This is a genomic window from Clostridium sp. UBA3061 (assembly GCF_002367465.1).
GTDB classification, from domain to species: Bacteria; Bacillota; Clostridia; order Clostridiales; family Clostridiaceae; genus Clostridium_J; species Clostridium_J sulfidigenes.
The window spans coordinates 115,343-173,013 of the sequence record NZ_DFCF01000005.1 but is presented as its reverse complement, the minus strand read 5'-3'; the positions used below and the strand labels follow the sequence as shown (position 1 = coordinate 173,013).

The following is a 57,671-nucleotide window of genomic DNA, read 5'->3' as shown; positions in this document are numbered from 1 at the left end:
GAATACATTGATTTTATAAAATATATATGATAGCATGTAAATGGAGTTGCTACATAAAATATATTATTAGTAGTCAGTAAAATCTCTCTTTCTCTACTGAAAGGGAGTTTATTTTGTTTCTTAGGAGGTAAAGATATGAAAAAAAATATGAAATCAATAATAATTTCTTTAATAGTTATAATTATTGCAATTGGTGGATTTTTTATCTACAAAAATTTTAATGCAAAGCAAAGAGTTGAAGGAGATAAAACTATAGAAGTTACAGTTATAAGTAAAAAGGATAATTATGAAAAAACTTATACACATTCAACTAATGCAGAAACTCTAGGAAAAGCACTAGATGAAATGAAGATAATTGTAGCTGATACATCTCAAGCTACTAGATTTATAACTGGAGTAGATGGACTAAATGCAGATGCTAACAAGCAAGAGTGGTGGAATTTAAAAATAAATGGAAAAGATTCCCAAACTGGTATAGATGATACTGCTATAAAAGATGGTGATAAGATAGAACTTATACTTACAATAGGTTGGTAATATGTATAAAACTAAAGATTTGATAATATTGGCATTACTTGGAGCGCTAATGCTTGTGTTACAAGTTATGATGAGTGGAATACCTAATATAGAACCAGTATCTTTTTTACTGGTAATATATACTTTAGTATTAGGCAGAAGAGCATTAGTAGTTGTAGTGGTATTTAACTTTTTACTAGGTCTTGTTAGTGGAATGGGAACTTGGTGGTTTGGATACTGGATTGTTTGGCCTATGCTAGTACTAGTAGTGCTGTTATTTAGAAAAATAATTAAAGAAAATTTTTTAGGTTGGAGTATAATATCCGGTGTGTTTGGAATGTTATTTGGAGCACTGTATTCAATACCATATATCTTTACAGTCTCTAAAACCTTTGCTTTAACTTATTGGATAAATGGAATACCCTATGATTTAATTCATATGGTAGGTAATTATTTTATTATGTTAATGCTTGGAAAAAGGGTATATAATTTATTGAAGAATTTAGTAGCAAAATATAATTTAGGCACTAAATTTTGAAGATAGATAGGTTTTAAAATATAAAAAGAACTTTGAAATTTCAAAGTTCTTTTTTATTTTTTAAGGAGTGGATTGGGGAATTAAGCCAATAAATAAAGTAATTAAAATGTATTTATGTTATATTTATCATATAGTGTCATTGCCATAACATATAATTTATATAAAATATAAACTAAAAGGCTAAGGAATAAATTGTAGAATCTAAGAGGTGGGAATATGAAGTTGCTAGAAACAGAAAGATTGATTTTGAGAAGTTGGAAAATAGCGGATTTAGATGATTTTTATGAGTATTCTAAAAATCCTAATGTTGGTCCTATGGCAGGATGGAAACCCCATAAGAATAAAGAAATATCTAAAGGTATACTTCAGTCATTTATAAAGAATAATGAGGTATGGGCAATTGTATATAAGAAAAATAATAGGGTAATTGGTTCAATTGGTAATCATAGAGATGTGAAAAGAAATTTATTAAAGGCAAGAATGATAGGATATGTACTTTCAGAAGAATATTGGGGAAAAGGAATTATGACTGAAGCAGTAAATAGGGTAATAAAATATTTGTTCGAAGAAATAAAATGTGAAGTAGTATCTTGTTATCATTATCACGGAAATCAAAAATCTAAAAGGGTTATAGAAAAGTGTGGATTTAAATATGATGGAACATTAAGAATGGCTAGCGAAACTTATGATGGAAGAATATATGATGATCTATGCTATTCCATAACTAAAATGGAGTATTGTGATGAATATAAAAATAAATATTTATAGGTAAAGTATAATAATTATAGATTGAATATATTTAAAATATAGACTCCATGAATAATTAGTTCGTAGAGTCTATTAATTTTAGTTAACTATTTTTAACCTTAGGTTTATTTACTATATATATTCCAACACATACAAATACAAGTGCCAACAGATTTTTCCAATGCCAAATAGATTCTTTTAAAAATATAGCAGAAAGAAAAACACCAAACACAGGTGTTAAAAAATTGTATATAGAAATTTTACCAACATTATTATGCTTTAATAAGATAGTCCATATTGTAAAAGCCACTGAAGAAAGAAGTGAGAGATATAAAAGTAATAGCATAGCTTCAGTAGAAGGTATAGAGGTTCGTGCACCTCCAAGTGCGCCTACAATTACAAGTAAAACCCCTCCAAAGAGTAGTTGCCATCCTGTGACTATCATGCTATCTTCTCTCTTAGCTGCTTCTTTACTTATAAGAGATCCAATTGCAAAGGAAGCAGCAGCAAGAATAATAAATCCTTCACCAGTAAAGGTAAAACCACTTCCAACTTTACCACCTAAGTTAATTATAACTACTCCCATAAATCCAACAATACATCCTAAAATCTTTTGGAAATTTAATCTATCATCTGAATATATAAAATGAGCAAGAATTACAGCCATAAAGGTTGCGGTACCGTTTAATATGGACCCCTTAACACCGGTAGTATGAGAAAGTCCTATGTAGAAAAATAAATATTCTAAAGTAGTTTGAATAAACCCAAGTAGTGCAATATGACTTAAGGCCTCTTTTTTAGGAAAAGGAAATTTTTTTTGAATTATCCAAGTTAATAAAATTACTAGAAGACCTGATAAAGCAAATCGATTGCCTGCAAAGAGAAGTTTACTAAAAATATCATTTTCGCCTATAGAAAATAAAGAGTAGCCAATCTTTATAGATGGATAGGCACTTCCCCAAAGTAAGGTACATAGTAAAGCTAACAATAAAATCACACCATTTTTTTGAAAAACATCTTTTTTACTCATAATTTAAATAATCCCCTCTGTACATTTAAAACTTAAATAATTACAAATTAACTTATGTTTATTGTGAATATAGTTTTAAAATTCTAATTATCTCAATTAGAATTTTACTATTATATGCAACCAATGTAAATGAACATTATTATTTGTTGTTTTTGACAATAAAATTTATCTTATCTAAAATGTAAAAACGAAATTTCAATATAAAAGTTCAATACAAATATATAAGGAAAATACAGAAAAATGGAGAATGGAGAATTTTGAGTAATTTAATCAAGTGTATTTAAGTCTTAAGAAGTTGAAAATGATTATCAATTAAGCTATTATGAAGTAGTGATAAGTACTATCAATTAAAATTATATTTCAATTAATAATGTAATTTTATTGTTACATCAAGTATATATAAGTGTTTAAGAATATCACATAATTTAATACATAAAGATATTTAGGATACGTAATAAAGTTTTGGAGGAAATATGAAAAAGAAATATTTAATTCCTTTATTCATAATACTGTGTATGTCTTCAATATTTATAGGGGTTCAAAATATAAGTATTACAGATATAATGCAATGGAACCAGGGTAAGATGAATATAATAATTTTAACTAGATTGCCGCGGCTTATTAGTATAGTGGTAGCTGGAGTAGGAATGAGCGTTGGTGGAGTTATAATGCAGCAAATTAGTAATAACAAATTTGTTTCTCCAAGTACAGCAGCTACCGTAGACTCAGCAAAGCTTGGGGTACTAGTTTCTATGCTACTATTTTCATCAGCAACTTTGATGCAAAAGATGATAACAGCATTTATATTTGCCCTTTTGGGAACCTTTGTATTTATGAAAATACTTAAAAGCATAAAAATGAAAAATGTTGTATTCATACCTCTAGTGGGAATAATGGTAGGAAATGTTATAGGGTCTATGACAGATTTCTTTGCTTATAAAAACAATTTAGTTCAAAGTATGGGAACTTTTCTCCAAGGAGATTTTTCCATGATTATAAAGGGAAATTATGAGCTCCTCTATTTGACTATACCATTATTAATATTAGCACTTTTGTATGCTAATAAATTTACTATTATAGCAATGGGGGAGGATATCTCATCAAATTTAGGGATTAACTATAATAAGGTTGCCAATATTGGAGTTATAATTGTTGCATTGATTTCAGCTTTAGTAGTAATAACTGTTGGGAATATACCTTTTATAGGATTAATAGTTCCGAATATAGTATCTATATTTAAAGGGGACAATCTTAGTAAGAATATTTGGGATACAGCTTTGTTTGGGGCAATATTTGTACTAGCATGTGACATTATAGGTAGACTTGTAATTCATCCCTATGAAGTACCTATAAGTCTTACTGTAGGAGTTACAGGAAGTATTATATTCCTTTACCTGATATTTAGGAGGAATAGAAATGAAGGATAATATAGATAAAAAAAAGTTATATATACTTGGAATAGTTGCATTATTTGTTATTGGCTTATTTTTGTTTGAAGGATTAAATGGTATAAACTGGGATTATAACCTATCAAAGAGAATACCTAAGGTTATAGCTATAGCAGTTACTGGAGGGTCAATAGCCTTTTCTTCTATGATATTTCAGACAGTAACAAATAATAGAATCCTAACGCCAAGCATACTTGGACTTGATTCCTTATATATGTTTGTACAAACCATATCCGTGTTTTTATTCGGAGCATCAAGTATATTTATGATAAACAGAAATGTGAATTTTATGGTTTCAGTTACAATAATGTTAGTTGGAACTTTAGTTCTTTATAAAATATTATTTAAGAAAGATGGAAATAGTAATATATTCTTTTTGCTATTGGTGGGAACAGTATTGGGAACCTTGTTTAAAAGTATGACATCTTTTATGCAAGTAATAATTGATCCAAATGAATTTGAAACATTACAAAGTAAAATGTTTGCTAGCTTTGCTAATGTTAATACGGATATATTGTTAATATCAGTAATAGCCTTACTAATCATTTTTGTATTATTTTATGATGATGTAAAAAAATTAGATGTTATGCTTTTGGGAAGAGATCAAGCTATAAACTTAGGAATAGATTTTGATAGATTTTCTAAAAAAATATTAATAGTTGTAGCAGTATTAGTATCAATATCTACAGCTTTAGTTGGACAAATAACCTTCCTTGGATTATTGGTGGTTAATCTATCTTATCAGTTTCTTAATACATATAAACATAGTTATCAAATAACGGGAAGTATATTGATAAGTATAATTGCTTTAATAGCTGGACAGTTCATAGTGGAAAGAATATTAAACTTTGGAAGTACAGTAAGTATAATAATTAATTTTATTGGTGGAATTTACTTTATATATCTTTTAATGAAGGAGGGAAAATAAATGATAGAAGTTAGAGGTATAGTTAAAAAGTATGGAGATAATCCAGTAGTAGACAATGTATCTTTAAACATAGAAAAAGGTAAGATTACTTCTTTCATAGGACCTAATGGAGCAGGAAAGAGTACTTTACTATCAATGATATCTCGTATTATGAAGAAAGATGAAGGCGAAGTTATTATAGATGGTAGGGAGTTAGAAAAATGGGACACTAAGGGACTAGCTAAAAAAATAGCTATACTTAAACAATCTAACAATATAAATGTAAGATTAACTATAAAGGAAATAGTTAGCTTTGGACGTTACCCTCACTGCGAAGGTAGACTGACAAAGGAAGACACAAAGTATGTAGATGAAGCCATAGAATATATGCAACTTAAGGATATTGAAGATAGATATTTAGATGAGCTTAGCGGTGGACAAAGACAAAGAGCATATATTGCTATGGTAATAGCTCAAAATACAGAGTATGTACTATTAGATGAACCATTAAATAACTTAGATATGAAACATTCAGTACAGATGATGAAAGTATTAAGAGGGCTAGTGGATGATCTTGGAAAAACTGTAGTGATAGTTATGCACGACATAAATTTTGCATCAGTTTACTCAGATAAAATAGTTATTCTTAAAGATGGAAAGATAGTTAAAGATGATATAACTGATGCCATAATATCAAAAGATGTTTTAGAAGACGTATATGAAATAGATTTTCACATAAAGAATATAAACGGAAACAACATCTGCGTATATTTCTAAGAGAGACCCCAAATCTATGATTTGGTTGGTCGAACTTAAGTGACCATTTTAATCTATGATTTAATTATGGAAACTTACTCATTTGAGTGTAACGAAAAGGAGTAAGTTTCAAATAGTAAGGTGACAAGGAGTATCCTTACGAGCAAAGCGAGAAAAAGAAATCTATGATTTCTATAACAATAAAATATAATTTATTCTTAAATTCAAAATTAAAGAAATTTATTATAAATAAATATTAAGATATAAGGAAAATATTAATTGGATATAGATGAAAGGAATAGGTGAAACAAATGAATAAGAAAAAAATTAATATAATAGTAGGAGTTGCAATAGTTGCTTTAATTGGTGTGTTTGCAGCTACAAAACTTGGTAACAAAGATAATGAAGGGGAAAAAGGTGAAACTATAAAAATAATCCATACTGCTGGAGAAACTGAGGTACCTAAGAATCCAGAAAAAGTAGTAGTATTAGACTATGCATCTTTAGATATTATGGATTCATTAGATATAAAAGGATTAGTAGGATTACCAAAGAAAAACCTGCCAACTTATCTTTCAGAATATAAGGAAGAAAAATATACAGATTTAGGTGGATTAAAAGAATTTAGTCTAGAAGTAATCAATGAGATCAAACCGAATTTAATAATAATTGAAGGTAGACAAGCTGATTATTATGAGGAACTTTCTGCTATAGCTCCAACAATACAATTAGGAACAGATACTACAAAGTATTTAGAGTCATTAGAGTCAAATGTAAACATAATAGGACAAATATTTGGGAAAGAAGATGCAGCAACATCTAAATTAAAAGAACTTAATAAAAGAGTTGAAGAAGTAGGCAAAAAAATAAAAGAGCAAGGGTTTAATGCTTTAGCTACTATAATTACAGATGGTTCTATGAGTGTATACGGAGCAGGATCAAGATTTTCAATTATATTTGAAAAGTTCGGCTTTGTTCCAACAGATGAGAATATAGAAGTATCAAAGCATGGTCAAAATATAACTTATGAGTACTTATTAGCTAAAAATCCAAACTATCTTTTTGTAGTTGATAAGTCAGCAGGAACAAGTGGATCAGAAGATTATTCAGCAGCTAAGGAAGTAATAGAGAATGAATTAGTAAAAACTACAGACACATATAAAAATGGAAATATAGTTTATCTAAATGCTCAAGCTTGGTATGTGGGTGGAGCTGGACTTCAAGCAGCTGATTTAATTATAGAGGATATGGAAGGTATCACAAAATAATAATTAGTAAAATAGAAAATAGCTATTTGACATTCTAAAAGTCAAATAGCTATTTTTATAATGTGTTTAGTTGTTATAATACTGTCATCATATTAAAGTTAGTTATATAATGTAAAAATTATAATAGAGAGTAGAATAAATTAATAAAGAGCATATTTATATAGAGAGGAGGTGTTTCTATGGAAAGTAGAAATAGTAGTAATTATAAGGGGATTGATATAAGTAGTTGGCAAGGAAATGTAAATTTTAAAAAAGTAAAAGACGGTGGGATAGAAATAGTTTATATTAAAGCAACGGAAGGTATAAGCTATGTTAATAATTATTTTTCTTCATCCTATAAAAATGCTAAAGAGCAGGGTTTGAAGGTTGGATTTTATCACTTCTTTCTAGGAGGAATAGATCCTAAAGCTCAAGCTAGGCATTTTGTAAATACCATTGGAAATAGAGAATTTGATTGTAGACTAGCTATAGATATAGAACAGACTAATGGTTTAAATAAGACATCTTTAACAAGTGCAGCAATAATATTTTTAGAAGAGGTTAAGAGACTAACTAGTAAAGGTATCGTAGTTTATACCTATACTAATTTTGCAAGAACTAGTTTAGATAGTAGGTTAGGAATATATCCTTTATGGATTGCTGAATATGGGGTAAGCAAACCTGCTAGTAATCCAATATGGAATCAATGGGTTGGTTTTCAATTTTCAAGTACTGGACAAGTCCCCGGTGTAAGTGGAAATTGTGACCTAAATGAGTTCAATGAGGGAATATTATTAAATGGACAAAGTATACCAGAAAGTCCAAGTACAGATGATAATAGTAAAAATGATAAATACTATACAGTACAATCAGGGGATACTTTAAGTGGAATAGCAGAAAAATATAATACAACCTATCAAGTATTGGCATCTATTAATGGTATATCGAATCCTAATTTAATATATCCAGGACAAAAAATAATATTGCCAACAGGTAGTTCTTCAACAGGAGGTAATACCGGTAATTCATCCTATTATATTGTAAAATCAGGAGATACTTTGAGCGGTATAGCACAAGAATATGGAACTACAACTAAAGTTCTAGCTAGTATTAATAATATATCAAATCCTAATTTAATATATCCAGGACAAAAAATAGTATTACCATCAGGTAGTTCTTCATCTAAAGGTAATGCTAGTAGTTCATCCTATTATACTGTAAAATCGGGGGATACTTTAAGTGAGATAGCACAGCGGTTTGATACTACTACTTCAACTCTTGTTAAGCTTAATAATATATCAAATCCAAATTTAATATACCCAGGACAAGTGATAAAAATAAAGTAAAACAACCTTAATGAGAAAAAGAGACTGTTGCAGAGTGATTTTTAATCTATTCTGCACAGTCTCTTGTATTTGAAATTTAATATATAACTTATTAGTTGTAATAAAAAGTTATTATATTTATATTAAACCTTGTTTTTCTAAAAATTCTCGGGATACATCATTAGGTTCCATCTGTAGTTCATCAACTTTATAATTAAGTTCCATCATGATGTCATCATTAAGGATAGTTGATAATTGTTCCAATAGAGGAATTATTTCTGGATACTCTTTAAGAGTTTCACCTCTAACTATAGGCATAGCATAATAGGGTGGGAAAAAGTTCTTATCATCTTTTAATGTCTTTAATTTAAATTTCTTTAGCAATCCATCTGTTGCGAAGGCATCTACCACATCTATCTCTTTGCTGATTAAAGCAGTGTATCGTGGAGAACCATCAAGGCCTATAGAATCTTTAAATGAAAAATTGTATTTTTTGCTTAGTCCAGGAAGACCATCATCCCTGTTTAAGAATTCTAAGGTAGTTCCAGACTTTAGGTTAGTAGCAATGAGTGAAAGATCACTAATACTTTCTAAATTATATTTTTCAGCTGTTTCTTGTTCAACAGCTAAGGTATAAGTATTATTAAACTCCATTTGTTTTAAAACTTCAATATTGTATTTTTCTTTGAAATCATTTTTTACAGTAGCATATACTTTTTCCATATCACTTATAGGAGGATTGCCTAAGGTATCTCCATAAGCTGTCCCACTATATTCAATATATAAATCTATGTCATCAGATTTTAAAGCAGAAAAACATACTTGAGTACCACCAAGATTTATTTTACGATTTACTGAAATATCAGTATTTTCTTCAATTAAATCTGAAACCATGTGGCCTAATATCATTTGTTCACTAAAATCTTTACTCCCTACAGTAATTACTTTTGAGTTAGTATTAACATTAGTAATTGCAGAAAATATAAATATTAGAATAATAAAAATACTTGAGATTGCTAATATTCCTTTTTGCATTTTACGAGTTTTCATGAAATCTTTTTTTGTATTAGACTTAACCTTTTGTAAACTGATTGGAGTTGTTAGTTTTTCAACAATACTAGCTAGAAAATCTACAGCTAAAGCTAGTATACATGCTGGGATTGCACCAGCTAGTATTTGATTATTATTCACAGTTCTTATTCCAGAGAATACAAGGTAACCTAATCCACCGGCACCTATAAAGGCAGCAATGGTCATTAAGCCAACAGCAGTAACAGAAGAAATTCGAACTCCAGCCATTATAACAGGGAGAGCTAATGGAATTTGAATTTTTGTTAGAATTTGAAATTTTGTCAATCCTATTCCTTTTGCGGCTTCAATTGTCTGTGGGTTAATATTAGAAATCCCAGTATAAGTATTTTTGATTATAGGCAACAAGGAATATAGAATTACTGTTGTAACTGCAGGGAGAGTTCCTATACCTAAAAATGGTATGGAAAATCCTAATAAAGCCATACTAGGTATAGCTTGAATAATATTTGCTGCTCCAAGAATTGGTTTATTTAACTTCTTGACATAGGAAATTAGAATTCCTAGGGGAACACCTATTAAAATTGCTAGGCCAACTGAAATTGAAGTAAGTCTGATATGCTCAATCAATAATGATATAATTTGTGTTTTATTTTGTAAAATGTATTCTAAAATATTCATATTACTACGCCTCCTCTTCTATATATTGTTGACTAAGCGTTGTAACAAGACTACTTTCAGTAATTAATCCAATAAGACTGCTACTATCATTTAAAACAGGAACTGTTGAAATATTATTCTCATTTACAATTTTTAAAATATCAATTATAGTATCATTTGGAGAAACATAAATATAATTATTGTTAAGAATAGAACTGATTTGAATTGATTTATCATCAATTGATCGCATTTGTTTTGCCTTTACTATTCCTTGCAGTTTTTTTGATTTGTTATCAACAACCATTAAGCTATCAACTTTGTACGAACGCATCTTTTCTATACATTTAAATATTGATAGGTCCTTAGAGCAAGTTATAGGATTTTCTATCATAATATCTTCAGCTTTAATAAAGTCAGGAGAGGTCCAGATTCTTTTTTTACCAACAAATTGTGAGACAAAATCATTAACGGGGTTTTTTAATATATTTTCAGGTGTATCGTATTGAATAATTTTGCCTTTATCCATGATACACATCTTATCTGATATTTTTATAGCTTCATCCATATCGTGGGTTACAAATATAATAGTTTTCTTTAGTTTTGATTGTAAATTCACAAGTTCATCTTGCAAACTTGAACGTGTAATTGGATCAAGAGCTGAAAATGGCTCGTCCATTAATATTATATCTGGATTAGTGGCAAAGGCTCTTGCGACACCTACTCTTTGTTGTTGCCCTCCACTTAGTTCTACAGGGTATCGATTAAGAAATTTATCACAATCAAGACCAACCATATCCATTAAATTATATGTTTGTTGTGTAATGTCTTCAGGATTTTTATTTTGAACTTTTGGTATTAGTTCAATATTTTCTCTTATGGTCATATGAGGAAATAAACCTGTTTGCTGGATAACATAACCCATATTTCTTCTAAGATCTATTACATTTTTAGTGCTAATATCTTCATTGTTAATATATATTTTACCAGAAGTTGGTGTTATGAGACCATTTATCATTTTTAGTGTAGTTGTCTTTCCACAACCACTTTCACCTATAATAGCTACTAATTTACCTTTTTCAATCTCAAAAGAGACATCAGAAAGAACAGTAGTATTTTTAAATTTTTTTGAAATATTCTCGAATTTTATCAATGTAAATCCTCCTTTGTAAAGTAACAACCTAATTATAAATGAAAGTTGTTACTTTGTCAAATTCAAAAAAAATAAACTATCGCAAAAATATATTAATCTTAGTTCATATACTAGCAAAGATTAATATATTATTTTCTGATAGTTTAATTAATTTATATTAAGTTTATTACATACAATTTAAATTAGGGATATAAATATTTTTTTACACGCTCAATGCAATTTTCATCTCCAACAAAATAAAATATATCATTTTCTTGAAAAACTGCGTATGGTCCTGGTGACATAAGTAAAGAGTCGTTTCTTCTGATTGCTATTATTGTTGCTGAAGTATTATGCCAAAAGTTTATATCAGATGCAGATTTATTAATATAAGGTGTAGCAGATGTTATTTCTACTTGAAATGGTGTAAATGGATTTACAGAGCGTAATCTATCAGTTTTATCTATTAAATCAGAAAGACATCCGTATAAAAATTTTATTTCTTTTTTTTGTCTGTCAACACTATCAATAATATCTTGCTTTAGATTACTTATAGTATTAATATCATCATGTTGTTTAACGAATTTTATAGCATTTTCGTAGGACTTTATAGTAACTCCACTACCTTTTGAAGTATCTACAATATTTAAGTCTGATAATACACAAATAGCACGCCTTGCAGTTTCAGATGAGACACCATATTGACTTGCAAGAGAAGATCTTGCATAAATCTTATCACCAACTTTATAATGACCATCAACAATTTTGGCTGCAACATCGGCTGCTATTTGTTGATATCTAGGACTTGTTATTTTAAATTTATTTTCCATAATAATTCTCCTATAACTATATTAATAACAAAATTAAATATATCATATTTAATTTTAAATTAGTATATATTAGTACAAATAAAATTAGCATTCCACTTTATTGTAATGAATTGACATAGAATATAATAGTGATATACTTTAATTAATACCACTTATAAACGTTTACAGTTTGTAGGAAATAAGCTACTTTTAAAAGTAATAACATTTTAAAGAATATGTTAAAATTAATTTAAATATTTTTAGAGATGATATTATATAGAGTATACCCTAATATATTGGAATAAAGGACTAAAATTAAGAAAAAATTAAAATTTTGTAGAAAAATATATTTTGAAATTTTAGTATTTTGTATTATAATAATATTATAGAACAAATTTTTTATGCTATATATTAACAATTTAATATATATAATTAGTTTCATTTAAAATTTCCCTATAATTTTAAAAGAACTAGACATTAAACAAGACACAGACAGAAAAAGTCTACCATATAGATGGTAGGCTTTTTCTGTTTTTGTCTTGTTTACTAAAGATAAAGATTTAAATTATTAAAATAGAAAAAAATAATTGATAAAATATATTGAAATTAATTGTTGGTTATTATAATGTATACATATTAAAATGATTATCTCTATAAGGATTTAGGAAGGGAGTTACTATGAATAAGTGTAAAAAGTTTATATGCGTATCTGTAGGGTTGATATGTTTTACACTTGGAGCGATAGGGATTATATTACCTATACTCCCTACAACACCATTTTTGCTGTTAGCCTCTTTTTTCTTTGTAAAAGGGTCTGAGAGATTTGATATTTGGTTCAAGAACACAAAGATATATAAAAAACACCTAGATAGTTTTGTAAAGGAAAAAGCAATGACTTTAAAACAAAAGATGACTATATTGTTATTTGCTGATTTTATGATGGCATTTCCACTTATAATTTTAGATAGTTTAGTTATAAAATGCATTATTGTTTTGATGATAATAATTAAATATTACTATTTTCTATTTGTAATAAAAACTATTAATAATTAATAGTTTTAAACTTCAATTGACAAGTTGGTAAATATATATATAATTATAAGTATAATAGCTAAATGCAAAGAAAAGGAAAGTAACTTTAAGAATACTTATACAGAGAGCTTTCATTGGTGAGAAGAAGCAATGGATATTAAAGAGAAAATGGCCTTGGAGCAGTGCACCGAGATTTAATATTAAGGCTGCAACGGGTTCACCCGTAATAGTGATAGAGTATAACTATAAACAGGATTTTTATGAGAAATTTTATCTATGTACTAGTCGTGGAATAAATTTCATGTAAGCAAATTTAATTATAACGTACTTGAAGAGATTTATATTGTGAAATGTAAATGAAGTAGGATGGTAACACGAAGTTTTAACTCTCGTTCCTAAGATTAATTTCTTAGGAACGAGAGTTTTTAGTTTTACTCCAAATTTATAATTTGGAGAAGTGAAAAATTAAATAGTATAAGAGGAGGAGAGTAGAATGAATATTTTAATTGGAGGAGCATGGCCTTATGCCAATGGTTCGTTGCACATAGGACATATTGCAGCATTATTGCCTGGAGACGTTATAGCTAGATATTATAGAGCAAAAGGGGATGATGTATTATATATTTCAGGAAGTGATTGTCACGGAACACCTATTTCTATTAGAGCAAAAAAGGAGGGTGTATTATCAGAAGTTATAGCTAATAGATATCATGAGGAATTTAAGTATTGTTTTGATAAGTTAAATTTCAGCTATGATTGTTATTCAAGAACTGATGATAATCAGCATAAAGAAGAAGTAAGAAGGATAATTATAAGTCTATATGAAAAAGGCTTAATATATGAAAAAAAAGTAAGTCAAGTTTATTGTGAGGAGTGCAAACAATTTTTACCTGATAGATATGTAGAGGGAGTATGTCCGCATTGCAATAGTATTGCAAGAGGTGATCAATGTGAAAATTGTTCAACCCTTCTAGATCCTTTAGAGTTAAAGGATAGACTGTGTAAATTATGTGGTAGTAAGCCAGTAGTAAAATCCACTAAACAATTATACTTTGCATTATCTACTTTTGAAAAAGGACTTAGAAAGCATTTAGAAAGGTCTAGAAAAAACTGGAGAATAAATGCAGTAAATAGTACAGAAAGATACTTAAATGAAGGTTTGAAAGATAGAGCTATTTCTAGGGATTTAGATATAGGAATAGATATACCAATTAAAGGATTTGAAGATAAGAAAGTATATGTATGGATTGATGCGGTATTGGGATATTTAACTGTAAGTGAGAAGTGGGGAAAAGAAAATAATAAAAATTGTAGTGATTATTGGAATAGTAGCAGTATTTCATATTATATTCATGGAAAAGATAATATACCATTTCATACAATCATACTTCCAGCATTATTAAGAGGAACAGGACCAGAAAGAAATCCAGATAAGGTTATTTCTAGTGAATATGTGACTTTAGAAGGAAAGAAAATATCAACAAGTAATAACTGGGCAATTTGGGTACCAGATATAGTAGATAGATATAATAGTGACTTAATAAGATATTTCTTTATTGCAAATGGACCTGAAAGAAGAGATGCTGATTTTACTTGGAGGGAGTTCATAAATAAAAATAATGGTGAATTATTGGGAGCTTATGGAAACCTAGTTAATAGAACTTTGGTATTTGTTAAGAAGAATTTTAATAGCAAGGTACCAAAAGGAAAAGTTGAAGAGTCAATTAAAAGCACTATAGAAGAATTATATAAAAATATTGGGGAAAATATAGAAGAAGGAAATTTAAAATCTGGCATAGAAAGAATATTTACATTTATACGAAGTATAAATAAATATTTTGATGAAGAAATGCCATGGATTACCATAAAACAAGATAATAAACAGTGTGAAAATACTATTTATAATTGTTTATATGCTATTGTAAACCTAGCAAATCTTCTAAATCCATTTTTGCCAGAGTCCTCAGAAAAGATTAAAAGTTGGTTTTATTGCGAAGAAAATAGGTGGAAAGAGATTCAATTAAATTCAGGAGTAAATATAAGTAATTTTCATGTTTTATTTGAAAGATTAGATAAGAGTATTATTGATGAAGAATTAAGTAAATTAGAACTACATGGCAAAGATATCAAATCCACTTAGTGTCCATTAACAAAATATTTTAGAATATTATGATATAATTTATATGTTAGTGTATTATTAAAATTTTTGATAACTTCTTTTGTAAGAATGGTAACTTATAATTTGCTATAGTTTTACATTTAAAAGTTGGGAAGTGAGTATAAAATGGTGGGTAAATATAAAGTAGTAACTTTATGCGGAAGTACAAAGTTTAAAGAGGATTTTATAAAAGTTCAAAAGGAGTTAACTCTTCAGGGGATAATTGTAATATCAGTAGGATTATTCGGCCACGCAGATGGTGAATTTGGAACTATAATTACAGATGAAATTAAAATCATGCTTGATGATATTCATAAAAGAAAAATTGATATGGCAGATGAAATCTTTGTTATAAATAAGAATGGGTATATAGGCTCTAGCACCAGAAGTGAAATTAAATATGCGAAGGAACATGGCAAAAAAATAGTTTATTTGGAGCCTAATTATGAATAATTACTAATGAAAATAAGATATTTAGGAGTGAGTTTATGATATTAGAGACAGTAGATAGCATTATATTTGATTTAGACGGAACTATGTGGGATTCATTAGATGCGATTGTAGAAATATGGAATGAAGCTATAAAGGATTTTAGTGATATAGATGCAATAATTACAAAGGAAAAATTAAAATCAGTAGTAGGGGTACCAGTTATAGATTTAGTTAAGATCCTTCTTCCAGATTTGAAGGAAGAAAGAGCAATTGAATTTATGAATTATTGCTGTAAGAAAGAAAATGAATATTTACCGCTTCATGGAGGAATCCTTTTTCAAGGACTAGAAGAAACCTTAAAGAAGCTTTCACAAAAATATAAGCTATTTATAGTTAGTAACTGTCACCACGGTTATATAGAAGCTTTTTTTCATGCTCATAACATGAAAAAATATTTTATAGATTTTGAACATCCAGGAAGAACGGGACTTACAAAGGGTGAGAATATAAAACTCATAATTAATAGAAATAATTTAAAGAATCCTATGTATGTTGGTGATACACAAGGGGATAGAAATGCAGCTAGGTTAGCAGGAATACCTTTTGTGTATGCATCTTATGGATTTGGGAATGTGGAAGATTATGATTATAAAATAGATAGGTTTCCAGAATTAGTAGACATGTATTTTAGACAATAAAAAAATATATAATCCCAATGAAAATATATAATTTTTTCATGGGGATTAGTTTTTAATATTATTATTCTAATTAGTTGAATTTTTATTTATATTTAAGCAAACAATAACTCCAATGGACATACAAATAAGTATGAGTAAAGATGATATTTCAGTAGATATAATATCAGATGTGCTTATTAAAGTTAATAATTTTGATTGAATATTTACGTCAAATCCTAAAAGCATAGAAATAGATGAGACGATGGTAACTATTAGAGATAATACAGATAATCCACAGATTATTCCGGTAATTATACGAATTAAATTTTCTTTTCTTTTCATATAACTGTTATTTAGATAAGTTTAAAGTATTATCTAAAATCCTCCTTGCCTTTAAGTTGTAAAATAATTATAACATTTTTTTAAACAATATTAAACCTATGAATATAATATAAGTAATTATACTATGATGGGGAGGGAATTATGGATTATATAGTAGTGTTAGAAAGGCTTATAGTAGGCGTTATAGTAGGGGGACTTGTTGGATATGAAAGGGAATTTAAAAATAGTCCAGCAGGGTTTAGAACTCATATATTAGTATGCTTAGGAGCTACAATTATTTCTTTAATAACAGAGTATGATATACAAAAAATCATGGTTATTGCTCAAAATCCTATGTATGCTGAAGTTATAAAAGTCGATATAGCTAGATTAGGAGCTCAGGTTATAAGTGGTGTTGGATTTTTAGGAGCTGGTACTATTTTAAGAGAGAAAGGATCTGTAAGGGGATTAACTACTGCCGCAACTCTTTGGATTGTGGCATGCTTAGGTTTAGCGGTAGGAAGAGGACTCTATGCACTATCCTTAACAGCAGCCGTAATCATATTTATAATACTAAGCTTATTTAAAAAAGCTGATAGAGTTATACAAAAAGATACAAAGTGGAGAATAAGGTTTAGGAAAAAAGAAAAGGAAGATGAGGTTGATGAAGATTATAATATTACTGAAGGAAAAAATAGTGAGGATGTTATAACTTTATACGAGAAAGTAAATGAGCCAATAAGTAGAGAGTAGTCTCTACTTATTGGCTTTATAATATCAGTATTAACCACCATAAATAGTATTCCACCAGCTTTCATCTGGTTTACCACCAGACATAAGTCCCTCTGCAACCCAAGTATTACTTTTGTTACTATAAAATATATATAGCCACCTGACGGTTACACCTTTATCGAAGGCTGAATTTCCTGGTTCTTTAACGTTTATTTCTAGTTCGTAATAAGCTTTATTATTTCTTACTTCAGCATTAAGTATTTTTACATAGTCAATATCTATTTCATCCCATATTTTTTGACCTTCTTCTAAAGTATCACTATTAGAAGAATTAACTGTATAATTGTAAATGAAGGAATATTCTTTGTTTATCATAGCATTCATATATGAATTACAAAATTCTTCAGCGGAGCTAATATCATGATTTATAGAAGTAGAATCATTAGTTTGTAGTGAATGAGAATCTAAATTTTGTGGATTATAATATTTTTTATTTGGTAATATTTCTGTCAATGGAGTAAAAATAGAAACAAGCCATTTTTTATTTTTATTTATTAGCTTAATTTTTCCTTCTAGAGTTTGCTTTTCCTTGTATCCATCATTATATATTATATTAATATCAGCATTATATTTGTAGTAAGCTTCGGTATCATTATCACTAGAGATTTTATCAAGAATAATGTTAGATATGGTAGTGGTGTATTCATAGTCCTTAGCCATTTTTATAGAAGATAAGGGAAATCTATTTAAAATAAGTTCATCACCTAATTGAGAAGTAATAGAATCACCTATATTTTTTAAACAAGCTTCTCTAATTTTAGTTTCATCTTCAGGAGAAAGTGTAACAATACCTGTCTCCCCATTAGAAGGAGCACGTCCTTCAAGAGAGCTTTCAAAAAGCTTAGAAAGTTGATCTGTTAAAGTGTAGTCTGAAATATTATAGTAATTTTCTATAAAAGATTCAGCAACGGTTTTATCAGGAGAAGGATTTACTCTTTCGCAAGCAATTAGGGAAAATATAACGATACTAAAGAAAAGTATAATACATAACAAGAAGATACCATTAAGTTTGTTCTTCATATCAAAAATATTTTTAAATCTTTTTTTCGTGTTATCTACACCTCCATTAAAATTGGTTGAAAAAGTATTAACCATTATTATCACTTCTACAAATGTAGTATATAATTATATTCTACATTTGTAGAAGGTTTATATCAAGAAATAAATGTAATAACATATAAAATTTACAATTTAGTTTATGTATTAAAAGGTATGTTATAGAAAATAAAAATCGGGAAACTAATTATTTTTATAATGTACAATTTGAAAAAAATTGAATATATTTACATAAAATATAATAAATATGATATAATTGATATTAATAAAAACTGAGGAGATAGTCAGGATATAATTTTGCGTTTAATATAAAAATTATATTTATTTAAATATTTGAATTAACAATAACTTTATGGAGGTTATAGTATGAAAAAAACTGCAATTTTAACTATAAGTGATAAAGGTTCTGAAGGACAGCGTATAGATGAGACAGGGCAAGTGTTAAGGGAGTATTTAGAAAAAAATAAATATATAGTCCATTATTATAAAATTATACCTGATGAAGTTGTAGATATAAAAAAAGAACTTATATATATATGTGATGAATTAAATATACCATTGGTAATTACTAATGGAGGAACTGGATTTTCAAAGAGGGATGTAACTCCAGAAGCAACTTTACAAGTTATAGAAAAGTATGTACCTGGGATTGGAGAATTTATGAGAATGAAGTCTATGGAAATTACACCAAGAGCGATGCTGTCTAGAGGAATTGTAGGTATTAGAAAGAATTCTTTAATTATAAATCTACCAGGAAGTCCTAGAGGTGCTAAAGAAAATATAGAATTCATTTTTCCATATTTAGATCATGGACTAAAGATTTTATCTGGAGAAACTTCAGAATGTGCTAGGAGTGAAGTTGATTTATAGGGAGTATAAAGGGAGGAGTATTTATGGAAGATTCCCATGGACGTAACATAAATTATTTAAGAGTTTCTCTTACGGATATGTGCAATTTAAGATGTATGTATTGCATGCCAGAAGGAAAGTGTAATCAAAATTATGTTAGTTCGAAAATGTCTATAGAAGAAATAGATTTAATTATTAGAATATTTGCTGAATGTGGTGTTGAGAAAGTTAGATTTACTGGTGGAGAACCGTTGATTGTAAAGGATATTTCTAAGATTATATATAATGCATCCCAAGTTAAAGGAATTAAAGATATATCTTTAACTACTAATGGCATATTTTTGAAGGATAAAATAGATGAATTAAAGAAGGCAGGGTTAAATAGAGTAAATGTTAGTATGGATACATTAAAGGAAGACAAGTATGAAGGAATAACAGGACGATCATATCTTAAAAAAGTTAAAGAAGGTATAGAAGTATGTTTAGATAAGGGCATTACTCCGGTGAAAATTAATGTGGTGCTTATGAAAGGTATAAACTTAGACGAGGTTGATGAGTTTATTAAAATTGCAGAGAAAATGCCTATAGATGTGAGGTTTATAGAATTAATGCCTATAGGAGCAGGTACAGAGTTATTTAAAAATCATTTTATACCCTATAAGGATATAGTAGAGTCACATCCTAATCTTATACCTGAAGATCATAGAGTATCTTCAACGGCAGAACTTTATAAAAGTAGTAAGGGAAAAGGGAGAATTGGATTTATTAGTCCTATAAGTTGTAATTTTTGTAGTGAGTGTAATAGAGTTAGATTAACTGCTGAAGGTGGAATTAAGTCTTGTTTGCATGGTGAAGAGGAAATTAATATTCTATCAGATGTACGAGATTTATTTAAAAAATATAATTTATCATACTGTGATTTACGAGAGAGTAGAGAATATAGTATTCTTAAGAAAAAGATTTTAGGAGCTATGTATAATAAGCCATTAGGACATAGACTATCTATGGAAGGAAAAAGTAGAAGCAATAAGCAAATGTTTCAAATAGGAGGATAACTTATGATTAAAGATGTTCAAATAGATGAAGGATTCACTCATATAAATGAGCAAGGAAGAGCTAGAATGGTAGATGTTAGTGAAAAGAAAAAGACAGATAGAGAGGCAATAGCCTGCGGTTCTATTTATATGAAGAAATCTACTTTAGAAAAGATAGACAAAGGGGAAATTATAAAGGGAGATGTACTTTCCGTAGCTCAAGTGGGTGGGATAATGGGAGCAAAGAAAACTTCAGATATAATTCCCATGTGTCATTCTATCATGATGTCAGGGTGTGATATTACCTTTCACCTAGATCATGATAAAAGTAAGGTAGATATAATAGCTACAACTAAAACAATAGGGGAAACCGGTATAGAAATGGAAGCTTTAACAGCGGTATCCATAGCAGCATTAACTATATATGATATGTGTAAGTCAGTAGATAAATCAATGGTTATAAGTGATATTAGGCTACTTCGAAAGATTGGTGGAAAATCTGGAGAGATTAATTATTTTTAAAGATAGGAGAAGATGGATATGGCAAAGGTTATTAGTATAAATATAAGTACTGAGAAAGGGGTTATAAAAACACCTATAAAAAGAGGTTTCTTTAAGATCGACTTCGGATTAGAAGGAGATGCTCATGGTGGTAATTGGCATAGACAAGTTAGCTTGTTAGGAGATGAAAGCATAGATAAGCTTAGAGGAAAAATAAATAAAGAATTAGTCCCAGGAATATTTGCAGAAAATATAACAACACAAGGAATAACTTTATATGAACTACCCATAGGAACAAAGCTTTCCATTGGAGAAGTTATTATGGAGGTGACACAGATTGGAAAAGAATGTCATAAGGACTGTGAAATAATGAAGACCACAGGGGAGTGTGTTATGCCTAGAGAAGGGATTTTTGCTCAAGTATTAGAAGAAGGATGGATAGAACCTGGTGATGAGATTTCTGTAATTAAGTACTGGAAAGCTTGAGTTAAATTATAAATAGAATTTGTCAATATAGGAAGACTATGATAGTATATAAGAACATAAGAAGCTGTATATATTATTTTATAAAGTGAATCTTATGTATCAGAACTATAGTAACGAATGGAGGAAATGAAGTTATGGGTAATTTACCTAATTGTCCAAAATGTAATTCAGAATACACTTACGAAGATGGAAGTATTTTTGTTTGCCCAGAATGTGCTCACGAGTGGGGAGTACAAGCTGAAAATGAAAATAATGAAGATATTAATGTTATAAAAGATGCAAATGGAAATGTGTTACAAGATGGTGATTCTGTAACAATAATTAAAGATCTTAAAGTAAAAGGTGCTTCATCATCAATAAAAATAGGAACGAAAGTAAAAAATATACGTTTAGTTCCTGATGCATCTGATGGCCATAACATTGATTGTAAAATTGATGGTTTTGGAGCTATGAGTTTAAAATCAGAATTCGTTAAAAAAATATAAGCTATAATTAACTCTACAAAAGGAAACTTCCATGAATTATATGTAGTTCATGGAGGCTTTCTTTTTTTATTTTAATTTAAACACTAAGGTAACAGGATTATGATCAGAGTATTTTAACATGGGAACTATGGACAGAATAAAAAACTTATATTAAAAACTTATTTATAGAATTCTCTATGACTACTTCTGAGAATGCAATATTAGTACTAGTTGTTGCATATGGAGATACTTCATTAATAAATTCTTCAATGTCACTTAAATCTTTAACTGAAAGTTTAACAATAAAACAACCATCCCCAGCAATTCTATAGCACCATTCACTGCGATTGTAGTCTTTAATAAAATTTTTGAATCGCTCATATTCACCATTTTTCATGGTGATTTTTATTATACAATCAATGGATAGAGCAAGATTCTTTTTATTTATAGTAATAGTATAGCCTTCTATTATTCTGTTATCTTCAAGTCTTTTTACTCTCTCTGTAACAGAGGATGGGGATAGGTTAATTCGCTTTGACAACTCTCTTATGGATAATCTACTATTTTTTTCTAATTCGGATAGAATCATTACATCAATTTCGTCAAATTTCATTTGAAATATTTTCTCCTTTTTAATATTTTGTATGATATATATATAGGTTTTATTATATGTCATATGAAATACAAAATTCAATTTTATTTATATATAATATTAATAAAATTAGATTTGATTAATAAAGGAGAGATATTATGACAAAAATAAATTTTTCAAATGAGGGGATAACATCCTTTGAACAACTACTTGGATATAACAGTGAGATAATGAAAGGTTGGAGTAATTTAGAAATAAGTTTTTTAAAATCTAAAACTTTTGGTTATGAATTAAAAGAAGAAGTAAGACGTACTCTTGCTTTTAACAATGGATGTAAATATTGTATGGCAAAGGGAAAGCCTTCTGAAGATATAGAGGATAAAAATATAAGAATGGCAACGAAAATTGCAGATATGATTTCAAAGAATATAGTTTTAACAGAGGAGACTTTTAAAAGTTTAAGAGAACTATTCAGTGAAAAAGAAATCTCAGAGCTTTTTGCACTAATTTGCTTTTTTACAGCATCACAAAGGTTCGGAGCTTTACTTGATTTGGAACCTAGCTGTGCAATATATATTTAGAAGGGCTAGTTCAAGATAAGTTAGCCGATAAGTATTGACAAAGGAGCTATTTAACATTATAAATAGCTCCATATTTATCTATGAAAATATTTATATGTTTTTATAGATAAAATCCTCATATTATCACTTCTGATAAATCATAATCTACTACCTTAGGGTCTAGTCAAAAAAGTTTATATTGTAAAATAAATGTCTAGTTTTAATAAAGTTTTATTTTATTGTATAATTAAGTGGAAAGTTTTAAGAATTAAAAATAACTATAAATATAAGTAAATTTATTTAAGTAAGAGAAAATAAGTAAGGTGTGAGAGAAGTGGCTAAGGTTATTATTGCGGAAAAACCATCCGTGGCAAAGAATATTGCAGAAGCTTTAAATATAAAAACTAGAAAAGATGGATACTTTGAGGGTGAGAATTATTTAGTTACATGGGCGTTTGGTCACTTATTACAACTATATGATGCTAAAGATTATGATGAAAGCATGAAGGGATGGGAGTTTTCTAAATTTCCATTTATACCTAAGGAGTTTAAATATAAGATAAAAAGTGATTCACTTAATAGAAATATTACTGATAAGGGAGCTGAGAAACAGCTTAGCATTATTAAATCACTTATAGATAGAGAGAATGTAGATGGAATAATATCCGCCACAGACTTTGATAGAGAGGGTCAGGTTATAGCAGATGAATTATTTATATATTTCAATGAAGAAAAGCCTGTATATAGGCTTCTTCTAAATGAGTGGACTCCAGATGAAGTAAAAAAGGGTATGGAAGCTTTAAAGCCTAATAAAGAAATGAAGTCCTTACAAGATGCTGGAATAGGAAGGCAATGGGCAGATTGGGTTATTGGGATAAATCTTACATCTGTGGCAACTTTGAGATATAAATTTGAAGATGTTAAAATGCTAAACATAGGAAGAGTGTTATTACCAACTCTAAAGATAATCTATGATAGGGACATGGAAATTGAAAACTTTGTAGCTACTACTTATTATAAGTTATCGGCTACCTTTAAGACTAAGGCTAATGAGGAGTACGAAGGTCTATATTATGAAAATGATTCAGAAAAATTCGAAGAGAAGTCTTATTTAAGTAATATAGGAAAATTACTACAAGGACAAAGAGCGGAGATAGTTGATAAGCAAACAGAGAAGAAAAGGGAATATCCACCGTATCTATTTAACTTATCAAATCTTCAAGGACATATTACTAGTAAATTTAAAGGATGGACTTCCGATAAGGTTTTAAAGGTTGCCCAGTCTCTTTATGAAAAAAAGTTTATTACTTATCCTAGAACTGCCAGTATTGTCCTAGAAGAAAGCTTAGAGGATAGAACAAGGAAGGTTTTGGAGAATCTTAAAAAGGGTCTACCATACGAAAATCAAATAAAATTTGCAAAAACTAAAAGGGTTTTTGATAATTCTAAGGTGGAGAGTCATAGTGCTATAGTTCCAACTTATATAAAATCAAGCGGCCTTAGTGCTGATGAAGCAATTGTTTATAATGCAGTGAAAAATAGATTTATAATGCAATTTATGCCTATTGCTGAATTTGAGGAAACAAAAATTACGGCTAAGGTTTATGAGGAAAATATTAAAGGCATATTTGTTTCCAAGGGTAAAGTTCAAATTGTTGAAGGCTGGCGTGTGGTAGAAAAGATAGAAACTAAGGATACTATACTTCCTTTAGTTATGGAAAAGGAAGTAGTGGATATTGTAGGAAATAAAGTTAACACCGTAACAAAGAAGCCACCTAAAAATCATACAGAAAAGACTTTGCTAAGGGTTATGGAAACCTGTGGTAAGAGTTTAGGAAAAGAAGAAAATAATGATGATGATGATGAAAACTCTTCAGAAGATAATTTAGAGGAAACTTCGGAAGAATTAATGAAGTCCATATTGAGCGGTTTTAGTATAGGAACACCAGCTACTAGAGCTGAAACTATTAAAAAACTTAAAGATATAGGATATATTACTACTAAAGGAAAAAACCTAACTTGTACAGAGTTAGGTAGGACAATGGTAGAGATGTTTCCTGTAAGGGATTTGTTTGACTTAGAATACACCGGTAGGCTAGAAAAAACCCTATCGGATATAGAAAAAGGAACTGTAGAAAAAGACACCTTTATTAAGCATATTTGTGATTTTACTAGTAAATCTGTGGAAATTATAAAAAAGGATACATCAATGTTATCTAAAATAAAGATAGAGCTTTCTCCTGGGACGGTTAGTGTAGGTAATTGTCCTATATGCGGAAATCCAGTAGTGGAAGGAGAAAAAAGCTTTGGGTGTAGTAACTGGAAAAATGGTTGTAAATTCACTATTTGGAAGAATGATAAATACATTGAATCCTATGGCAAGAAAGTTACAAAAGAAATGGTAGAAATACTTCTTAAAAATGGTAAAGTAGGATTTAGAAATTTGAGAAGCAAGAAAGGAAATACCTTTGCTGCTTATTTTAGATATGAAAAAAATGAAGAAACAGGTTATTTAAGTTGGAAGATGGAATTTATTTAAAAAGATAAACAAAAATTATATTTAAACTACAGATAATTAAAGTAGATTCATTATCAATTGATAATACATTATACAAGAAACTTATTGAGAAAACTCACAAATTAAGGGTAACTGAGTATTATAATAATATACTTTATCTGGTGTATGGCCATATTATTGTTGATTTCCGATATTAAGGAAAAAGATAATAGTGGTTCAACATTAGACTAAAGTCAATTGATAATGGAGGAAATTTATGGATGAAAGAACAAGTATAGGTGTAGGAGTTAGTAAAAATACAATCTTAGTTAATGCCATTTTAGGAACAATTAAAGTATTGGTAGGTATTATGTCTAGTAGTAATGCGATGATTGCAGATGGTATCCATTCTTTTTCTGATGTGATTAGTACTATAGGAGTAATAATAGGACTAAAGCTTTCCAATAAACCTGATGATAAATGCCATCCTTATGGACATGAAAGAATTGAAAGTATTTCTTCTTTGTTTTTATCTATAATGCTTTTTGTGGTTGCTATATCTATAGGATATTCTGGTATTAAAAATATTGTTTTAGGAGAAATAAAGAATCCAGGAATCCTTGCTATTTGGGCTGCTATATTGTCTATTATCGTTAAAGAGTGGATGTATTTTTATACAATAAAATATGCTAACAAAATAAATAGTTCTGCTCTCAGAGCAGATGCTTGGCATCATAGATCAGATTCTTTTTCTTCAGTGGGAGCTTTAATTGGAATAATTGGAGCTAGAATGGGATGGCCAATTTTAGATTCAGTAGTTGCCATAGTTATTTGTGTTGTAATTATAAAAGTAGCCTGTGATGTATTAAAGCAAAGTGTAAATCAATTAATAGATACTTCTGCAGATGAAGAAATTATAAGTGATATCAATGAAAAACTTCAGACTATTGAGGGCGTAAGACATATTGACAGTATAAAAACGAGACAACATGCTAATAGAGTATATGTAGATGTAGAAGTGTCTGTAGATTCAAAACTTACAGTAGAAGAAGGACATGACATAGCAATAAACATACACCATGGTGTCGAAAAAAATAATAATATTAAGCATTGTATGGTTCATATTAATCCTTATAAGTATAATTAATATGAACATTAAATTAAAACGATGGATTATATTTGACCTAAATAATTTTTTGACTTAAATAAGAGTAAAAATACTATATGCAATATANNTATATTGCATATAGTATTTTTTAGTAAGGGGTTACGTTTAATTATATTCTATTTAAGTTCAAAAGATTGGCAGTCTGTACATTCAACTACTGTAGGATTTTGTTCATGAGTTCCTACTTTAATTTGATTTAATGTACAGTAGTTTTCGTTACGATTATTGTACTTGCAGTTGTTGATTGTACATTTAATAGATTCATTTTTTTCCATTTAAATTCACTCCTTAAAAAGTTTTTGTATTAACTACAAAGTTAGTATGGCTTTTATATTTGTTATTATTCCTTGTAATGTTTATTAAAAATATAAAAATTTATTTTGTAGTGTAATTAGAACCAAATTGAGAACGGCAGAATTCTATGAAATAGCCTTGAGGATGTAGACAAACAGGACAAGCTTTAGGAGCTTCCTTCCCTTCATATATATATCCACAATTAGTACAAAACCATTGAATTGATTCATCACGTCTAAATAAAGTCTCTTCTTCTAATTGCTTAGCAAAATAATTAAATCTATCTCCATGAATTTTTTCTACAGAAGCTATGTTGCTAAATAATGTAGAAATAGCATTAAACCCTTCTTCTTTAGCAATTTTAGAAAAATTACTATAAACATCATCGTATTCTTCATACTCATTGTGATGAGCAGCTTTTAACAATTTTAGAGTTGAATCATATAAGTCTACAGGATATGCACCATTTCCTATTTCTATATTATTTCCAGCTTCTTCTTTTAATTTTTGATAGAATTGATTAGCGTGAGCCATTTCTTGGTTTGCAGTATAATTAAATACTTGCTCAACTATGTAAAGTCCCTCTTTTTTTGCAAAGCTTGCAGCAATAGTATATCTATTTCTTGCTTGACTTTCACCAGCAAAGGATCTCATTAAATTAATGCGAGTTTCACTATCTTTAAAATTCATTTTTATTACCTCCAAATTTTTAAATCTTATTACTAAGTTTCCAAAAGTAGAGTAATTTTATTCATAACTTTTAAAAGTAAGTTAAAGCAAGAGTTAAATTGATACGAGAACATTATCAGAGTTAGCTTATATAAGTTGAAATAGTATGTACTTAGAATCTGATAAAGATAAAGAGAGTATGAAGTAGAATTAAATGTTAATACAGTAGGTATATGTACATTACTTCAATTTATAGACATTGATTTAAAATAGAGTGAAAGATATAATAAATCTATCTGTGGTTTTATATTTTCATAGCCCATGAAAATATGAAAAATTTACTGCTAAGGGACAAAAGTAGTAATTAAAAATTTCAGGGAAGGTAGGAATAATATGAAATTAAGTATTATTAAAAGGGATTCAAGAGTTAAAGACTTTGATATGGAGAGAATACATATAGCCATTAAAAAGGCTTATGAAGAAGTCCATGGAAATGACTTTGTGTTTAAAGAACATTGGAGTGACTTAGAAATTAACATAGAAAAAACTATTATAGAGTTAGGAAAAGAAGAGCTGTTTATTGAAGAAATTCAAGACATAGTAGTTAAGGCTTTAAATAATAAAGATAAAACTGTATCAAAGGCCTATGAAGATTATCGTGAAAAGCGTAGAATTGCAAGAGATACTAATGGTGATACATATAAAAAATTAGATAAGGTACTTCAATGCTCTGATATTATGAACTCCAATGCTAATGTGGACGAGCATAGTTTTGGTGGTCGTAAATTTGAAAGTGCAAATGTAATATTAAAAAGGTATACCCTAGATAAGGTAATAAAGCCTGAAATAGCAAGGGCACATATTGAAAATAGATTATACATACATGACTTAGATAGTTATGCTACGGGAATGCATAATTGTAGTTTCCCAGATATAAAGAAACTGGTTAACAATGGATTTATTACTAGAAATGGGGATGTAAGAGGAGCTAATGGACTATCTACAGCATTTCAATTAGTAGCAGTAATATTCCAAATACAAAGCCAAGAACAATTTGGAGGTACAGGAAGTTGCCATATAGATTATGATTTAGAAGAGCAGGTGGATATATCTTTCAAAAAGCATTTTTCTGATGCACTTTTTTACTTTGAAGATAAAGAATTAAGCTGGAAAGAGTTAGATTCTGAGATATGCGTAGAAAATAAAGAAGAGCTAAAGAAGAAATATCCTAAGCTAACAGCTTTTGCATTAAGAGAGTTAGATAGAGAGGGTATGCAATCAGCTCAAGGCTTATACCATAATCTGAATACACTAGAATCAAGACCAGGTTCCCAAGTACCATTTACATCTATAAATTTAGGAAGAAGAACTACAGTTGCTGGTAGGATGCTTACTAGATGGCTTATGCTTGCTAGTATAGATGGAATAGGAAAACATCATAAAACAAGTATATTCCCAATAGCAATCTTCCAATATAAAAAAGGGGTTAATGATACAGAAGAAACTCCAAATTATGACTTAAAGAAGTTAGCTATAGAATCTATGTCTAAAAGAATATATCCTAACTGGGTAAACTGTGATTGGAGTAAGAATGTAGAAGATTTAAGTAATCCGGATACAGCTATGGCAACTATGGGATGTAGAACCTTAGTTGGATTTGATAGACATGGTATGGGATATTCAAAGGTAGGAAGAGGAAATGTTACTCCAGTAACAATTAACTTGGTAAAAATAGGTATAAAACATGGGATATGTTTAGGAGAAAGAGAAGAAGCTAATCTTGAAGGTTTTTGGAATGAATTAAATGAGCTTTTAGAACTTTCAGCTACAGCCTTAGTAGATAGATTTAAATATATATGTTCACAAAGTGCTAAATCAGCCCCTTTCATGTATAGAAATAAAAGTATGTTAGGTGGAGAATATGACTCAGACACTTGTATTTATGATGTAATGAAACATGGAAGCCAAGCTATAGGATATGCAGGTATTGCAGAAATGTGTCAAGCTCTCTTTGGAAAAGATCATGGTGATGATAAGGATGTTCATAAGTTTGCATTATCGGTGGTAGAAAGAATTTCAAGGTTTGCAGAGGAAGCTTCAGAAAGATACAATTTAAACTTTGGTTGTTATGCAGCGCCAATTGAGTCTACTTGTGGAACTATAATAACAGGAAATAGAGAAATTAAAGGTTTAAGGGATGAATTTGGAATTATAAAAAATGTAACGGACAGGGAGTGGATAACTAATTCACATCACATACCAGTTTGGAAAAATATAGATGTATTTACTAAGTTACAACTTGAGGCTCCATTTACTAAGTACCCTACTTCAGGATGTATAACTTATGTAGAGTTAGATAGTTCAGTAGTAGAAAATCCAAAAGCAATAGAGCAAATCATAGATTATGCCTTTAGCTTAGACATTCCGTATTTAGCTTTCAATTTCCCTATAGATACTTGCTTAAAGTGTGGCTATCAAGGAGAATTTAATGATAGATGTCCAATTTGCCATAGCGAGGAAATAGAACAACTTAGAAGAGTTACAGGATATTTAACTACAGATTATCGCAACTTCAATAAAGCTAAGCAAGCTGAAGTTAAAGAAAGATTTAAACATAGTACTATAACTAAGCTATAGGAAGGAAAATAAAATTGATTGATACTATAAGATTAATAGGATATAATCCTTGTTCTTTAAATGAGGGAGTAGGTCTTAGGGAAGTATGCTATATAGCGGAATGCACTCATAAGTGTCCAGGATGCCAGAATGAAAAGTATTGGCATGAAGAGGGCGATTTATATAAAATAGATGAGGTTGTAGATAAGCTTACTAAAAATCCAATTACAGATATAACTATAAGTGGTGGAGATGGGCTAACTGTTCAGTATGAAAATACTCTAGAATTACTTAAGAGGTTAAAAGAAAAATGTAATAAAAATATATGGTTATATACAGGATATACTTGGGAGCAGTTATTTTCATTGAATAAAGCTGAAGTTTTAAAATATATAGATGTAATTGTAGATGGAAGATTTGAAATAAGCGAAAGGGATGTAACTCTAAAATTTCGAGGAAGTAGCTCACAAAGAATTATAGATGTTAAAGAAAGCCTTAGGGAAAATAATGTTAAAGAATTTAAGTTATAAAAATTAATATAAGAGCATTAGAAAGAGGAGAGACGCAATGAGAACAAGAGGATTTGAAATAGTTACAGATGAGAAAAGAAAGCATCCACAGGAAGACATACAGTTACCAACAAGGGGAAGCAAGCATGCTATAGCCTATGATATATATTCACCTATAGATGTAGTTATAGAGCCTATGGGTAAGCAATTAATATGGACAGATGTAAAGTCATATTTTCAACCAGGGGAAGCTTTGATTATTAATGTTAGAAGTTCTATGGGAAGTCATCCAGTTTTAATGGCTAATGCTCAAGGCTGGGTAGAGTGTGACTATTATAACAATCCTAAGAATGATGGAAATTTGGGAATAAATCTTTTAAATCTAGGAAAAGAGCCTTATATAATTAAAAAAGGTGATAGAATAGCTCAAGCTATGTTTATACCTTTCTTAGTAAGTGATAACTGTAATACTGAAGAGGAAAGAATTGGAGGTTTTGGTAGTACAGGTAAATAATAAGTTTTAATTGGTGTATTTATTCTTTAGAACAAGGGCACTATATTCTTAATCTTTTATTAACGCTTATAAAGGTAGGGATATGGCAAATGAAAAGAACTATGATAACAGTAGTAAGTTGGACTTTAATTATTTCAGCTATTTCTATGGTATATTTTTTTAACATTATTGAAAGAAAAGAAAATGAACCATTTGTAGAAGCTATGGTAAGTGATAATTTATTAGTTAATAATAAAATCATTGAGCATATAGGCTTAGCAGAAGAAGCTTTAAAGGAGTTCGGGGCTATGAGTAGTGAAGAAGCTGCAAAGCTTTGGGCAAAGGGAATGATGACTAGAAATGGAGTACTTCAATACGCTGTTATGAATAAGGAACTTCAGCAAGATTTTAAAAATCATCTTTCTAATGAAAATAATACATCATGGGTAACAGGGACTTCAAGTCCATGGATTACTAGCTATGAAATCATAGACCAAGTTGATGTAAGTAGCAAGGTTAAATTGCATAAGATAAAATTCAATTTAACTACAGCAGAGGGCAATGAGAAACCAGTCTATAACACATTAACTATAATGTACAATAATAATAAATGGGCTATTTCAAGTATAAGGTAGATTAACTTTGTAGATAAATATATTATAAAGAAGTTCTTATTTATGGCGATATATAAGAACTTCTTTTGTTTCGAGGTTTATTGTAGTAAATAAGCTTAAGAAATAGTATAATTGTGTAGCATAAGTTAATAATGTGGAAATAAACAATAAACTTAAGTATTAAATAAGTAATGTTGATATATAATTTAGAACATAGAAAAATTTAAAAAGTAAAATAAGGGAGACAATTATGAAAATAAAACTAAACTCCAATATTGCTAAAAGAACTATATCTAATATTATTGTAGTTTCAGTAGGGATTATACTGTTTTTTATAATAAAAAATCTAGGAGGTATTTTTAATAAAGTAGGAGAAGTAATTAAACTATTAATGCCATTTATATATGGTTTTTCTATGGCATATTTATTAGCTATACCATTAAAGTTTTTAGAAGATAAAGTTCTTAAATTTATGGACAAGAAAAATCAGTACAAAGCAAAAAGGTTTATTTCAATAACTATTACATATATATCTGCAGCTATATTAATTAGTATTGTATTTTCTATATTAGTTCCAGAGCTGAGTCGTAGCATATATACACTTTTAGAAAATATACCTGACTATATTAAGGCTCTAGAGGAATACATAAATAATATAGTTATAGCTTTAAATTTAAATGGTGATATGGTAGAAGATATAGTAAAAGATTTTAATAGCATATCTAAGTATATAACAAGTATTGCAGGCACAGCAGTGTTAGATTTATTCCAATTCTCTGCTAATATTACTCAATATATACTAAACATATTTATAGCAACAATTATATCTATTTACTTATTAGCAGGAAAAGAAAAATTTTTTGCACAGATTAAAAAATTCTTATATGCTATGTTACCGGAGAAACCTGTAAAATATGTAATAGAGCTCACTAGGTCTAGTCATAAAACTTTCATAGGTTTTCTTGGTGGTAAGTTGTTAGATTCATTAATTATAGGAATCATATGCTTTGTGGGTATGAAGATATTTAAAATGCCATATCCACTTCTTGTAAGCTTTATAATAGGAATAACTAACATTGTTCCGGTATTTGGACCATTTATAGGAGCAGTTCCTAGTGTTATAATTATATTTATTGCTAGTCCAATTAAGGCATTATGGTTTATATTATTTATTTTAGTGCTTCAACAGTTTGATGGAAATATATTAGGGCCTAAGATTTTAGGAAACTCCACAGGATTGACTGCATTTTGGGTAATGTTTGCCATACTTTTAGGAAATGGATTATTTGGAGTGGTAGGAATGATATTAGGAGTTCCAACATTTGCTGTGATTTATTCAATTATAGTAAGTGTAATTAATAATGTACTAAAGGAAAAGGGATTGCCAGTAGAAGCTAAGGAGTATGCAGCTCCAGAAAATAAAATTAAATTTTAGAAAATGTACATTAATATGTTGAGATATGAGGTAGATCTATATCTCAACATATTTTTATTTTATAGTCTTAAGTTTGTTACAAATTCTAGTAAAAAATAATCCATATTTCAATAATAATATAATGTTAAGAACACATTTCAAAATAATTACAGATATTAATATTGTTAATAAAGGAAATATGATGTATAATTTAACTGAAAATATAAAAATGAGGTGTTAATTATGGATTTTATGTCCTTTGAAGATGTTATAGCGAAAATTCAAGGTGTAACTCATAGTAAAGTAGTATATAATGAGGATGAAGTAGAAGAGGTTCATATAATTGCAAATACTACAAGATCACCTAAACAGATTGTAAGAGACATCGAATCAGCACTTCTTGCGATATTTAATTATAGAATAAATAGAAAATTAATTAGTATAGCTCAAATAGATACTGGGGAAACGAAGTCTATAAAGAGAATTAGATATGAAGGTATTTCTTTAGAAGTTAAAGATAATAACGTAAGATGTGAAATTAGATTAAATATGGATGATGATGAGTATACGTCTACGCAAACTGCAATTGGAACAAGTATTAATAGACTTAAGGTAGTAGCTAAAGCTACTGTGTCAGCTGTAGAAGAAATAATTGGACAAGTCTCTGTTTTTGATGTAGAGGATATAGTAGTAAATTCAATTAGAAATATATCCTATGTAACCGTTATTGTAAATATGATAAATGACATTGCAGAAGAAGTTCTAATAGGAACTGCCATTGTAAGAAATGATGTAAATGAGGCAATAGCAAAGGCCACTCTTGATGCAATAAACAGAAGAATAGAAAAATAGTTAAACTGGTTTAATGGCCGATTATATTTAAATTATATTTAAGTTTTATTTATCTTCCCTTAGCGGAGTGGAAATTATGACAGATTTTTAGCGGATCTTTGTTAATTTGCATATAAGGGGGATTTTATAATGAAAAACATGAAAAAAGTTATGCCAGCTTTAATAGCTTTACTAGCTTTAGCAATGGGTGGTGGTTCAACTATCACTTGGATATTTTAATAGTTAAGATTAATAAATAATCGGCCTTAAATATATCGGAGGAATAAGATGAATAATATATCTTTAAAACAAAAAAGATTTTTTATTTTAATTTATTTAGTTACTGTAATTTCTTTTGTAATTCCTATAATGAATGGGAAAATGGAAATTGAAGTTGGTAATTTTACAAATATTATAGTATTCATAATTTTAACAGCAATTACAGAATCATTTACAGTATCATTTAAGAATATGTCTTTTAGTACAAGTTTTGCTGTAACTATAGCTTCCTTTGTGTTATTTGGAACGTTTGAATGCATTATAATTCTTATATTAGGATTTTTATGTAGAGTAATTAAGGTTGATGAAAATATATATGGATATAAGTATAAACATGTATTTAATACTCCACTATATGGAACAATATTTAATTGTTGTGCGTTAATATTACCAGTTGTAGTTGGTAATTTTTTTTATAAAACCTTAGGTGGACAATTTAGTCTAAGCTTTATAGTTAGCAATATAGGACCATTGATAGTATTTTGTTTTGCTTTCATAATAGTTAATAGTTTAATAATGTCTATATTAATGTCTATAGTTACAAATAAGAATGTAGTATTCTGTTTTACGGGTAATATAAGAATGGGAATATTAAATTCTGTAGTTATGATTCCAATAGGAATTTTATTAGCACTAGTATTTATTAAGTATGGTTATTTAGGCATAGCATTCATAACATTTCCATTATTGTTAATTAGATATACTCTATTACTATATTCAGATTCAAAATCTCAGTTTATTGATACTGTTGAAGCCTTAATGAATGCAATTGATGCTAGGGATCAATATACAGAAGGACATTCTAGAAGAGTTGCAGAGATATCTGTAGCTATTGGAAAAGAGTTAAAATATAATCAGTGGAGTATTGAAGAATTAAATATAGCTGCTATGCTGCATGATGTTGGTAAAATTGGAGTTAGTGATGCTATTTTAAATAAACCAGGTAAGTTAACGGATGAGGAATTCGATGCAATAAAGGAACATCCGGAGATAGGAATTAAAATAATTAAGGATATTAAAAATATTGATTATGTTTATCCTGTAGTTAGAAACCATCATGAAAGGTATGACGGAAAAGGATATCCAGATGGTAAAAAAGGTGATGAATTACCTTTAAATGTTTACATAGTTCAACTAGCAGATACGGTGGATGCTATGGCATCTGATAGGCCTTATAGGAAAGGACTTTCGGAAAGTATTATTTTAGAGGAAATTAAAAAATATTCAGGTACTCAATTTCATCCTAAGGTGGCAGAAACTTATTTAAGAATTGTAGGAAAGAATGGTGGAAAGTTGCCTTAATATAATAATTAAAAATAATTTAACTTAAAATATTTTACATATATGGGGGATAGCCATGTTCTTATTTTCAGTGATTCTTGGAGTAGTATTAGGATATTTGCTAAAAGGAAATATAGAAAATTTAAATAATCTCGAAATTAAAGGATGGTGGCTTATAGCCCTAGGGTTTTTAGTGGAATTTATAATGAAGATTTTTCTTAAATCAGGAAACCTTCAAATTGGAAGTTTAACTTATGTTTTAAATATAGTAATGTATAGTTGTATAATGGCATTTATATATATCAATAGAAAATATAAGATGATTTTAGTGATTGGGATAGGCTTTTTATTGAATATAGTGGTTATATTCGGAAATGGATGTACTATGCCTATTAGTACAAAGGCTATGGACATATTAAATGTAAGTGGACCAGTAGAAACTAAAGGTTTATATTCTATTATTAGTGGAGAAACAAAGTTTAAATTTCTAGCAGATGTAATACCATATAAGTTATGGAAGTATGGGGGTATAGCCAGTATTGGAGATATTATATTATCTATAGGTATCATTGGTATTATAGTAAAGGGAATGAAGCTTAGGGCAGATTAAAATAAATATAAAATTATATATTTAATGCTTATAGAACACCTTTTAGGTGTTTTTTGCATATTACATAGAATAATAAAATATAATTGTTGAAGAAGAAAATAGGTATAAATTCAAGTAGTTTCAAGTAAAATTCAAGTTATATTTAAAAAAAGTGTATTGACTACAAATTAACAATAATATATATTTATACCATGGGTAAAAAAAGATTTACATAAAGTTATAACATAACTCAATTGAAAAAATTGATAAGGGGGAGGAAATATGGCGTTAAAGGTAAATAATCTTGCTAAGAGCTATGGTGATAAATTGGTAGTTGATAATTTAAGCTTTTCCATAGAAGAACCGGGAGTTTTTGGATTATTAGGAACTAATGGTGCAGGAAAAACTACTACCATAAGAATGATGCTAGGAATGTTGAAAAAAGATAATGGGACGATTACTTGGAATGAGAAACCGTATAATTCTAAAGAAGTTTCAACAGGATATTTAGCAGAAGAACGTGGTATATATTCAAAATTTACTGTGTTAGATCAATTAATATACTTTGGTGAGTTAAAAGGAATGACTCGCAAGGAGGCGTTAAAAAGTATTGAATATTGGCTTGAAAGATTAGAAGCTACTGAATATAGAGATAAAAGAGCAGAGCAATTATCTAAGGGTAATCAGCAGAAAATACAATTTATTGCAGCCTTAATATCTAATCCAGAAGTACTAATTTTAGATGAACCTTTAAGTGGACTTGATCCAGTAAATACAGATTTGTTTAAAGATATAATTAAGGAAGAAATAGCAAGAGGTAAATATATAATAATGTCAAGTCACCAAATGAGTACTATAGAAGAGTTTTGTGAGAATCTTGTTATACTTAATAAAGGCAAAACTGTGTTAAGTGGTAACTTAAAAGAGATTAAAAAATCTTATGGAAGAAATCACTTAATTTTAAGTTGTGATGGAGATATAAAAGAACTATTGGAAAAAGCTAATATGAAAATTTTAAATGAAAATCAAGATTATATAGAGTTAAGTATTAATAGTGAAGATGAAGCTACAAGTTTACTTAAAGAAATATTAAGTAGAAATATTCAAGTTATTAGATTTGAGCTTAGGGAACCAACTCTTCATGAAATATTTATTGAAAAGGTAGGTGAGTAGAATTGAGTATGGATAATTTCTGGAAGGTTACAAAATTCACTGTAGCTCAACAAGTTAAGGGTAAGGCATTTAAGATTTCTACCACCATAATATTGATAGCGGTGCTTATATTAACATCATTAGTAAACTTTATTCCTGCAATTTTTGGTAAGGATGATGACAGTAAAGAGGCAACTAATGGTAGCAAAGAAATTGGAATAGAGACTGCTTATTATATGAATGACTCTGACCTGAAGGTAGATTTAGAGTCAGGATTAAAAGTAGCTTTTCCAAATTTAAAATTAAAAAAGGCTACAGAAAGTAGAGAGGCTATATTAGAAAAACTTAAAACCTTAGAAGATAAGATGGTTTTAGTTTCTATTAGTAATGAAAACATAGGATATTACGTGGAGGTAATAACACCCACTAGTGATGCTGTGTCTTCAGAGGATGGACAAATACTAGCGGAAACTATATCTAGTATTTTAAATAATAGTAGATTAATTAAGGCTGGAGTATCACAAGAAGAGCTAGTAAAATTATCTACACCTATAAACACTCAAGTATTTACTGCAGGTGATGAGGATGATACCTTGGAAGATATGATAATAAAAATGGTATTTCCTATGGTAGTATGTATGCTACTATTCTATATAATTTATTTTTATGGATATTGGGTTGCCAGTTCTATAGTTGCAGAGAAAACCTCAAGAGTAATGGAATTATTACTTACATCAACTAAACCAATGGAACTTGTTGTAGGTAAGTGTGTTGGTATGGGATTCTTAGCAATAACTCAGTTTGCATCTATATTATTAACTGCATATATATCCTTTGTAGGAAGTGGAGCTATAGTTAAGAAGTTTATAGATACATCTGCAAATATATTTGATATATCAGCAGTACTTGGAAAAATTCCGGTGATACAAGTGGTATTAATAATACTGTTCTTCATATTAGGATATGTATTGTATGCTATTATAAATGCTTTAGTTGGTGCAACTATAAGTAAGTTAGAAGATTTAAATACAGCTATAATGCCAGTATCATTTATTTCAATAATAGGTTTTTACCTAGCATATGCAGCAATAATGTCACCAGAATCAGTGATAGGAACCATTGCAACCTATGTACCATTTTCAGCACCATTTTATATACCATCTATGATTTTGTCAGAAACAATAGGTATAGTTCAGATGGGAGTTTCATTATTAATATTAATAGCAACAATTGTAGTGTTGACTCTATTTACAGCTAGGGTATACTCTGTAGTAATACTTCATACAGGTAATAGACTAAAAATAAAAGATCTATTCACCATATTTAATAACGAAAAATAGTATAAGGAAATTATAAGTTTAAAGCTAACTAAGAATAAAATTGTAAAAGATTATTCCTAGTTAGCTTATCTTATCTAAAGATAGTATGAGTAGAAGGTTCATTTTCTCCATATGGAGAATGCTCATTAGCTTTATTTTTAACACCTTCTTGGTATTTAGGGGATATTGGATCAGATTTTAGTGAAGTAGTTTTTTTATTTTTAGTTTTACAAGAATTTTTAGACATAATACTTCCTCCTTAATATAAGTAATATTATCATTTGTAGAATTACATAAAATAATACTAGTAATATATTGTATATATGGTAGTAGTGTTATAGTAAAAATTCATGTTATTGTATTATTTATCTAAGTCTAATTTATTTATAATATCATCATAGGTTGTCTTAGTATTCTTTGAATCTTTATAGTTAATGTAATAATGGGAAGGGCTTGAGTCCAATATGATTTCAATGAAGGGACCCGCTTTGCTAGCTAAGAATAGCTTAGCTTTAATATCATTCTCTAGACTATAATTTCCTTTTTGGATTCTACCCATACCTATGCCGCCTGTCCTAATATGAATTTTAGGCATTTCATCTACTAGGGAAACACTTTTTATTTTATCCTTTGGAATTGAAGCATTAACTCCACTAGATATTTTTATAGAAGTATCAGTGATTGTTACTTTAGTTGAGGAATAACCAATAGCCATTATAGGTATACAAGTTATCAGCATAATAAATATAACTATTACTAATACAATTTTTGTTTCTTTACTAGAGTTTGGATTATGGTCAAAGCGTTGACAATTATAAATAGAATACAGTAGTACAATTACAGTTAGAACTATAAAAATAGATAAAGAAATATTAAAAAAATAATTTAATATAAATCCGATAATATTCAAACTAGAGATAAAAAAGAATGTTTTACTCATATAATTTCCTAAGGCTTCAATTTCCACATTTGCTTTTTCTTCTTTATTCATAGTGTTGTATCCTGAGATTAGCCAATACCACTTTAATTTACTTATGCATATTCCAATACCAAAGAATAAGGATGCAATAATTAAAAGTACAATATTTATTCCCATATAGATTCCTCCTAAATACAGTATATTATATACAAATTATATGATTAGTTATGAAATATATCAAGAAAATAATGTAATAAATATAAAATATAAGAAGTGAAATTTAAAATGTATATGTTGAGTTAAAAAATATGTTAAATAAGTATTGACTATGTTTGTTGAGTATTATATTATTAAGAAAATTAAAATATTTATCCCAATAAGTATTAAAATTAAATTTAGATAATTAAGAGATGTTATTTAGGGTAGAGGAGCTTTTACCAAAAGTATTCTTGAGAAGTGGGCACACGATGATACAAGAAGAAAGGGGAGAAAAGCCGAAGAGAATAACCTGGCAAGGATATTCTCTGGGATAGTACAAAATATGTGCTATACTGCCACTATGAAAATAGTGGAGAGCTACAAAGTAACACCTGTTGTGTTCATAGTGAATTAAATTGAGCGTGACAAGGGTGTTCCTTTGTCCGCCTTTTTTTATTTTTGGTACATAAGTACCCAAATAAATATTACTCTCATAAACTTATAGTGGGGAGCTGAAAGGAGAATTTACTATGAACTTATTTGGAACAATGAATGTTAAAGAAAACAATCTTTTTGTGGGTGGAATTAATACTTTAGAGCTGGTTAAGAAATTTGGAACTCCTCTTTACGTCATGGATGAAGAGCAAATTAGAGATAACTGTAGAAGATATATGAAAGCTATGGGTGCAAAAATAAATGATAACAAAGTAGCCTATGCTGGAAAAGCATTTTTAACTAAGGCTATTGTTCAAGTTATGAAGAATGAAGGCCTATGCCTGGATGTTGTATCAGGAGGAGAAATTTACACTGCTATAGTCAGTGAATTTCCTATGGATAAAGTATATTTTCATGGAAATAATAAAACTATTGAAGAGATAAAACTAGGAATAAAAGCGGGTGTTGGAACCTTTATTGTGGACAATATGATGGAATTGGAGAATATTAATAATATATGTGAGGTTTATGGAAAAACTCAGGATATATTACTTAGAATAATTCCGGGAATTGAGGCACATACTCATGAATATATCAAGACTGGACAGATTGATTCTAAGTTTGGATTTACTCTTTTGGAGGATAATATATTTAGAGTAGTAAAGAGTATAAGTGAGCTTGAGAATATAAATTTAAAAGGACTTCACTGTCATATAGGATCGCAGATATTTGATATAGAACCATATAGAGAAGCTGTAAGGATTATGATTAATTTAATGAATAGTATTAATAATCATTTTGAAATTACTATGACAGAACTTAACCTAGGTGGAGGTTTTGGTATATATTATGGTGAAGGTGACGATCCCAAAACTATAGAGGAATATTGTGCTGGAATTTTAAATGAAGTAGAGAGTTGTAGTAGAAAATTACAGATGAAAAATCCTAATATAATAATAGAACCAGGTAGAAGTATAGTTGGAAATAGTGGAATCACTTTATATACTATTGGAGGAGTTAAAGAAATTCCTAATATTAAAAAATATGTATCTGTAGATGGGGGAATGACAGATAATATAAGACCATCATTATATAGTGCACAGTATCAAGGATTAATAGCCAATAATGTAGAAAATAATGAAGAAGCTATGGTTACTATTTCTGGTAAATGTTGTGAATCAGGAGATGTATTAATTAATGATATAAGTCTTCCAAAGGTAAAAAAAGGTGATATATTAGCAGTGCTTTCTACAGGAGCCTATTGCTATTCCATGAGTAGTAATTATAATAAGATTCCTAAGGCACCAGTGGTTTTAGTTGGAAAATTAGGACCAAGGCTCATATGTAAAAGAGAAACCTACGAAGATATGTTAAGAAATGAATTAGATTTAGACATTATATAGTAATTAATTTTAGCTTATAACAAGAGATACAGGTGAAAGGAAATGAAAATATAAAAAGGGAGTGATATAAACACGGGGATACTAAAAAAGTATCCTCGTGTTTATCACTCCTTTTTAGTTACCTACTGGGTGTTCAGTAGCGCTAGTATCTACAGTTACAGCAGAAGTTTTAGAAACTAATTTTCCATTTTTGCTTTTAAATATTTCAGTTGATATAATATAGTCCATTATATTGTTAATTTCTGTAGGTGATATACTATCTTTAACAGAGTTAACTGTAAGATTAAATTTATTTTCCGTTTCATCCTTAAAGGTCATAACTAATTTTTTTTCCATTATTAATCCTCCTTATTTTTTAGAATTATAATTATGAGAGAGTAGAAATTTTTTATCTTTAGCCTTCATTCAAAGTATAATCATCTAGTTTTTTAATTTCTGTAGGTTCACTTATTAGTACAGATCCAATTACTATGCCTAAATTGTAGACCTCTTCATCAATAGCAGATCCACTTACCTTTGAAAACCTTTGACTTTGAATTTTCGGACTACCATCCTGGTTTTGCCCCTTTGTATATTTAATAACTAAGGCTGTATTATTTTTAGTATTTGTTATTGCCATAGTATCAACTCCTTTCAATGAACATATATGCCTTTCAAGATAAAAGTGGAAAATAATTATAAAACTTTGAAATTTAGAAAGATAATATAGTAAAATTAAGAAGATGAATATTTAATAAGTCATTATTTAAAAATATATAGATAAGTGTATAGAGTGTTATAATAAGTGATTTGAATTTAGGAGGAAACAATGAAGAGAATTAGAGATTATGAAGTTACTGTAGGAAAATTACCAAGGGGAGAAAAAAATAAAATTACTGATGTAAAAGGAGTAAGGGTAGGTCATGTTACATTAAAAGATGGAGATGTAAACACAGGAGTAACAGCTATATTACCCCATGATGGAAATCTATTCAAGGATAAAGTATATGGAGCTGTTCACGTAATAAATGGTTTTGGAAAGACTGTAGGAACCATACAATTAGAGGAACTTGGAACAATTGAAACACCAATTATGCTTACAAATACTTTAAATGTGGGGACAGTAAGCCAAGGATTAGTCAGATATATGCTTTCAATAAACACTGATATAGGTGTTGAAACAGGAACTATTAACCCTATAGTTGGAGAATGTAATGATGGGTATCTAAATGATATTAGAGGACTTCATGTTAAAGAAGAGCACGTATTTGAAAGTATAAATAATGCATCTACAGATTTTTTAGAAGGAGCAGTAGGAGCAGGAACTGGAATGAGTTGCTTTGGGTATAAGGGTGGCATAGGATCTTCTTCTAGAAAAATAAATATAAAAGATGAAGAATATACACTAGGTGCATTGGTATTATCCAATTTTGGAATCAAGGAAGATTTTATACTTAATAACAATGATATAAAACCTATGTTATATGGGAATAATATAGGTGTAAATATAACTAATACAAACTGTAATATAGATAATTTGGAAAAGGGATCTATTATGATAATTTTAGCTACAGATGCTCCGCTATCACCAAGACAATTGAAAAGAGTGGCAAAGAGAAGTATTGTGGGTATAACAAGATTAGGTTCTTATCTTGGAAATGGAAGTGGTGATATAGCAATTGCTTTTAGTACAGCTAATAAAATTAAACATTATGAGGAATGTGTAACTAGTAAAGTTAATGTAATTAATGAAAATTATATCGACTTCTTTTTTAGAGCAGCTGCAGAAGCGGTAGAGGAGTCAGTTCTAAATTCTCTAATTACAGCCGACACAGTTATTGGTCGAAATGGAAATAGAAGAGATGGATTATCTAAATCCTTAGATTAATAAACAGGATTGTATATAAGAATTAGAGTATAAGTCACTTAAAATTATTGACATGAAATATATTAAATGATAAATTATTTATAATAGGATTTATTTACACAGGAGATGGTTGTAGTGAAATACTTGTCAAATAGAAAATATGAACATCATCATAGATGCAAGGTCTTATAATTATGGTTTTAAAATTAAGCCATAGATAGGGCCTATTTGTGCGAGGGCAAATGTATCTATGGAGTTATTGAGTTTTATATCTCTAAGGATACTAGTTGTCTTTAGAGATTTTTTTATAGTATGAAAGCTTTAGATTTTCAGATAAATATTATATAAGTTTTATAAATTAAGGAGAGATTGATATGAGTACAAAAATAACAAAGCCTAGTATATTGCCAGGATTTATGGAGCTTACTCCAAGAGAGCAAGTAGCCTTTAATAATGTTTATGATGTCATTAGAAGAAATTATGAGTCTTTTGGATTTCTACCTATAGACACTCCTATAATTGAAAAAAGTGAAGTATTACTTGCTAAAACTGGTGGAGACACAGAAAAGCAAATATATACTTTAACTAAGGGTAGTACAGAGATGGCATTAAGATTTGACTTAACAGTACCACTTGCACGTTATGTAGCTCAACACATGGAAGAAATAGCCTTTCCATTTAAAAGATATCAAATTGGAAAAGTTTATAGAGGTGAGAGGAATCAGAGGGGTAGATTTAGAGAATTTTATCAGTGTGATGTAGATGTAATTGGAAATGGAGCATTAAGCATAGTAAATGATGCTCAGATTCCTAGTACTATATATAAAATATTTAAAGAGTTAGGCTTTGATAACTTTAAAATAAGAATTAATAATAGAAAAATCCTAGATGGATTTTTAAGAAGTTTAAATATAGATAATTATATAGAGGTATTAAGAGTTGTAGATAAAATTGAAAAGATTGGAGAAGCCAAGGTCAGAGAAGAATTAGAGGAATATATAAAAACCAGTGAAGGAATAGATGAGGTTATTAAATTTATAACTATAGAAGGTAGCAATGAGGAGAAGATTCAGTTCTTAAAAAATAGTTCAGTGACCAACGAAAGATTTTTAGAAGGTGTTGAAGAATTAGAAACTGTAAATAAGTATATAAAAGCTTTTGGAATTCCTGATAAAAATTATGTAGTTGACTTTAAGATAACTAGAGGATTAGATTATTATACTGGAACAGTATATGAAACATTCTTAGATGGTTATCCAGAATTTGGTTCAGTGTGTTCAGGTGGTAGATATGATGATTTAGCCCAGTTCTATACGGATAAGAAGCTTCCTGGAGTTGGTATATCTATTGGATTAACAAGATTATTCTGGAGTTTTATGGAAAGTAATATTATAGATTTAGATAGTAATTCACTTATAGATGTTTTAGTGATACCAATGGATGAAGATTTTGATTATGGTATTGAAGTTTGTAATCAATTAAGAAAATCTGAAGTTAAGGTTGATATTTACCTTGAAGGTGGAAAGTTTGCTAAAAAAATGAAATATGCAAATAAATTAGCTATACCATATGTTATTATCATTGGAGAAGATGAGAAAACATCTAATAAAATACTTTTGAAAAATATGGAAAATGGTGAGCAACAATTAGTATCTACAGAAGAATGTATTTCAATTTTAAATAGTAGATAATTATAATGGTAGTATTAAAATCTAATAAATGATATAACATTTTTAGTATAAAAATGATTAGAGTCAATTAACTCTAATCATTTTTTATTTAAGTATTATTTAAATGCTTTTATATATGAAGACATTATGTATTCTCCAACTTTAAGATTATGTCCCCACTTTTCCTCATATTCATTAGGAACGGCTTTAGTAGTTATATTAATTTCTTTAAAACCTGAGTTTTTTAAGTATACTTCTAATTCTTCAACTGAAGAAGCACCGGTAACTCACCCACAATATAAAGATTCATCCGCCTTCATGTCCTCTGTAAGTTCCCTCATTAAAACTATATCAGAAATTGCAATACGTCCACCAGGTTTTAGAACTCTATATATTTCATCATAAACCCTTTGTTTATTTGGAGATAGATTTATAACACAGTTAGAAATAACTACATCTACAATGTTGTCTGCTACAGGTAAGTTTTCAATTTCGCCAAGTCTAAAATCTATATTTTTATAGCCGTTTTGAGAGGCTGCCATTCGAGCTTTTCTTAACATTTCATGAGTCATATCAACTCCAATTACAAAACCCGTAGGACCAACTTTTTTTGAAGCTAGAAAACAATCAAATCCACCGCCACTTCCCAAATCTAAAACAGTTTCATTAGGACTTAAGTTAGATATAGAAAGAGGATTACCACAGCCAAGTCCCATATTTACTCCTGAAGGTACAGAGTTTATTTCTTCTTCAGAGTACCCTATTTTATTTGAAATTTCTACTGCGGACTTTTTAAGAGATATTTTACTAGTGCTACAGCAACTATTTTTATCTATCTTTCCGAGAGCTATGTTTTTATAGCTTTCACGAACAGCATTTTTTATTAGTAAGTTTTTATTTGGATTCATATAAAACTCTCCTTAATTATTTATTAAATAGTAGGGTAAGCAATAATTAGTATATTATGCATTTTATTATACTATATAAAATGGCTTATTTATACTTAGTAGTAGATAAAATGGATTAATATATAATAAATCAATGTGATTTTAAATCATAATTTGATTATAAAATCAATGAATATATAGTTAACAAAATATAAATTTTAAATAAAATTAAGAATACTTAGGTATACGAAGTTAAAATTTTTGGTATACTTTATTTTCGAAATAATGTAGATATTTGGATTATTATGGATTTACATGTTGAAAAAATATCAAATATATGGATAAATAAACAATAAAAAGTATTTTTATGTAATAGATTAGTGTTTATGGAAGAAAAATCAGATAATTTTTTTATTGAAATAAATTCTTATACTGTTAATATATTCTTAAAAGTATATAAAATAATTAACATAAGTTAATAAATTTATATACATATCATATAAGGTTAAGAAAATTATATATCAAGGGGGTAATTTAATGAACTTTAAAAAGGGCATATCTGTTGGACTAGCTCTATCTTTAGTGTTAGGTTCAACAATGACAGCGTTTGCTTCTCCTAATGAACTAGTTAAGTCTTTGGGAGAAAGTAAAGAAAAACTAATGGTATTACAGGCTCAGATAAAACAAGAGCCAGCACTTCAAACAATTAAAGACTCTGATGAAGTTAGAGTTATAGTAGAGTTAGACAGTGAGGCAGTACTTGAAAAGGCTACTAAAAAGGGGATAAAACTTGATGAAATGAGTAAATTTGAAGTTGGTAAACTTCAAAGCCAAGTTTTAAAAGAACAACGATCATTACAAAGTAAAATCAGTTCTAAAGGAATTAAATTTGAAGTTATAAATAGCTTTACTAATGTAGCTAATGGATTTAGTATGAAAACTACATTAGGACAAGCTAAAAATCTTGAAAGTATGGCTGGAATTAAGTCAGTTACTATTGCTAATGAATATGAAAGACCAGAGCCTATGATGAATAATAGTGGTGAAATCATAAAAACGGAGCAAACCTGGGCTAGTGGATACAATGGAGAAGGTACAGTAGTAGCAGTTATTGATACTGGTGTGGATTCAACACATAAAGATATGGTTCTTACAGATAAAAATAAAGCTGAACTTCAAGCAGATGAAGTACAAGCTATATCTAAGGAAAAGAAATTACCAGGTACCTATAGAACCTCAAAGGTTCCTTATGGATACAACTACATGGATAATAATCAAGAAATCTTAGATTTAGGTCCAGATGCTTCAATGCATGGAATGCACGTTGCGGGAACAGTAGGAGCTAATGGAGATACTAGCAAGGCTGGAATTAAGGGAGTTGCTCCGGAAGCACAAATTCTTGCTATGAAGGTATTTGGTAATGACCCAGCTATGGCTTCTACTTTTGGTGATGTTATAGTTAAGGCTATAGATGATTCAGTACTTCTTGGCGCAGATGTTATTAATATGAGCTTAGGTTCAACGGCATCTTTTGTAGATGATACAGATTTAGAGCAAGTTGCAGTTAATAGAGCTGTAGATAATGGTGTAGTTATGGCAATATCAGCAGGAAACTCTAATGTGTTTGGAAATGGGCATGATAATCCATATGCTGAGAATCCTGATTACGGTGTTGTTGGTTCTCCAGGGTTAGCGACAGATTCTCTTCAAGTTGCATCTATAGAAAACAATGTTGTTACTGGATATGGACTAGAGTTTTCAATTGGTGGAGAAAAGAATATAGCTCCATATACTTCATCAGGAACAGATATTTTATCTGTATTTAAAGGGAAAGAACTTAAAGCTGTAGATTGTGGATTAGGCGGATTACCAGAACACTTCCCAGCAGAAGTAAAAGGTAATTTAGCTTTGATCGAGCGTGGTGGTTATAATTTTACAGATAAAATAGCTAATGCTGAAGCAGCAGGTGCTACTGCAGTTATAGTTTATAATAATGCTAGTGGTGGAGAAGGACTTATAAGCATGATGTATCCAGAGGGTGGTACAATTCCAGCGTTGTTTATAGGAAATTCATTTGGTGCTAAAATTGCTACACAACTAAAAACTTCAGAAGTTAAGGTTGTAGCAAATGGTAATACTATATCAGTTCCTAATACAGTTAAAGGAAGCATGTCAGATTTTACATCTTGGGGAACTACTCCAGATTTAGAGTTTAAACCTGAAATTACTGCACCTGGTGGTAATATATGGTCAACACTTAATAATAATAAATATGGAAACATGAGTGGTACATCTATGGCTTCACCACATGTAGCAGGTGGATCAGCATTAGTACTTCAAAGAGTAGATAAAGACTTTAAATTAACTGGTGAAGCAAGAGCTAAAATGGCTAAAAAGTTAATGATGAGTACAGCCGTAGCTCATGTAGACAATGGAGCAAATCAGGCAGAAGGAGTTGTTGCAGGACCCAACTATACATCACCTAGAAGACAGGGTGCTGGAATTATGGATCTTCAAGCGTCTACTACTACACCAGCTATAGTTACAGATACAACTACTGGTGAATGTAAGGTCAATTTAAAAGAAATTAAAGATAATAAAGCTACATTTACTATAGAAGTTCAGAACTTTAGTGACAAAGAATTAACTTATAATGTGGCAGGTACTGTTCAAACAGATTTAATGTATAAAGGATATACACTTTTAGAAGCACAAAATATAATTAATAAAGATACTAAAAAATTCCCAATATCTTTTAATAATAATACAATTAAAGTAGCTAAAAATGGAAAAGCTCAACTTACTGCTACTGTGGATTTAAGCAATACTATAACAGCATTTAATAAAGCATCCATTGAAGATGTTTTTGTAAATGGTGGATATGTTGAGGGATTTGTAACTTTATCTGATCCTACAGATACAAACCCAACTTTAAGTATTCCATATCTAGGATTTAAGGGAGCATGGGATAAAGCTCCAGCTATAGATGCATCAATCTATGAAACAGAAAGAGCTTCTTTCTATGGAGTTACATCTATAGTAAATAGTGATTTAGATTTCCTAGGTGTAGATTTATCAGGTAAAAATACAGATGGTAATAAAGTTGCATTCTCACCAAATGGTGATGGTGCAAATGATGCAATATTACCTATTCTTTCTTACTTAAGAAATATGAAGGAATTGGATATAGAAGTATTAGATAAAGATGGAAAAGTTATAAGAAATTTAACTCAAGATTTCAATGTAAAAAAGCATTACCATGATGGAAAATACGATAAGTATAGTATCCGCAAAGATGCTACTTGGGATGGAACTGTTAACAATAAGGTAGTTGCAGATGGTGCATATACTTATAGAGTTAAAGCAAAAGTAGATTATGATAATGCTAAATGGCAAAACTTTGACTTTAAGGTAAATGTTGATACAAAGGCACCTGCAGTTAATAAAGTTAATTATGATAAAGATACTAAACAACTAGAAGTAATTGCAGAAGATAATAATAAGGGACATGTTTATAAATATGTACTTATTAGTGATGGTAAAGCAGTAGAAGAAAATGCAACAGGAAAATTTGATTTAAGCAAGTTAGATTATAAAAAGTGTTCTGTAGAAGTTTATGATTATGCACAAAATAAAACGTCTACTAAAGTAACAGAAGCAACTACAGGAGAATATAAGGAGCCTACAGGAGCAGCACAAGGAGATACTACAATTCCTACAGTGATGGTTGAAGGACCAGAATTCTTTGGAGTATCAAAGAGTGGTAAAGTAGTTGTTGAAGGTACCGTAAAGGATGCTTCAGCTATAGCAGAGTTTACTGTAAATGGAAAGAATGTACCATTAACCTTTGATACTCATAGTGGTCTTTGGAATTTCTCAACTGAAGTAGAATTAAAAGATGGATATCATAGCATTATGGTTGCTGCTAGAGATGCTGCAAATAATAAAATAGAATTTGCTCATAAAATATTTGTAGATACTACAGCACCAGTAGTTAACCTTGAAGGTGTACCATCTGAAACTACTAAAGATTCAGTAATTATTTCTGGTAAAATAAACGATAACCTACCAAGCTTAAAAGTTAAGGTAAATGGTAATGTTGTTAAAACAATAGCACCAGATTGGTCATACTTTAATGATTTAGAAAGTGCTAAATATGATTTAGCTTATGAAGTAAAATTAGCTGAAGGTGAAAATAAAATTTCTGTTGAAGCTATAGATGATGCAGGAAATACAACTGTTAAGGAAATAACTGTTAAAAAGGTTAAAAAGATTGTTGAGTCTACTGGTAGATTATATGGAAAAGATAGATATGCAACAGCAGTAGAAGTTAGTAAGACTGGTTGGAAAAAGTCTGATATGGCTGTAATAGCTAATGGAACAGCATATGCTGATGCTTTAGTAGCAGCACCTCTTGCAGCAAACTACGACGCACCAATACTATTAACTGAAGTTGGTAAATTAACTGAAGCTACAAAGACTGAATTAAAGAGATTAGGTGTTAAAACGGTTTATGTAGTAGGTGGAACAGGTGTTGTATCTGAAGCTACAGTTAAAGAGATGGCTAAGATGGGAATTGATGTAGTAAGATTAGGTGGAGCAAATAGATATGAAACTTCACTAGCAGTGGCTACACAGATAGATAGACAAAAGAATGTTGAAAATATCTATGTAGTAGGTGGATATGCTCCAGCAGATGCAGTAACTATTTCATCTAAAGCAGCTACAGATAAGACTCCAATAATATTAGTTGAGACTAAAAAGATTCCTGAGAAAGTATTATCATGGCTTAAAAATCAAAAACTTAAATCAGCTTATGTTATAGGTGGAGAAGGTGTAGTTAAGAACTCAGTTATGAAAGATTTAAATAAAATCACATCTGAGGATATAGCTAAAAATAGAATAGGAGGAGCAGATAGATACGAAACTAATGCATTAGTTATAGAAAAATTATTTGCAAAAGAGCAAAAAAATATGTATGTAACTGAAAGTATGAAGTTAGTAGATTCTCTAGTAGTTGCACCTCTAGCAGCTAAAACAGGTTCACCAGTTATAATAACTAATTCTAATTTATCTAATAAACAAAAGTCTTTAGCAGATAAGATGTTAGTTAAGAAAGTAGTAGAAGTGGGTGGAGAAGTTAGTAAAACTGCTGTGCAAGATTTAGCAAATAGAATAAATAATAAGTAAAATAAAGATAATAGTAAAATATCCTAGGTAGTAATGCCTAGGATGTTTTTTATGTAAAATATGAATATATTGCAATTATTTATATTTTAGTACACGTATATGTTTAAAAATCCCAAAATATAAATCGCATACGATATAAATATTTTTTTATGTAGTAAAAGTGAGAAATACAAAGAAATAATCCTCTTGAAATAAACGAATATAATGTTAAAATATTCTTGTAAGTGCAAAATTTTACATTGAAAAATGTATAGGGGGGATATGTATGAAAAGTGATAGGTTAAGGCGTATCATGGCAGGAATTTTTACTATTATCGTAATGACCACTTCTGTATTTACTACAAATGGATTTGTAGCATATGCGGATAATAATGAATTGCATATTGATGTCAGTAGAGCGCATTCAATTACTAGAGGGGAAAAAACAATATTAAGTGCTATAACAGATTCTCAGTCAAGCAGTGAATTTTATCCACTATATAAATCTGATGATGAGGTAACTATTATTGTTGAATTAGAGGACAAGCCCTTAATTGAATATTATTCAGCAGAGAAGACATCTGATAATGTATCATCTTTTATCACGTCAGCAAAATCTCAAGGAATTAATAACAAATTATTGAAAGAACAAGAAGTTGTAACGAAAAGAATTTTGAAAGAAGTTCCTATAGTTGTGGAACAAGAATACACTGTGGTAATGAATGGATTTTCCTTAACTGCTAAATACGGTGATTTAGATACCATTAAGGCAGTTAAAGGAGTAAAAAATGCATTTGTTTCAACAATTCACTATTTACCAGAACCAGAAGTTGGGCATGAACCAACTATGAAAAATAGTAGTGAAATTATTAGTTCTAATGAGGCTAATAAAGCAGGATATACAGGTAAAAATATGGTTGTTGCAGTGTTAGACACTGGACTAGATGTTAATCACGAAGCGTTTAAAAATAGTCCAGAAGACATAAAGTACACAGAAACTGAAATTACTGATCTTATGAATTCTAAATATACAAATGCAAAGGGTAAGATATATAAGAGTGAGAAGATTCCTTTTGCCTATGATTATGCAGATAAAGATAATGATGTAAAGGATTTCCAAAGTCATGGTACTCATGTAGCTGGAACAGTAGGGGCTAATGGTGAAAATTTAACTGGAGTTGCTCCAGATGCACAACTTATGATTATGAAAGTATTTAGTGATAAGTCTAGTGGGGCAAGAGATAGTGATATTTTAGCAGCATTAAACGATGCAGTAGCATTAGGTGCAGATGCAATTAATATGAGTCTTGGTTCAGGGGCTGGATTTACAGCAGAAGCTGAAGAGGTAATTAATAAAACCTATGATAGAGTAGCAGAAGCAGGAATAAATTTAATGTGTGCAGCAGGAAATGACTATAGCTCAAGTTATAATTCTAATTTAGGAATAGATCTTCCATTAGTATCTAATCCAGATAATTCTATGGTGGGATCTCCATCAACCTATAATGCTGCCACATCAGTTGCAAGTATTAATAATAGAAAAATAATTGGAGCATATATATTAGCAGATGAAACAAAAATAAGATATACAGATGCAAATGAGGGAACTAGTAAAGAATTTAATTCTCTTGAAGGTGAATCAGTAGAATATGTAGTTATTCAAGGTATTGGCACAGTAGATGATTTTAAAAATATTGATGTAAAGGGTAAAATAGTTCTAGTAAAACGTGGAACCATAACTTTTACAGAGAAAGAGACTAATGCTGTTACTGCAGGAGCATCAGGAATTATTGTTTATGACAATGCTCCAGGAAACCTATTAAATATGAAGACTGATGGTAAAATACCAGCTATTTTTATTTCAAAGGAACATGGTGAAATCCTCGTTAATAAGTCAGAAAAAAACATTTCTATATCAAAATCATACAAGGAAGCCTTTGATTCAACTTCCAAAGGTCAAATGTCTGACTTTTCATCTTGGGGTGTAAGTCCAGATTTGAAATTAAAACCAGAAATAACAGCTCCGGGAGGAGACATATACTCTACATTACCAGGAGGAGTTTATGGTTCAATGAGTGGTACATCAATGGCTACCCCTCATATGGCTGGTGCTTCTAGCTTAGTGAGACAATATATAAATGAAAAGTTTCCTTCTTTAACAATGAAGGAGAAAGAATTATTAGCAACACAATTGTTGATGAGTACAGCAATTCCTGCAACTGATCCAGATGGCGTTGCATATTCACCACGTAAACAAGGTTCTGGAGTTGCTAATATTTATAGTGCTGTAAAAACATCAGCATACTTAATTGGAAGTGATGGAAAACCAAAGGCTGAATTGGGTGATAGTACATCAGGTGAATATTCTTTCAAATTTAGTGTAAAGAACACATCAGATTTGCCAGTTAAGTATACTGTAGATACTACAGTTTTAACAGAAAAAATATTGGCTACAGATGAAGGCAAATTCTTTGCACAAGCTTCTGAAGAATTAGATGCATCTAAGGTAAGTGTTACATTAGAAGGAATAGAGGGAAATATTATAACAGTAGATGGAGGAAAAACAGAATCTATAAGTATTTCTTTAAAACTTACTGATAGTGCAAAGAAAGATTTAAAAGTCTGTAATAATGGAACTTTCATTGATGGTTTTGTTACACTTATATCTGAAAATACGGATAAGATTAATTTGAATTTTCCATTTGTAGGTTTCTATGGAGATTGGCAAGCTATACCAATATTTGATAACGATTTATACGATGATGAAACAGCAGCTATGTATGAAACTACTCTTGGATATTTCAATAGAACTACTTGGAAAGGAAGTTACCTAGGGGTAAATCTTTTCAATGGGAAGGATAAACCTGTAATAGCTGATGAAAATAAGATTGCTATAGGACCAAATATTAACGGCTCTTATTCTGTAAATGCAGTAGTTGGATTATTGAGAAATGCAGAAGAAGTAAGTTACACAGTAACTGATAGCAAAGGCAATGAAGTTTATAAAAATAAGGCTGGAAAAGAAACTAAATCCTTCTATGATGGAAATAGTGGTAGCATTACCTATGCAGTAGATGGTGCTGGTTGGGATAGTATGAATAGTAAGGGAAATAAGCCTCTTGAGGATGGAGTTTATACTTATAAAATAAGTGGAATACCAATAGGGGGGGATGAAAAGGATTTACAAGAGATTAAATTCCCAGTTACAATTGACACACAAGAACCAGAATTGATAAATACAAAAATTCAAACAATTGATGGAGTAAAATATCTAACTATAACTTTAAAAGATAATCATTACTTACAAGGTATGCAATTAGTAGATGAAAAAGGAGATCCTTTAACAGAAATTATTGTGTTAGATAAAGATAAAACAGGAAGTGAATATGACCAAATATTTAAGATAGGTGACTTAAATATGGAATCAGTAAAAGTCGTAGCCGTGGATTATGCTATGAATTTCCTAGAAACTGATTCTATTGCATTATCTGAGGGAGATATTGCCCCTGAAAGTGTAACCTTGAAGGATAGAAATCTTGAATTGGCAGAAGGCTCAGAATTTCAAATGAGTGCTAAAGTAAATCCTTATAATTCAAAGGATAAGACTTTAACATGGTCCTCTTCTAATGAAGATGTTGCAACAATAAGTGAAACCGGTTATGTTAAGGCTCTGACTAAAGGTGAAACCACAATTACAGTTTCTACAGTAAATGGAAAAACAGATTCTACTACATTAAAAGTTGTAGATAAAGATGAACTCACTACTGAATTAAAAGCGCCATATATAATTTATAATGATGGTAATTATAAACTTCCAGTAGATTTATTAGATAAAACAGTTGTAATAAAAGATACAGCAAAATCAGTATCTATTGTTGGAAATAATACAAATACAAATATGAATCCATATTCTGGAGTAGACATAAGCTGTGAGGGAAATGTAGACCTTGTAATAAATAATTTCAATACAAAAGTAACTTCATTCTTTAAAAATGCAATTGAATTTAAAGGAGCTAAGAATACTTTAACATTAAAAGGTGATAATACCCTTACAAGTGTATCTGAGTACTCAGATAGAGCTATTATAAGTGCAGCTTATGGTACAGAGCTTGAAATATTAGGTAAGGGTACATTAAACGTAATAGCATCAAAAAATAATTATGGAGCATGTATTGGTGGCGGAAGTTCAGAGGAAATTATGGATTCTGGTACAATAAATATAAGTGATGGTGTTATTAATGCTACTACCTATGGAGCAGGTGCAGCCATAGGCGGTGGATATGGCGGTATTGCTACTAATATAAATATAAGTGGTGGTAAGGTAACAGCTATTGCAGATGTTAAGAGCTATAATGGATCAGCAACTATAGGTAGTGGATCAGGAGCTGAAAATATTGATAAATTACCTGGAACAATTAAAGTTACTGGTGGTGAAATTAAAGCAATTAACTGTAGTAATGGCGCGACTATAGGTGATTGTAGTATGGGTAAGACAGATTACAATATATTAGTTTCAGGTGGTAGTTTAAGCGCTGAATCAAATAGCAAGAGTACCTTAACTGCTGGAGCAGCCATAGGTTCAGGTGTTTCAGCTAAAGGTAAAATATCAATAAATATTTCAGGTGGTATAGTAAATGCTACAACTACAAGTAGAGGTGCTGCCATAGGTGGAGGCTCTAAAAGTGAAGCTGGAACTATAAATATTGAAGGTGGTACCATTACTGCAACTTCAAGTAGTTATGGTGCAGCTATAGGTAGTGGTTATAGTGGTAAGAAACAAGATATAACCATATTAAAGGGTACAATAAAAGCTACAGCAACAGATAAAGGACAAGCAATAGGTAAAGGTGAAGGTGGAGAAGAGTGCACATTAAAAGGAATAAATGACTTAACTCCTTATATAGCAACAATTTCAGCACCTAATGTAACAAATGTTAAGGTTGATGGTGTAGATTGGAATATAACAAAAGGACATGAAGAAGACGAAAATATTTATTTATATCTAGTAGATAAAACTGAGCCATACAAAGTAGAAGTTTTAGCAGATGGTGTAAATAAGATGTTCCTTGTAACAGTAAAGGATGGTAAGACTAGTGTTGAAGAAATAGACATTACTCCTCCAAAAACTCCAACTATAGTTGAAGAGAATGGGTTAGTAACATTAACAGCAGCAGATGAAGATACAACAAAAATGGAATATAGTTTAGATAATAAAACCTGGACTGTCTATACAGAACCAGTAAAAGTTGATGAAAAAGCAACAATATATGTAAGAGCTATAGATAAAGCTGGAAATATAAGTGAAGTAGCACAGTATACAGTACCAGATAGGACAGCACCAGGAGTTCCAAAAATAAAAGAAGAAAAAGGCTTGGTAACATTAACACCAGCAGATGAAGACACTAAAGTTATACAATATAGCTTAGATGGTAAGGAATGGGAAGAATATAGTGAACCAGTACAGGTACCGGAAAAATCAACAATATATGTAAGAGCTATAGATGAAGCTGGTAATATTAGTGGTGTAATAACTTACACAATACCTGATATAACAGCGCCGAAAGCTCCTGTTATTACTGATAAGGATGGCTTAGTAACATTAACAGCAGTAGATGAGGATACAGTGAAGATGGAATATAGCTTAGACAATAAAAACTGGGATACCTATACAGAACCAGTAGCATTAAAAGAACAAGAGACTATATATGTTAGAGCTGTTGATGAAAGTGGTAATATAAGTGCGATAGTATCCTATATATCTCCAGATGTAACATCACCTAAGTCTCCGATTATAACTGAAAAATCTGGTGTAGTAACAATAAAAGCAGCAGACAAAGATACAGCAAAAATGGAATATAGCTTAGATAACAAAAACTGGACTATTTACACTGAACCAGTAAAAGTTGATGAAAAAGTAACAATATATGTAAGAGCTGTAGATGGATATGGTAATATAAGTGAACTAGCACAGTATACAGTTCCAGATAGAACAGCACCTAAGTCTCCAGTTATAACTGAGAAGGATGGTTTAGTAACATTAACTGCAGCAGATAAAGATACAGCAAAAATGGAATATAGCTTAGACAATAAAACATGGACTATCTATAAAGAACCAGTAAAAGTTGATGTAAAAGCAACAATATATGCAAGAGCAATAGATGAAGTTGGCAATATAAGTGAGATAGTAAAATATAAAATGACAGAGAAACCAGAAAAACCAGAAAAACCAGAGAATCCAGAAAAACCAGAAAAACCAGAAAAACCAAGTAATCCAAGTACAGGAAAACCGAGTAATCCAGGGACTCCAAGCAAACCAACAGGTAA

50 protein-coding genes and 1 riboswitch (1 of these 51 cut by a window edge) are annotated in these 57,671 nt (G+C 29.6%); of the genes, 36 read left to right on the top strand and 14 right to left on the bottom strand.

The genetic code is table 11. The annotated features are described in order from the left end of the window. Positions 1-135: 135 nt before the first annotated feature. The 3 genes from B2P65_RS03930 to B2P65_RS03920 all read left to right on the top strand — a co-directional run bounded on the left by B2P65_RS03930 (position 136) and on the right by B2P65_RS03920 (position 1,822). On the top strand, positions 136-537 hold the full coding sequence (locus B2P65_RS03930; protein ID WP_346876568.1) for a DUF4430 domain-containing protein: 402 nt from the start codon (positions 136-138) through the stop codon (positions 535-537). Between the two features lies 1 nt (position 538). Further along, complete coding sequence (locus B2P65_RS03925) at positions 539-1,054, top strand: hypothetical protein (RefSeq protein ID WP_346847517.1); 516 nt, start codon at positions 539-541, stop codon at positions 1,052-1,054. Positions 1,055-1,270: 216 nt separating this feature from the next. Then, entirely contained in the window at positions 1,271-1,822 is a 552-nt protein-coding gene (locus B2P65_RS03920) for a GNAT family protein (protein ID WP_346847516.1), read from the top strand. Positions 1,823-1,904: 82 nt separating this feature from the next. Here B2P65_RS03920 and B2P65_RS03915 read toward each other — a convergent pair whose 3' ends face one another. Further along, positions 1,905-2,831 (bottom strand): DMT family transporter, encoded by a 927-nt coding sequence (locus B2P65_RS03915; RefSeq protein ID WP_346847515.1) that lies wholly within the window; start codon positions 2,829-2,831, stop codon positions 1,905-1,907. 473 nt (positions 2,832-3,304) lie between these two features. Between B2P65_RS03915 and B2P65_RS03910 the strand changes: the two genes are divergently transcribed. The 5 genes from B2P65_RS03910 to B2P65_RS03890 all read left to right on the top strand — a co-directional run bounded on the left by B2P65_RS03910 (position 3,305) and on the right by B2P65_RS03890 (position 8,535). Beyond that, positions 3,305-4,258: an ABC transporter permease gene (locus tag B2P65_RS03910; protein WP_346878239.1), complete on the top strand. Its 954-nt coding sequence runs from the start codon at positions 3,305-3,307 to the stop codon at positions 4,256-4,258. Next, positions 4,248-5,207, top strand: a complete 960-nt coding sequence (locus tag B2P65_RS03905; RefSeq protein WP_346879627.1) for an iron chelate uptake ABC transporter family permease subunit — start codon at positions 4,248-4,250, stop codon at positions 5,205-5,207. The genes B2P65_RS03910 and B2P65_RS03905 overlap by 11 nt, the downstream gene beginning before the upstream one ends. Beyond that, complete coding sequence (locus B2P65_RS03900; RefSeq protein WP_346847512.1) at positions 5,208-5,963, top strand: ABC transporter ATP-binding protein; 756 nt, start codon at positions 5,208-5,210, stop codon at positions 5,961-5,963. A gap of 290 nt (positions 5,964-6,253) precedes the next feature. Beyond that, complete coding sequence (locus B2P65_RS03895; protein ID WP_346847511.1) at positions 6,254-7,210, top strand: siderophore ABC transporter substrate-binding protein; 957 nt, start codon at positions 6,254-6,256, stop codon at positions 7,208-7,210. A gap of 179 nt (positions 7,211-7,389) precedes the next feature. Continuing rightward, positions 7,390-8,535, top strand: a complete 1,146-nt coding sequence (locus B2P65_RS03890) for a LysM peptidoglycan-binding domain-containing protein (protein ID WP_346878242.1) — start codon at positions 7,390-7,392, stop codon at positions 8,533-8,535. 117 nt (positions 8,536-8,652) lie between these two features. On the opposite strand, the gene B2P65_RS03885 is transcribed toward B2P65_RS03890, so the two are convergent. From B2P65_RS03885 to B2P65_RS03875, 3 genes are all read right to left on the bottom strand, one after another. Continuing rightward, positions 8,653-10,224, bottom strand: coding sequence for a glycine betaine ABC transporter substrate-binding protein (locus B2P65_RS03885; RefSeq protein ID WP_346847509.1), 1,572 nt, complete (start codon positions 10,222-10,224; stop codon positions 8,653-8,655). Positions 10,225-10,228: 4 nt separating this feature from the next. Then, positions 10,229-11,353 (bottom strand): ABC transporter ATP-binding protein, encoded by a 1,125-nt coding sequence (locus B2P65_RS03880; RefSeq protein WP_346847508.1) that lies wholly within the window; start codon positions 11,351-11,353, stop codon positions 10,229-10,231. Positions 11,354-11,535: 182 nt separating this feature from the next. Then, on the bottom strand, positions 11,536-12,162 hold the full coding sequence (locus tag B2P65_RS03875) for a TrkA C-terminal domain-containing protein (protein WP_035129977.1): 627 nt from the start codon (positions 12,160-12,162) through the stop codon (positions 11,536-11,538). Between the two features lie 657 nt (positions 12,163-12,819). Here B2P65_RS03875 and B2P65_RS03870 point away from each other — a divergent pair. From B2P65_RS03870 to B2P65_RS03855, 4 genes are all read left to right on the top strand, one after another. Further along, positions 12,820-13,194 (top strand): YbaN family protein, encoded by a 375-nt coding sequence (locus B2P65_RS03870; protein WP_035129974.1) that lies wholly within the window; start codon positions 12,820-12,822, stop codon positions 13,192-13,194. A 472-nt stretch (positions 13,195-13,666) separates the two neighbouring features. After that, positions 13,667-15,313, top strand: coding sequence for a methionine--tRNA ligase (gene metG / locus B2P65_RS03865; protein ID WP_346847507.1), 1,647 nt, complete (start codon positions 13,667-13,669; stop codon positions 15,311-15,313). Between the two features lie 144 nt (positions 15,314-15,457). Further along, on the top strand, positions 15,458-15,784 hold the full coding sequence (locus B2P65_RS03860) for a hypothetical protein (protein ID WP_346847506.1): 327 nt from the start codon (positions 15,458-15,460) through the stop codon (positions 15,782-15,784). 35 nt (positions 15,785-15,819) lie between these two features. Then, on the top strand, positions 15,820-16,461 hold the full coding sequence (locus B2P65_RS03855) for an HAD family hydrolase (protein WP_346876564.1): 642 nt from the start codon (positions 15,820-15,822) through the stop codon (positions 16,459-16,461). Between the two features lie 66 nt (positions 16,462-16,527). On the opposite strand, the gene B2P65_RS03850 is transcribed toward B2P65_RS03855, so the two are convergent. Next, positions 16,528-16,782 carry a hypothetical protein gene (locus B2P65_RS03850; protein ID WP_346847504.1) on the bottom strand — a complete coding sequence of 85 codons (255 nt, stop codon included), beginning with the start codon at positions 16,780-16,782 and terminating at the stop codon, positions 16,528-16,530. Positions 16,783-16,923: 141 nt separating this feature from the next. On the opposite strand from B2P65_RS03850, the gene B2P65_RS03845 reads away from it, so the two are divergent. Next, a complete protein-coding gene (locus B2P65_RS03845; protein WP_346847503.1) occupies positions 16,924-17,514 on the top strand; it encodes an MgtC/SapB family protein in 591 nt (196 codons plus the stop codon). 30 nt (positions 17,515-17,544) lie between these two features. Here the strand turns inward: B2P65_RS03845 and B2P65_RS03840 are convergent, their stop codons facing one another. Next, entirely contained in the window at positions 17,545-18,648 is a 1,104-nt protein-coding gene (locus B2P65_RS03840) for a hypothetical protein (protein ID WP_346879626.1), read from the bottom strand. Between the two features lie 327 nt (positions 18,649-18,975). On the opposite strand from B2P65_RS03840, the gene B2P65_RS03835 reads away from it, so the two are divergent. From B2P65_RS03835 to B2P65_RS03815, 5 genes are all read left to right on the top strand, one after another. After that, positions 18,976-19,479, top strand: a complete 504-nt coding sequence (locus tag B2P65_RS03835) for a MogA/MoaB family molybdenum cofactor biosynthesis protein (RefSeq protein ID WP_346847501.1) — start codon at positions 18,976-18,978, stop codon at positions 19,477-19,479. 23 nt (positions 19,480-19,502) lie between these two features. Continuing rightward, positions 19,503-20,513, top strand: a complete 1,011-nt coding sequence (moaA, locus tag B2P65_RS03830; RefSeq protein WP_346847500.1) for a GTP 3',8-cyclase MoaA — start codon at positions 19,503-19,505, stop codon at positions 20,511-20,513. A gap of 21 nt (positions 20,514-20,534) precedes the next feature. Further along, positions 20,535-21,014, top strand: coding sequence for a cyclic pyranopterin monophosphate synthase MoaC (gene moaC, locus B2P65_RS03825; RefSeq protein ID WP_346847807.1), 480 nt, complete (start codon positions 20,535-20,537; stop codon positions 21,012-21,014). An 18-nt stretch (positions 21,015-21,032) separates the two neighbouring features. Continuing rightward, positions 21,033-21,479, top strand: a complete 447-nt coding sequence (locus B2P65_RS03820) for an MOSC domain-containing protein (protein WP_346847499.1) — start codon at positions 21,033-21,035, stop codon at positions 21,477-21,479. A gap of 134 nt (positions 21,480-21,613) precedes the next feature. After that, positions 21,614-21,964, top strand: a complete 351-nt coding sequence (locus B2P65_RS03815; protein ID WP_035129948.1) for a zinc ribbon domain-containing protein YjdM — start codon at positions 21,614-21,616, stop codon at positions 21,962-21,964. 145 nt (positions 21,965-22,109) lie between these two features. Here the strand turns inward: B2P65_RS03815 and B2P65_RS03810 are convergent, their stop codons facing one another. Continuing rightward, positions 22,110-22,556 carry an Lrp/AsnC family transcriptional regulator gene (locus B2P65_RS03810; RefSeq protein ID WP_346879625.1) on the bottom strand — a complete coding sequence of 149 codons (447 nt, stop codon included), beginning with the start codon at positions 22,554-22,556 and terminating at the stop codon, positions 22,110-22,112. Positions 22,557-22,693: 137 nt separating this feature from the next. Here B2P65_RS03810 and B2P65_RS03805 point away from each other — a divergent pair, with 137 nt between their 5' ends. The 3 genes from B2P65_RS03805 (at position 22,694) to B2P65_RS03795 (ending at position 26,739) form a co-directional block, all read left to right on the top strand. Further along, positions 22,694-23,116, top strand: a complete 423-nt coding sequence (locus tag B2P65_RS03805) for a carboxymuconolactone decarboxylase family protein (RefSeq protein WP_346847497.1) — start codon at positions 22,694-22,696, stop codon at positions 23,114-23,116. A gap of 313 nt (positions 23,117-23,429) precedes the next feature. After that, on the top strand, positions 23,430-25,634 hold the full coding sequence (locus B2P65_RS03800; RefSeq protein WP_346879624.1) for a type IA DNA topoisomerase: 2,205 nt from the start codon (positions 23,430-23,432) through the stop codon (positions 25,632-25,634). Positions 25,635-25,869: 235 nt separating this feature from the next. After that, a complete protein-coding gene (locus tag B2P65_RS03795; protein ID WP_346876559.1) occupies positions 25,870-26,739 on the top strand; it encodes a cation diffusion facilitator family transporter in 870 nt (289 codons plus the stop codon). Between the two features lie 137 nt (positions 26,740-26,876). On the opposite strand, the gene B2P65_RS03790 is transcribed toward B2P65_RS03795, so the two are convergent. Together B2P65_RS03790 and rbr are read right to left on the bottom strand one after the other, a co-directional pair. After that, entirely contained in the window at positions 26,877-27,035 is a 159-nt protein-coding gene (locus tag B2P65_RS03790; RefSeq protein WP_346847494.1) for a DUF1540 domain-containing protein, read from the bottom strand. Between the two features lie 100 nt (positions 27,036-27,135). Further along, positions 27,136-27,744, bottom strand: coding sequence for a rubrerythrin (gene rbr, locus B2P65_RS03785; RefSeq protein WP_346847493.1), 609 nt, complete (start codon positions 27,742-27,744; stop codon positions 27,136-27,138). A 372-nt stretch (positions 27,745-28,116) separates the two neighbouring features. Between rbr and nrdD the strand changes: the two genes are divergently transcribed. From nrdD to B2P65_RS03735, 10 genes are all read left to right on the top strand, one after another. Beyond that, positions 28,117-30,360 carry an anaerobic ribonucleoside-triphosphate reductase gene (nrdD, locus tag B2P65_RS03780; RefSeq protein WP_346847492.1) on the top strand — a complete coding sequence of 748 codons (2,244 nt, stop codon included), beginning with the start codon at positions 28,117-28,119 and terminating at the stop codon, positions 30,358-30,360. Positions 30,361-30,374: 14 nt separating this feature from the next. Further along, complete coding sequence (nrdG, locus tag B2P65_RS03775) at positions 30,375-30,869, top strand: anaerobic ribonucleoside-triphosphate reductase activating protein (RefSeq protein WP_346879623.1); 495 nt, start codon at positions 30,375-30,377, stop codon at positions 30,867-30,869. A gap of 37 nt (positions 30,870-30,906) precedes the next feature. Beyond that, complete coding sequence (locus B2P65_RS03770; RefSeq protein ID WP_346847490.1) at positions 30,907-31,362, top strand: dUTP diphosphatase; 456 nt, start codon at positions 30,907-30,909, stop codon at positions 31,360-31,362. A gap of 89 nt (positions 31,363-31,451) precedes the next feature. Beyond that, positions 31,452-31,976 (top strand): hypothetical protein, encoded by a 525-nt coding sequence (locus B2P65_RS03765; RefSeq protein ID WP_346847489.1) that lies wholly within the window; start codon positions 31,452-31,454, stop codon positions 31,974-31,976. Positions 31,977-32,205: 229 nt separating this feature from the next. Further along, entirely contained in the window at positions 32,206-33,390 is a 1,185-nt protein-coding gene (locus B2P65_RS03760; RefSeq protein ID WP_346847488.1) for an AI-2E family transporter, read from the top strand. 222 nt (positions 33,391-33,612) lie between these two features. Then, positions 33,613-34,221 (top strand): hypothetical protein, encoded by a 609-nt coding sequence (locus B2P65_RS03755; protein ID WP_346876557.1) that lies wholly within the window; start codon positions 33,613-33,615, stop codon positions 34,219-34,221. 267 nt (positions 34,222-34,488) lie between these two features. Beyond that, a complete protein-coding gene (locus B2P65_RS03750) occupies positions 34,489-35,781 on the top strand; it encodes an HD-GYP domain-containing protein (protein WP_346847486.1) in 1,293 nt (430 codons plus the stop codon). Between the two features lie 55 nt (positions 35,782-35,836). Further along, positions 35,837-36,370, top strand: coding sequence for a DUF5317 family protein (locus tag B2P65_RS03745; protein WP_346847485.1), 534 nt, complete (start codon positions 35,837-35,839; stop codon positions 36,368-36,370). 261 nt (positions 36,371-36,631) lie between these two features. After that, positions 36,632-37,522, top strand: coding sequence for an ABC transporter ATP-binding protein (locus tag B2P65_RS03740; protein ID WP_346878244.1), 891 nt, complete (start codon positions 36,632-36,634; stop codon positions 37,520-37,522). An 8-nt stretch (positions 37,523-37,530) separates the two neighbouring features. Beyond that, positions 37,531-38,841 carry an ABC transporter permease gene (locus B2P65_RS03735; RefSeq protein ID WP_346879679.1) on the top strand — a complete coding sequence of 437 codons (1,311 nt, stop codon included), beginning with the start codon at positions 37,531-37,533 and terminating at the stop codon, positions 38,839-38,841. A gap of 70 nt (positions 38,842-38,911) precedes the next feature. Here the strand turns inward: B2P65_RS03735 and B2P65_RS03730 are convergent, their stop codons facing one another. After that, entirely contained in the window at positions 38,912-39,067 is a 156-nt protein-coding gene (locus B2P65_RS03730; protein ID WP_346847482.1) for a hypothetical protein, read from the bottom strand. Positions 39,068-39,181: 114 nt separating this feature from the next. Continuing rightward, entirely contained in the window at positions 39,182-39,916 is a 735-nt protein-coding gene (locus tag B2P65_RS03725; protein ID WP_346879622.1) for a DUF3784 domain-containing protein, read from the bottom strand. Between the two features lie 238 nt (positions 39,917-40,154). Beyond that, positions 40,155-40,326, top strand: a riboswitch (Lysine riboswitch). Positions 40,327-40,467: 141 nt separating this feature from the next. Here B2P65_RS03725 and lysA point away from each other — a divergent pair. After that, entirely contained in the window at positions 40,468-41,775 is a 1,308-nt protein-coding gene (gene lysA, locus B2P65_RS03720) for a diaminopimelate decarboxylase (protein WP_346847480.1), read from the top strand. A gap of 114 nt (positions 41,776-41,889) precedes the next feature. On the opposite strand, the gene B2P65_RS03715 is transcribed toward lysA, so the two are convergent. Together B2P65_RS03715 and B2P65_RS03710 are read right to left on the bottom strand one after the other, a co-directional pair. Further along, positions 41,890-42,111, bottom strand: a complete 222-nt coding sequence (locus B2P65_RS03715) for a DUF2922 domain-containing protein (protein ID WP_346878246.1) — start codon at positions 42,109-42,111, stop codon at positions 41,890-41,892. A 58-nt stretch (positions 42,112-42,169) separates the two neighbouring features. Continuing rightward, on the bottom strand, positions 42,170-42,394 hold the full coding sequence (locus B2P65_RS03710) for a DUF1659 domain-containing protein (protein ID WP_346847478.1): 225 nt from the start codon (positions 42,392-42,394) through the stop codon (positions 42,170-42,172). 189 nt (positions 42,395-42,583) lie between these two features. Between B2P65_RS03710 and B2P65_RS03705 the strand changes: the two genes are divergently transcribed. Together B2P65_RS03705 and hisS are read left to right on the top strand one after the other, a co-directional pair. Beyond that, the gene (locus tag B2P65_RS03705; protein WP_346876550.1) at positions 42,584-43,642 is read left to right on the top strand and encodes a P1 family peptidase; all 1,059 of its coding nucleotides are present in this window, start codon (positions 42,584-42,586) and stop codon (positions 43,640-43,642) included. A gap of 353 nt (positions 43,643-43,995) precedes the next feature. Continuing rightward, positions 43,996-45,312 carry a histidine--tRNA ligase gene (gene hisS, locus B2P65_RS03700; RefSeq protein WP_346879621.1) on the top strand — a complete coding sequence of 439 codons (1,317 nt, stop codon included), beginning with the start codon at positions 43,996-43,998 and terminating at the stop codon, positions 45,310-45,312. Between the two features lie 95 nt (positions 45,313-45,407). On the opposite strand, the gene arsM is transcribed toward hisS, so the two are convergent. After that, positions 45,408-46,199, bottom strand: coding sequence for an arsenite methyltransferase (arsM, locus tag B2P65_RS03695; protein WP_346876549.1), 792 nt, complete (start codon positions 46,197-46,199; stop codon positions 45,408-45,410). A gap of 516 nt (positions 46,200-46,715) precedes the next feature. Between arsM and B2P65_RS03690 the strand changes: the two genes are divergently transcribed. Together B2P65_RS03690 and B2P65_RS03685 are read left to right on the top strand one after the other, a co-directional pair. Continuing rightward, positions 46,716-51,368, top strand: coding sequence for a cell wall-binding repeat-containing protein (locus tag B2P65_RS03690; protein ID WP_346879620.1), 4,653 nt, complete (start codon positions 46,716-46,718; stop codon positions 51,366-51,368). Positions 51,369-51,633: 265 nt separating this feature from the next. Further along, positions 51,634-57,671, top strand: partial view of a S8 family serine peptidase gene (locus tag B2P65_RS03685; RefSeq protein ID WP_346879619.1) — the 5' portion only. 100 nt of this gene lie beyond the right edge of the window; 6,038 of the gene's 6,138 nt are visible here — the first part of the coding sequence; the start codon lies at positions 51,634-51,636; the stop codon falls past the right edge of the window.

Excerpts from the sequence above, each read along its gene's own strand:
- B2P65_RS03885 (WP_346847509.1), bottom strand. The coding sequence starts at position 10,224 with ATGAATATTTTAGAATACATTTTACAAAATAAAACACAAATTATATCA.
- B2P65_RS03900 (WP_346847512.1), top strand. The coding sequence starts at position 5,208 with ATGATAGAAGTTAGAGGTATAGTTAAAAAGTATGGAGATAATCCAGTA.
- B2P65_RS03715 (WP_346878246.1), bottom strand. The coding sequence starts at position 42,111 with ATGGAAAAAAAATTAGTTATGACCTTTAAGGATGAAACGGAAAATAAA.
- B2P65_RS03845 (WP_346847503.1), top strand. The coding sequence starts at position 16,924 with ATGGATTATATAGTAGTGTTAGAAAGGCTTATAGTAGGCGTTATAGTA.
- B2P65_RS03750 (WP_346847486.1), top strand. The coding sequence starts at position 34,489 with ATGAATAATATATCTTTAAAACAAAAAAGATTTTTTATTTTAATTTAT.
- B2P65_RS03730 (WP_346847482.1), bottom strand. The coding sequence starts at position 39,067 with ATGTCTAAAAATTCTTGTAAAACTAAAAATAAAAAAACTACTTCACTA.
- B2P65_RS03710 (WP_346847478.1), bottom strand. The coding sequence starts at position 42,394 with ATGGCAATAACAAATACTAAAAATAATACAGCCTTAGTTATTAAATAT.
- B2P65_RS03915 (WP_346847515.1), bottom strand. The coding sequence starts at position 2,831 with ATGAGTAAAAAAGATGTTTTTCAAAAAAATGGTGTGATTTTATTGTTA.
- B2P65_RS03855 (WP_346876564.1), top strand. The coding sequence starts at position 15,820 with ATGATATTAGAGACAGTAGATAGCATTATATTTGATTTAGACGGAACT.
- B2P65_RS03860 (WP_346847506.1), top strand. The coding sequence starts at position 15,458 with ATGGTGGGTAAATATAAAGTAGTAACTTTATGCGGAAGTACAAAGTTT.
- B2P65_RS03930 (WP_346876568.1), top strand. The coding sequence starts at position 136 with ATGAAAAAAAATATGAAATCAATAATAATTTCTTTAATAGTTATAATT.
- B2P65_RS03820 (WP_346847499.1), top strand. The coding sequence starts at position 21,033 with ATGGCAAAGGTTATTAGTATAAATATAAGTACTGAGAAAGGGGTTATA.
- hisS (WP_346879621.1), top strand. The coding sequence starts at position 43,996 with ATGAGTACAAAAATAACAAAGCCTAGTATATTGCCAGGATTTATGGAG.
- B2P65_RS03810 (WP_346879625.1), bottom strand. The coding sequence starts at position 22,556 with ATGAAATTTGACGAAATTGATGTAATGATTCTATCCGAATTAGAAAAA.
- B2P65_RS03735 (WP_346879679.1), top strand. The coding sequence starts at position 37,531 with ATGGATAATTTCTGGAAGGTTACAAAATTCACTGTAGCTCAACAAGTT.
- metG (WP_346847507.1), top strand. The coding sequence starts at position 13,667 with ATGAATATTTTAATTGGAGGAGCATGGCCTTATGCCAATGGTTCGTTG.
- B2P65_RS03920 (WP_346847516.1), top strand. The coding sequence starts at position 1,271 with ATGAAGTTGCTAGAAACAGAAAGATTGATTTTGAGAAGTTGGAAAATA.
- B2P65_RS03910 (WP_346878239.1), top strand. The coding sequence starts at position 3,305 with ATGAAAAAGAAATATTTAATTCCTTTATTCATAATACTGTGTATGTCT.
- rbr (WP_346847493.1), bottom strand. The coding sequence starts at position 27,744 with ATGAATTTTAAAGATAGTGAAACTCGCATTAATTTAATGAGATCCTTT.
- B2P65_RS03895 (WP_346847511.1), top strand. The coding sequence starts at position 6,254 with ATGAATAAGAAAAAAATTAATATAATAGTAGGAGTTGCAATAGTTGCT.
- B2P65_RS03770 (WP_346847490.1), top strand. The coding sequence starts at position 30,907 with ATGAGAACAAGAGGATTTGAAATAGTTACAGATGAGAAAAGAAAGCAT.
- B2P65_RS03875 (WP_035129977.1), bottom strand. The coding sequence starts at position 12,162 with ATGGAAAATAAATTTAAAATAACAAGTCCTAGATATCAACAAATAGCA.
- B2P65_RS03740 (WP_346878244.1), top strand. The coding sequence starts at position 36,632 with ATGGCGTTAAAGGTAAATAATCTTGCTAAGAGCTATGGTGATAAATTG.
- B2P65_RS03840 (WP_346879626.1), bottom strand. The coding sequence starts at position 18,648 with ATGGTTAATACTTTTTCAACCAATTTTAATGGAGGTGTAGATAACACG.
- moaA (WP_346847500.1), top strand. The coding sequence starts at position 19,503 with ATGGAAGATTCCCATGGACGTAACATAAATTATTTAAGAGTTTCTCTT.
- B2P65_RS03725 (WP_346879622.1), bottom strand. The coding sequence starts at position 39,916 with ATGGGAATAAATATTGTACTTTTAATTATTGCATCCTTATTCTTTGGT.
- B2P65_RS03905 (WP_346879627.1), top strand. The coding sequence starts at position 4,248 with ATGAAGGATAATATAGATAAAAAAAAGTTATATATACTTGGAATAGTT.
- B2P65_RS03760 (WP_346847488.1), top strand. The coding sequence starts at position 32,206 with ATGAAAATAAAACTAAACTCCAATATTGCTAAAAGAACTATATCTAAT.
- B2P65_RS03690 (WP_346879620.1), top strand. The coding sequence starts at position 46,716 with ATGAACTTTAAAAAGGGCATATCTGTTGGACTAGCTCTATCTTTAGTG.
- B2P65_RS03705 (WP_346876550.1), top strand. The coding sequence starts at position 42,584 with ATGAAGAGAATTAGAGATTATGAAGTTACTGTAGGAAAATTACCAAGG.
- B2P65_RS03925 (WP_346847517.1), top strand. The coding sequence starts at position 539 with ATGTATAAAACTAAAGATTTGATAATATTGGCATTACTTGGAGCGCTA.
- B2P65_RS03890 (WP_346878242.1), top strand. The coding sequence starts at position 7,390 with ATGGAAAGTAGAAATAGTAGTAATTATAAGGGGATTGATATAAGTAGT.
- B2P65_RS03870 (WP_035129974.1), top strand. The coding sequence starts at position 12,820 with ATGAATAAGTGTAAAAAGTTTATATGCGTATCTGTAGGGTTGATATGT.
- B2P65_RS03790 (WP_346847494.1), bottom strand. The coding sequence starts at position 27,035 with ATGGAAAAAAATGAATCTATTAAATGTACAATCAACAACTGCAAGTAC.
- B2P65_RS03795 (WP_346876559.1), top strand. The coding sequence starts at position 25,870 with ATGGATGAAAGAACAAGTATAGGTGTAGGAGTTAGTAAAAATACAATC.
- B2P65_RS03765 (WP_346847489.1), top strand. The coding sequence starts at position 31,452 with ATGAAAAGAACTATGATAACAGTAGTAAGTTGGACTTTAATTATTTCA.
- lysA (WP_346847480.1), top strand. The coding sequence starts at position 40,468 with ATGAACTTATTTGGAACAATGAATGTTAAAGAAAACAATCTTTTTGTG.
- nrdD (WP_346847492.1), top strand. The coding sequence starts at position 28,117 with ATGAAATTAAGTATTATTAAAAGGGATTCAAGAGTTAAAGACTTTGAT.
- B2P65_RS03745 (WP_346847485.1), top strand. The coding sequence starts at position 35,837 with ATGTTCTTATTTTCAGTGATTCTTGGAGTAGTATTAGGATATTTGCTA.
- B2P65_RS03850 (WP_346847504.1), bottom strand. The coding sequence starts at position 16,782 with ATGAAAAGAAAAGAAAATTTAATTCGTATAATTACCGGAATAATCTGT.
- B2P65_RS03815 (WP_035129948.1), top strand. The coding sequence starts at position 21,614 with ATGGGTAATTTACCTAATTGTCCAAAATGTAATTCAGAATACACTTAC.
- B2P65_RS03805 (WP_346847497.1), top strand. The coding sequence starts at position 22,694 with ATGACAAAAATAAATTTTTCAAATGAGGGGATAACATCCTTTGAACAA.
- B2P65_RS03835 (WP_346847501.1), top strand. The coding sequence starts at position 18,976 with ATGAAAAAAACTGCAATTTTAACTATAAGTGATAAAGGTTCTGAAGGA.
- B2P65_RS03755 (WP_346876557.1), top strand. The coding sequence starts at position 33,613 with ATGGATTTTATGTCCTTTGAAGATGTTATAGCGAAAATTCAAGGTGTA.